Annotated in this window: 40 protein-coding genes; 28 read left to right on the forward strand and 12 right to left on the reverse strand. The window is 41.8% G+C overall.

The genetic code is table 11. The annotated features are described in order from the left end of the window. Nucleotides 1-335 precede the first annotated feature (335 nt). Nucleotides 336-587: a hypothetical protein gene (locus L4D09_RS20270; RefSeq protein ID WP_428459385.1), complete on the reverse strand. Its 252-nt coding sequence runs from the start codon at nt 585-587 to the stop codon at nt 336-338. A 341-nt stretch (nt 588-928) separates the two neighbouring features. Between L4D09_RS20270 and L4D09_RS20275 the strand changes: the two genes are divergently transcribed. The 3 genes from L4D09_RS20275 to L4D09_RS20285 all read left to right on the forward strand — a co-directional run bounded on the left by L4D09_RS20275 (nt 929) and on the right by L4D09_RS20285 (nt 2,730). Then, the gene (locus L4D09_RS20275; RefSeq protein ID WP_428459347.1) at nt 929-1,501 is read left to right on the forward strand and encodes a hypothetical protein; all 573 of its coding nucleotides are present in this window, start codon (nt 929-931) and stop codon (nt 1,499-1,501) included. Between the two features lie 157 nt (nt 1,502-1,658). Beyond that, nucleotides 1,659-1,826: a hypothetical protein gene (locus L4D09_RS20280; RefSeq protein ID WP_428459348.1), complete on the forward strand. Its 168-nt coding sequence runs from the start codon at nt 1,659-1,661 to the stop codon at nt 1,824-1,826. A 13-nt stretch (nt 1,827-1,839) separates the two neighbouring features. After that, nucleotides 1,840-2,730: a DMT family transporter gene (locus tag L4D09_RS20285; RefSeq protein WP_428459349.1), complete on the forward strand. Its 891-nt coding sequence runs from the start codon at nt 1,840-1,842 to the stop codon at nt 2,728-2,730. A gap of 188 nt (nt 2,731-2,918) precedes the next feature. Here L4D09_RS20285 and L4D09_RS20290 read toward each other — a convergent pair whose 3' ends face one another. After that, nucleotides 2,919-4,523 (reverse strand): ABC-F family ATPase, encoded by a 1,605-nt coding sequence (locus L4D09_RS20290; RefSeq protein WP_428459350.1) that lies wholly within the window; start codon nt 4,521-4,523, stop codon nt 2,919-2,921. Between the two features lie 331 nt (nt 4,524-4,854). Between L4D09_RS20290 and L4D09_RS20295 the strand changes: the two genes are divergently transcribed. After that, nucleotides 4,855-5,370, forward strand: coding sequence for a GNAT family N-acetyltransferase (locus tag L4D09_RS20295; protein WP_428459351.1), 516 nt, complete (start codon nt 4,855-4,857; stop codon nt 5,368-5,370). A gap of 105 nt (nt 5,371-5,475) precedes the next feature. On the opposite strand, the gene L4D09_RS20300 is transcribed toward L4D09_RS20295, so the two are convergent. After that, nucleotides 5,476-7,239 (reverse strand): glycerophosphodiester phosphodiesterase, encoded by a 1,764-nt coding sequence (locus L4D09_RS20300; RefSeq protein WP_428459352.1) that lies wholly within the window; start codon nt 7,237-7,239, stop codon nt 5,476-5,478. Nucleotides 7,240-7,982: 743 nt separating this feature from the next. Between L4D09_RS20300 and L4D09_RS20305 the strand changes: the two genes are divergently transcribed. Further along, on the forward strand, nt 7,983-9,317 hold the full coding sequence (locus L4D09_RS20305) for a hypothetical protein (RefSeq protein ID WP_428459353.1): 1,335 nt from the start codon (nt 7,983-7,985) through the stop codon (nt 9,315-9,317). Between the two features lie 479 nt (nt 9,318-9,796). Here the strand turns inward: L4D09_RS20305 and gcvP are convergent, their stop codons facing one another. The 3 genes from gcvP to L4D09_RS20320 form a co-directional block, all read right to left on the reverse strand. Then, the gene (gcvP, locus tag L4D09_RS20310) at nt 9,797-12,682 is read right to left on the reverse strand and encodes an aminomethyl-transferring glycine dehydrogenase (protein ID WP_428459354.1); all 2,886 of its coding nucleotides are present in this window, start codon (nt 12,680-12,682) and stop codon (nt 9,797-9,799) included. A 131-nt stretch (nt 12,683-12,813) separates the two neighbouring features. Continuing rightward, nucleotides 12,814-13,194, reverse strand: coding sequence for a glycine cleavage system protein GcvH (gcvH, locus tag L4D09_RS20315; RefSeq protein ID WP_428459355.1), 381 nt, complete (start codon nt 13,192-13,194; stop codon nt 12,814-12,816). Nucleotides 13,195-13,290: 96 nt separating this feature from the next. Beyond that, a complete protein-coding gene (locus tag L4D09_RS20320) occupies nt 13,291-14,586 on the reverse strand; it encodes a serine hydroxymethyltransferase (protein ID WP_428459356.1) in 1,296 nt (431 codons plus the stop codon). Nucleotides 14,587-15,163: 577 nt separating this feature from the next. On the opposite strand from L4D09_RS20320, the gene L4D09_RS20325 reads away from it, so the two are divergent. From L4D09_RS20325 to L4D09_RS20335, 3 genes are all read left to right on the forward strand, one after another. After that, the gene (locus tag L4D09_RS20325) at nt 15,164-15,799 is read left to right on the forward strand and encodes a helix-turn-helix domain-containing protein (RefSeq protein ID WP_428459357.1); all 636 of its coding nucleotides are present in this window, start codon (nt 15,164-15,166) and stop codon (nt 15,797-15,799) included. A gap of 331 nt (nt 15,800-16,130) precedes the next feature. Next, nucleotides 16,131-17,249, forward strand: coding sequence for a glycine cleavage system aminomethyltransferase GcvT (gcvT, locus tag L4D09_RS20330; RefSeq protein WP_428459358.1), 1,119 nt, complete (start codon nt 16,131-16,133; stop codon nt 17,247-17,249). 126 nt (nt 17,250-17,375) lie between these two features. Beyond that, entirely contained in the window at nt 17,376-17,669 is a 294-nt protein-coding gene (locus L4D09_RS20335; RefSeq protein ID WP_428459359.1) for a hypothetical protein, read from the forward strand. Here the strand turns inward: L4D09_RS20335 and L4D09_RS20340 are convergent. The 3 genes from L4D09_RS20340 to pdsR all read right to left on the reverse strand — a co-directional run bounded on the left by L4D09_RS20340 (nt 17,657) and on the right by pdsR (nt 21,576). After that, nucleotides 17,657-18,268 carry a hypothetical protein gene (locus tag L4D09_RS20340; protein WP_428459360.1) on the reverse strand — a complete coding sequence of 204 codons (612 nt, stop codon included), beginning with the start codon at nt 18,266-18,268 and terminating at the stop codon, nt 17,657-17,659. The two genes, L4D09_RS20335 and L4D09_RS20340, sit on opposite strands and share 13 nt — an antisense overlap. A gap of 430 nt (nt 18,269-18,698) precedes the next feature. Next, a complete protein-coding gene (gene pdsS / locus L4D09_RS20345; protein ID WP_428459361.1) occupies nt 18,699-20,888 on the reverse strand; it encodes a proteobacterial dedicated sortase system histidine kinase in 2,190 nt (729 codons plus the stop codon). Between the two features lies 1 nt (nt 20,889). Next, on the reverse strand, nt 20,890-21,576 hold the full coding sequence (gene pdsR, locus L4D09_RS20350) for a proteobacterial dedicated sortase system response regulator (protein ID WP_428459362.1): 687 nt from the start codon (nt 21,574-21,576) through the stop codon (nt 20,890-20,892). Nucleotides 21,577-21,828: 252 nt separating this feature from the next. On the opposite strand from pdsR, the gene pdsO reads away from it, so the two are divergent. The 3 genes from pdsO to L4D09_RS20365 all read left to right on the forward strand — a co-directional run bounded on the left by pdsO (nt 21,829) and on the right by L4D09_RS20365 (nt 23,477). Further along, nucleotides 21,829-22,584, forward strand: coding sequence for a sortase-associated OmpA-like protein PdsO (gene pdsO, locus L4D09_RS20355; protein WP_428459363.1), 756 nt, complete (start codon nt 21,829-21,831; stop codon nt 22,582-22,584). An 18-nt stretch (nt 22,585-22,602) separates the two neighbouring features. Further along, on the forward strand, nt 22,603-22,833 hold the full coding sequence (locus L4D09_RS20360) for a hypothetical protein (RefSeq protein ID WP_428459364.1): 231 nt from the start codon (nt 22,603-22,605) through the stop codon (nt 22,831-22,833). Between the two features lie 194 nt (nt 22,834-23,027). Next, a complete protein-coding gene (locus tag L4D09_RS20365; protein WP_428459365.1) occupies nt 23,028-23,477 on the forward strand; it encodes a hypothetical protein in 450 nt (149 codons plus the stop codon). 73 nt (nt 23,478-23,550) lie between these two features. On the opposite strand, the gene L4D09_RS20370 is transcribed toward L4D09_RS20365, so the two are convergent. Beyond that, nucleotides 23,551-24,498, reverse strand: a complete 948-nt coding sequence (locus L4D09_RS20370) for a chemotaxis protein CheV (protein ID WP_428459366.1) — start codon at nt 24,496-24,498, stop codon at nt 23,551-23,553. Nucleotides 24,499-24,873: 375 nt separating this feature from the next. On the opposite strand from L4D09_RS20370, the gene fdhF reads away from it, so the two are divergent. Beyond that, complete coding sequence (gene fdhF, locus L4D09_RS20375; RefSeq protein ID WP_428459367.1) at nt 24,874-29,055, forward strand: formate dehydrogenase subunit alpha; 4,182 nt, start codon at nt 24,874-24,876, stop codon at nt 29,053-29,055. A gap of 95 nt (nt 29,056-29,150) precedes the next feature. On the opposite strand, the gene L4D09_RS20380 is transcribed toward fdhF, so the two are convergent. Continuing rightward, complete coding sequence (locus tag L4D09_RS20380; RefSeq protein WP_428459368.1) at nt 29,151-29,630, reverse strand: hypothetical protein; 480 nt, start codon at nt 29,628-29,630, stop codon at nt 29,151-29,153. A 241-nt stretch (nt 29,631-29,871) separates the two neighbouring features. Here L4D09_RS20380 and L4D09_RS20385 point away from each other — a divergent pair, with 241 nt between their 5' ends. The 16 genes from L4D09_RS20385 to L4D09_RS20460 all read left to right on the forward strand — a co-directional run bounded on the left by L4D09_RS20385 (nt 29,872) and on the right by L4D09_RS20460 (nt 50,654). After that, nucleotides 29,872-31,965 carry a TonB-dependent siderophore receptor gene (locus L4D09_RS20385; protein ID WP_428459369.1) on the forward strand — a complete coding sequence of 698 codons (2,094 nt, stop codon included), beginning with the start codon at nt 29,872-29,874 and terminating at the stop codon, nt 31,963-31,965. Between the two features lie 185 nt (nt 31,966-32,150). Further along, the gene (locus tag L4D09_RS20390) at nt 32,151-32,912 is read left to right on the forward strand and encodes a DUF3450 domain-containing protein (protein ID WP_428459370.1); all 762 of its coding nucleotides are present in this window, start codon (nt 32,151-32,153) and stop codon (nt 32,910-32,912) included. Nucleotide 32,913: 1 nt separating this feature from the next. Next, nucleotides 32,914-34,248 (forward strand): MotA/TolQ/ExbB proton channel family protein, encoded by a 1,335-nt coding sequence (locus L4D09_RS20395; RefSeq protein ID WP_428459371.1) that lies wholly within the window; start codon nt 32,914-32,916, stop codon nt 34,246-34,248. Next, the gene (locus tag L4D09_RS20400) at nt 34,248-34,811 is read left to right on the forward strand and encodes a MotA/TolQ/ExbB proton channel family protein (protein WP_428459372.1); all 564 of its coding nucleotides are present in this window, start codon (nt 34,248-34,250) and stop codon (nt 34,809-34,811) included. The genes L4D09_RS20395 and L4D09_RS20400 overlap by 1 nt, the downstream gene beginning before the upstream one ends. Continuing rightward, nucleotides 34,808-35,212 carry an ExbD/TolR family protein gene (locus L4D09_RS20405; RefSeq protein ID WP_428459373.1) on the forward strand — a complete coding sequence of 135 codons (405 nt, stop codon included), beginning with the start codon at nt 34,808-34,810 and terminating at the stop codon, nt 35,210-35,212. Before L4D09_RS20400 ends, L4D09_RS20405 begins: the two co-directional genes overlap by 4 nt. Beyond that, complete coding sequence (locus L4D09_RS20410) at nt 35,212-35,826, forward strand: energy transducer TonB (RefSeq protein ID WP_428459374.1); 615 nt, start codon at nt 35,212-35,214, stop codon at nt 35,824-35,826. Before L4D09_RS20405 ends, L4D09_RS20410 begins: the two co-directional genes overlap by 1 nt. Continuing rightward, nucleotides 35,823-36,986, forward strand: coding sequence for a hypothetical protein (locus L4D09_RS20415; protein WP_428459375.1), 1,164 nt, complete (start codon nt 35,823-35,825; stop codon nt 36,984-36,986). Before L4D09_RS20410 ends, L4D09_RS20415 begins: the two co-directional genes overlap by 4 nt. Before the next feature lie 340 nt (nt 36,987-37,326). Beyond that, nucleotides 37,327-39,348 (forward strand): elongation factor G, encoded by a 2,022-nt coding sequence (gene fusA, locus L4D09_RS20420; RefSeq protein WP_428459376.1) that lies wholly within the window; start codon nt 37,327-37,329, stop codon nt 39,346-39,348. A 343-nt stretch (nt 39,349-39,691) separates the two neighbouring features. Further along, entirely contained in the window at nt 39,692-41,830 is a 2,139-nt protein-coding gene (locus tag L4D09_RS20425) for a metallophosphoesterase (protein ID WP_428459377.1), read from the forward strand. Nucleotides 41,831-42,227: 397 nt separating this feature from the next. Next, nucleotides 42,228-43,070: a DUF3100 domain-containing protein gene (locus tag L4D09_RS20430; protein WP_428459378.1), complete on the forward strand. Its 843-nt coding sequence runs from the start codon at nt 42,228-42,230 to the stop codon at nt 43,068-43,070. Continuing rightward, nucleotides 43,063-43,533 (forward strand): hypothetical protein, encoded by a 471-nt coding sequence (locus L4D09_RS20435; RefSeq protein WP_428459379.1) that lies wholly within the window; start codon nt 43,063-43,065, stop codon nt 43,531-43,533. The genes L4D09_RS20430 and L4D09_RS20435 overlap by 8 nt, the downstream gene beginning before the upstream one ends. 82 nt (nt 43,534-43,615) lie before the next feature. After that, nucleotides 43,616-44,776, forward strand: a complete 1,161-nt coding sequence (locus tag L4D09_RS20440; protein WP_428459380.1) for a M20 aminoacylase family protein — start codon at nt 43,616-43,618, stop codon at nt 44,774-44,776. Nucleotides 44,777-44,793: 17 nt separating this feature from the next. Next, entirely contained in the window at nt 44,794-45,699 is a 906-nt protein-coding gene (locus L4D09_RS20445; protein WP_428459381.1) for a LysR family transcriptional regulator, read from the forward strand. A gap of 201 nt (nt 45,700-45,900) precedes the next feature. Beyond that, complete coding sequence (locus L4D09_RS20450; protein ID WP_428459382.1) at nt 45,901-47,307, forward strand: aminotransferase class V-fold PLP-dependent enzyme; 1,407 nt, start codon at nt 45,901-45,903, stop codon at nt 47,305-47,307. Between the two features lie 66 nt (nt 47,308-47,373). Continuing rightward, entirely contained in the window at nt 47,374-48,306 is a 933-nt protein-coding gene (locus tag L4D09_RS20455; protein ID WP_428459386.1) for a transporter substrate-binding domain-containing protein, read from the forward strand. Next, the gene (locus L4D09_RS20460; RefSeq protein WP_428459383.1) at nt 48,303-50,654 is read left to right on the forward strand and encodes a putative bifunctional diguanylate cyclase/phosphodiesterase; all 2,352 of its coding nucleotides are present in this window, start codon (nt 48,303-48,305) and stop codon (nt 50,652-50,654) included. The genes L4D09_RS20455 and L4D09_RS20460 overlap by 4 nt, the downstream gene beginning before the upstream one ends. Nucleotides 50,655-50,814: 160 nt before the next feature. Here L4D09_RS20460 and L4D09_RS20465 read toward each other — a convergent pair whose 3' ends face one another. After that, nucleotides 50,815-52,695 carry a methyl-accepting chemotaxis protein gene (locus L4D09_RS20465; protein ID WP_428459384.1) on the reverse strand — a complete coding sequence of 627 codons (1,881 nt, stop codon included), beginning with the start codon at nt 52,693-52,695 and terminating at the stop codon, nt 50,815-50,817. Between the last annotated feature and the right edge of the window lie 193 nt (nt 52,696-52,888).

The raw sequence follows: 52,888 nt of genomic DNA on the forward strand, positions 1-52,888 counted from the left end.
ACATAGAAGCTAGCATAAATATGCTTCCCATGAGCGTGCAAAAAGCACTACTCGAAGTATTATTATTTGTATGAAATATAACCTGGTTAATTAGCTATAAACTAATTTATGATACTGAATTTCTGTTTTCATCCCCTTTAATTGATTAGTAAAAATGGTTGGTAAGATGCTAGCCTAGCGAAGGGAAGTGTGGTTGATACTGTGCTAGCTTGTATTGCTTCTGTTCAACAAACCCGCAATATTACAGTTGCAATAGTGCTTTCTGTTGTTGTCTATAAAACGCCATCAGCGATTAACTGACAGCGTTATCTTGCTTTTATCAAAAAGTAACAGCGTTAGTGTGTTTTTCTTTTAGGGCCATTACGTACAATATCTTTGCCGTTTTCGTATACGTCTTGAGTAACCCAACGGCCTAGAAGAAGTTTCTGGTTATTATCGAAAACAGCGACAAAATGACGACCATCAGAATTATTAGTCGCCATGCCAACACCAGCAACATCTTTAAGGCCAAGGCCTCCATCTTCAATCGAAATTAGAAATTGCTCTAATTTTTCAAGGCTATCGATTACATCAGATTCATTGTTCATTTGTTCAATACTCATTTTTACTTTGCAAACCCACTCGCTTCTTACAGTATATGATGTAATTGCATCGTTTGATGTCAGAAACGTAAAGGGCGGAGTTCATTTTATGGCTACCTTAGAGAAATAATTTTTCACTTAGGTATCACCGTCATACTTTACAGATGAATGATGCAGATTGGAACCTTACATGAATAAAGCGACTGACTGATGGAGCAGCTTAAAGGTCCATTTAGCATAATAAATATTGTATCAGCCTGTCTCTAACTACATTCAGCGCTAGTTTTCTTTGTTATTGAAATTTAAACTAACAGAACGTAATCAATGTGCGTTTCAGGATAATCAACATGATGCTTAATAGCATTAACAATAGTAAGGTGCTCAGTACTCAAAATAATAGAGAACCAGTCTCGTCTTGTCGCGGCTCCGATAATGTCGTATTGGGTTTTGTGGTGGGCTTGCTGTTGTCGGGTTGTACTATGAAGAGTCAATTTGAAGTGCAAGCAGAAGCTGATCCTAAAATGTTGATTGCTATAACTAACTATGGAACATCACAGATAAACAATAATGGTGATATTGGTTTTAGGATCTACTTTAGAAACACATCGCCACACCCGATAGCAACAATCAACTTTTATGTACAGGCTTACGATGCAAAGGGAGTCATACAGATAAATCACCCAAATAAAACTTGGCTTAATACGCTGGTATTTAACGAAACATTACCGGCCGGTAAGGGGGCGCACCCATACTGGAGTAATGTATGGAAAAATAACTCAACGATTACATGTGGTGTTATTACGTCAGCAAAAATAACTTATGCTGATAATGTTGTTATATATGTCCCAAATGAGGTTTTAAACCGCATGACATATAACTCAAAATGCCTTAATTTATCTGGTGGAGAATTTGATTTCTGACGGTTTTAACCTGTAGCACTGTGCATAATATTATTTTGAACAGTAAATCTATTGAGTGAGTAACGTTAAACAATACACTTGACTTAATGTTAACTTTAACTTGTACACTTCTTTACTCGTTTAAAACTAAATGCCAAGGTAAATGATAGTGCCTAAAATGAAATTGACTTCCTCTGGTTGTGCTAACATCCACAGACAAAAAGCTTACAAGCTTCGCCATACAATAAAAATACTTGAAAACAAGGTACTTGCTTACATTTCTAGTCAGAATACTGATGAGCAAGATTATTTTTCAACGGGTTCTCGCCAAGCAGTAATTGATTAGGTACAAATTAAATATGAATAGTCAGTTGAAAGGGCACTTGTATGTCATTTTAGCAACCTTAGTGATTGCAGGTTCATTCATTGCGACAGCAAATGTGTCAGACCAACTCCATCCGATTTCATTGAATCTTATGCGATTTACGATTGCTGCTTTAATACTTTTTCCTATTGTTCTTATGCGGAAAAATAGCTGGAAATCTTTTAAACGCGTTTTGCCCCGAAGCTTAGTTATCAGTTTCTTTTTTTGTGGTTATTTTGTTTGTAACTTCGCAGCGATGCTAACGACAACAACACTTAATGTCGGATCAATTTATACGCTAACCCCTTTAGTAACGGCAATATTCAGCGTACTTTTACTAAAACACAAGCTAACTATAAAGATTTTAGTGATCTATTTATTAGGTATGATAGGAACACTTTGGGTTATATTTGAAGGGAATTTACAGCACCTTCGTGAATTTAATCTAAACCAAGGTGATTTGGTTTTTCTTGTTGGTGTCGTTTTCATGGCTTGCTACACCATTGCGATGAAGCGACTTTACCGTGATGATGATGTGACTATCATGACCTTTGCGAACCTATTCGGAGGGGTTATTTGGACACTGATTGCAGTTGTAGTCGTAGATATTGACCTCAATTGGCATTCACTAAAAAGTGATTATTACCCGAGTATGGCTTATTTAGCGATTGCAGCGACATTTCTTACCTCTTATTTATACCAAAAAGCCAGCACTTATATGAGTCCCGTTAATATCTCAGCATATATATACTTAAGCCCTGCATTTGTTGCTCTGTTGTCTATTGTGATGACAGGTGAGGCGATAAAAAGTACTCTTTGGGTCGGGATTATACTATCAGCTTTCGCAACAGCAGTTTTGCAGCTGATAACATTAAAAAAGCGTTGAGTGATTACTCGAAGGGAGCCTAATTACGGGTAACTTCCATGGTACGCAATGAAAGTTAGAACTCCCGCGGTGTTGGGGGAATTGGCTTTCAGTATTTAGGTCATGGCGAATGGCATACATTAAAGGCCGCGGTTGCATAATTTGCAACCGCGGCCTTTAGGTATATTGTTTATGTCTAGGAGTAATACTTATACGGTGCCTAGCATCTTATGCTGATGTGCAAGGTACTCATCATAAGTACCTTGGAAGTTTACGAGTTTCTTGTCTTTAACATCAATAATCGACGTTGCAAGCGATGATACGAACTCGCGGTCATGGCTGACAAAAATAAGCGTACCTTGATAACCCTTAAGTGCGTTATTCAATGCTTCAATCGCTTCCATATCCATGTGGTTTGTTGGTTCATCCATAACCAGAACGTTGATATCTTGCATCATTAACTTACCAAACAGTAGGCGGTTTTTTTCACCACCAGAACAGTTTTTAGCTTTCTTGTTAGCATCATCGGCGGTGAACAACAAGCGACCCAAAATACCACGAACCATCAAGTCATCGTGCTTGCTTGTACGCCATTGCGAAATCCAATCGAAGATACTTAGGTCATTATCAAAATCAGCCGTACTATCTTGTGGGCAATAGCCGATAGAAGCATTTTCAGACCATTTTACAATACCAGTGTTTTGCTCTAATTCGTTAACTAGGCAGCGTAGTAACGTTGTTTTACCAACACCGTTTTCACCAATTACCGCTAAACGAGTACCAGCCTCTAACAGTAAATTACCGCCGTTGAATAGTTGCTCACCGTCAAAGCCATGGCCTAAGTCTTTTAGTTCAAGCGCTTGGCGGTGAAGTTTTTTACCTTCACCAAAATCAATAGATGGACTAATACGGCTAGTTGACTTAACTTCATCTAGCTTAATTTTATCCATCTTTTTCGCACGAGAACTGGCTTGTTTTGCTTTAGAAGCGTTCGCACCGAATCGATTAACGAAATCTTGTAATTCACTAATCTCAGCCGCTTTTTTCGCATTACTTGCCAGCAATTGCTCACGAATAAGTCCTGATGCTTCAAGGAAATACTCGTAGTTACCTGGGTAGATACGCAGTTCGCCGTAGTCGATATCCGCCATGTGCGTACACACTGAGTTTAAGAAGTGACGGTCGTGCGAAATGATGATCATTGTGCACTTACGTTGGTTCAATTCTTCAGCAAGCCAACTGATTGTGTGAATGTCCAAGTTGTTCGTTGGTTCATCCAGTAACAAAATGTCTGGGTTAGCGAAAAGTGCCTGTGCCAATAGCACGCGCAGTTTCCAACCTGGTGCAACGTTCTGCATTAAACCGAAGTGAAACTCTTCTTCGATACCCGCTTGCAGCAAGATATCGCCCGCACGGCTTTCTGCAGTGTAGCCGTCCATTTCTGCGAATTCGCTTTCAAGCTCAGCAACGGCCATACCGTCTTCTTCACTCATCTCTGGAAGAGAGTAAATACGGTCACGTTCTTTTTTGACTTCCCAAAGTCTACGATCACCCATGATCACAACATCGATAACGTTGTGTTGCTCAAAAGCAAACTGATCTTGGCTCAATACGCCAAGTTTCAATCCTGGAGTGATAGAAACGTTGCCAGAGCTAGGGGTTAATGCGCCGCTAAGAATCTTCATGAACGTTGATTTACCACATCCATTGGCCCCGATTAAGCCGTAACGGTTTCCGTTACCAAACTTAGCAGAAATGTTTTCAAATAAAGGCTCTGCGCCAAATTGCATGGTGATGTTTGCGGTAGATATCAAAGAAGTATTCCTAGGTATTAAAATTAATGAATCGCTTTGTGTTGGGTCTAAATCAACAGCAATGAAAGTGCGAATTATTAGGCGGCGAATTATACAGATTTATTGAACAAATAACAGATATAAGACGTAAGTCACAGAATGTATTGGTATAGGATTCCATTTGTTCATTTCCATTGATGGTCAAAATCATTCTTGACCTGACTAAAGCTTCACAGTTTATAGTGCGCTCATCACTACAAGGAAAGCATACAAGGAAAGCCAGAGTAGGGCATATCTGAATTGGCTAGAACATCGATAAGTACTGTGTGTACTTGAAAAAGAAAGGTTAAGAATGAACATCAGAGCACAAATGGCATCAGACAATAACGCGATAGAGACGTTAACTTATCGCRCGTTTGAAAATCACCCTCATCATGCTCCAGGGGCTAAACCGACAGAGCATTTAATTATTAACAAGCTCCGTAATGCTGGAGCGCTAGTGTTGTCTTTGGTTGCAGAAGACGAAACCGGCATTATCGGCCACATCGCATTTTCTCCTGTGAGCATCAGTGGGGCTGAATCAAGTTGGTTTGGGCTGGGCCCTGTTTCGGTAAAACCAGCTCGTCAAGGTGAGGGGATTGGTAGCCAGCTAATACAAGCCGGTATGGATAAAATCAAAGCGCATGGCGCAGAAGGTATTGTGTTACTTGGTTCGCCCGAGTACTACGGCCGCTTTGGTTTTAAAGCCAACTCAAACCTAATACTACCGGGTGTCCCTGCTGAATATTTTTTGATTCATCCGTTAGGCAATAACGAATCAACAATACCTGCTGGTGAGGTAACATTTCATCAAGCGTTTAATGGGTAGCGGCAGACTGCACAAGGAGGTGCAGTAAATATTTTATGACTACTTATGATGCTCTCGACGAAAAACGTCGATCATCACCCATTTTTAATCGGTTGTCACTTCCGTTTAGAGTGACAACCAGTGACGCAAAGTGAGTAATGCTCGATCGGAAAAATCCATACTTTCAAGGACGGATTTGGTATCCAAAGCAAGCTTAGGCTCATCAGTAATAATCCCATCCACACCAAGTAAAAACAGCCGCTGCATGGCCGCTGAATTGTTAATGGTCCAAACTAAAACCTCTTGTCCACGCTGTTGTATTTCTATGATTCGCCAGGCATTGAGCCATTGATCGCTTACCATTAGCATATCTACTTCTCGCTCGATTTCAGCTTCTCCAACACTGGCTGCATAGATAAGTGCGTAACGGAGTTGTTCGGGGCGCCTAGCCTCTACCTCCCTCATTAATCGCGCAAGTAGCTCTACATCAAGGCTCGATACAATCATGGCTTGCTGATAGTTCGGCAGTAATTCAGCCATTGCGAGGGCAAGATCAAAGCTTTGGTTGTAGCGCTTTAATTCAATATTGAATTCGATATCTTGAGCGTAATCATCTAATAGCTGCGTTAATAAGGGCGGGGGGATACGGTTATATTCCTGATAGGCTGCGACAATTTCAGAATAATTAGAGTCTTCAACCACCAAAGGGGCGCCAAGCAGACGGCCTAAATCGCGGTCGTGAAACACTACGACTTGCCCGTCTTTGGTTATCTGCACATCAATTTCTGTGCTTTGGATGCCTAATGAAATTGAATATTGTATACCTGCTTCACTGTTTTCTGGGTGCATGAAGCCACCACCGCGGTGCGCAGTGACATAGCCCGATGTATCTGTTTGTATATGATTGACGAAATTACGAACATCTGAGTAACCATTGATCGAAGCAAACACAATAAGCAATAACATGACACTGCTTAGTAATGCACGGCGCTGTGTATTTTGTTTTAGCCCAATAAAACGCGCTTGGTCATTGACCAATTTGAGGCGTTTTGTTTGCAAGCGCAGCACATAGTATTGACAACTTGCGTAAATAAAGCGGTCGACAAAACTCAGCAGTAGCGTAACCCCAAGCAGTAATAGACTTGCGAAAACGAGCCATGGGTAGCGATCTGGATCAGACGTTGCCCAGTGCAGTATTGGTTCAAGTGCAAATAAAATACTGCTGGCGAAAATCGCAGTAATGGCCACTCGACCGAATAACCAAACAATATGACCTATTACAATGTGCATATAGATAGCTTGGCTTAAACGCTGAGCTTGCTTGAAAAGCTGCCATTGGGAACAGTTTTGAAAAAGACTCAATGGTAATGCGAGCCACCAGCTTGCCCAATAGCGAAGAACCAACAATACACACGGTAAAGTGATCAAAATCAATAAGCCAACGGCAATCCACAGTGAGCTCATTTGATTACTGAGGTAATAATTAATATCCCAGTCATTGAGCATGAGTCCATAGATCCAGCGCCCACACCAAACCAAGGTGGCAAAAAGCAAACTAATCCCAATCGATTGTGCAAGAACGACCTTAACCACCCGGAAACTTCGCTGAATAATGAGTCCAAAGGTATCTAAAATCGAGCGTTTGCCTAAATCATGTTGGGCTAACAAGATGCTAATCGCAGATTGCTCCACGAAAAAAGCAAAGCTTAGCTGCGTAACAAACCACAAGCTGAGCAAAAATCCTGCTGGTGAGAGGAAGAAAGCGAGTAACTCTTGGTTGGCAATTGCACTTACGCCATAAAAACCCATTAGTTTGGAGCTGATCCATAAATCGAATGGGACAAATAATGTAATTAGTGCACTTCGTACAAGGAGAAAGCTGGCCAGCATCTGCAATCCACTGGCTTTAAGTCGATGCAACATGAAATACAGAATATGTCGACTGCGATGAAAGAATGCGCTATTCAAGTGTTTGTTTCGCCTAATTGGTGTTCTGCTTTAAGCGTTATGATAACACCTGAGTTGATCGGATGCTCAGTATAGAAAAATTATCCAGCCCTAATTACCGCCAACGATCTGAATCAAGCATCTATGCCTTACCTTTACTTTATCCACCCATCAAGTTTGTGGCGATTCAATGATGGACAATAAGTCTTAAACGTTAAGGTAAAGGGAAGCGGTAGATACTTTCAACGATACATGAGAAAAAGTATGGTAAAACTGTTAGTGTAAATCGTCAGTAAGTAGTAAAAGGAGTCAACTCAACTTTTCTGCTCCACCTCCTAAATCATTATTGAGCGAAAATAAAGAACAATATATTTATAGTGAAATTGACTTATGCATGAATTATACGAATTATTCATAATGTTAGCATAACTATTTTCTTTGTATTTGGTTGTTTTATTGTTATTTATTCCCGTTATATAACTAAGCCATTGCAATTAAATATAAGTTTTAATTTGTAAGTTTTATATTTTTAATCACAAAGTGTTACCTCCATTCAAAAATTAATAATGCAGTAACTTTCGATTTGTCTTTATTTGTAACTGGGTATTTAATTTATTAGAAGTCAAGAATCGCTTGTAATAGCGTGTTCTTTTGACTTTTATAATCAGTTTTTAGGAGAAGTTATAATGAGATGGAACTGTACACTGCCAATATCATCGGCATATATCTTTTTATTAGTCATATTATTGACGTTTAGTAAGGTAGTAGTAGGAGCCCCCTTTAATCCAGTAATGCCGTCAGTAGGAGGTGAATCGATTGATTCATACCCCTATGGTGAAGTAATAACTGTAAGATCAGGAGAAACATTCACCTTAGATGCGAAGGCCCACTCTTATGATGTGAATGGGATGGAGATTGAGAGTTTTTTCTGGTGGGATTTAACGCCACAAACATTACCGAACGGCGAAGGCGTTTTTGTCATGAAGGATAATAGCCTTGCTCATCAGTCTTTCACTGCTCCTCAGGTATCTGAATCTATAATGCACACTGATCCAGGTTCCCCTTATGTTATTAGCTTGCAGGTTCAGAATAGTGAAGGGCAGTGGAGCCGTAGTCACCTGATATATATTCAAATATTAGCGCCAGAAGAAAACGATGAGTTGGTGGTTAGCCAGCATAACAATTATGCGCTGTATCAGGTTTCACAAGAAAAATTTAACTCGTGGTCAAGTGCTGATCTTTTCAGTGATGATGGGTATCAAAATGTCATCGATATGACCCAAAAAATATATACTCAGTTTGAAGATGATTTTGATTTTATTTGGGTTTATCTCGATAGAAGCGATTTGCCCGAAGGCATGCCATATGGTCAATATTTAACCGTAAGTAATAGCGTAACTGGCTTGGGTAAGCGTTCAGTATTTGATAACGCACTTTCTTTCGGTTCAGAAGGGAGGCTGAAAGGGGTTGCTGTATTGTATGCTTCTCTAAATGATGACAACAAGGTTATGAAGGCAATGCATTTGGATGCCACATTGCATGAAATGTTCCATCAGTACGGGAACTTTATTGTCCCACCTCCAACGTCCCATTGGGAATGGGGTGTTGAAGGGATTTTAGCTGGTGCAGGTAGCAGGATGAATGCAATTGAAAAATATCTTGCAGGCTATATTAGTGATCCTACGGGCGAACATGCCGGACTTTGGGATGCAGATAGCCTTGCCATCTGGGATCAGTGGCGTAGAGATGAGAGTTTCATTTCCCGTACTCCTGATCATACTCTGTCACAAAAAGATTTCCGAGGATTAGTCGTTGTTCTTTCAACTCGTGAGGGGCTGACATCTAGTCTAGATGCTGAACTGAACTTTAATATAATAAACTTTACTCGTACTGACGGCCAACATAAAACCTACAATAGCGGTAGTATTGAAAGCCAAAACTTTTGGCAGGCGACTGGTGGAGAAGGTATTGGCGGTAATATAAAACTAAATCAACTTACTCAGTCATTTCTTCAGAAGTAAAGGGTATTTATGCATTGTGATTTGATTCTGTTTTACTTGTAGGAAGTTACTTAAATATAGCGAGTACTCGTAAGGTTAAATTTGGGCAGACTTTTTTCTGCCCAGGTTTATTTCTCATCTAGTCATATCTATATTAGATAGATACTGTCAGTGCTCGAAATCAACCTTCAGTATTACTAATAACAAAATGTTAATTATTCAATGGAGGTTTTAATTTTTCCTGATGTGGTAGTAGCATAGATTATTAATGCAGTTGTACTGTTTATTATCATGAATCTCCACCTATATTTTATATACCTGCATAAGTAGACCCGGTGGTGTTGCAATAGTTATCTAATCAATTGTTCAGGTAAAAAAATAGGTACGAGAGTATCCAATAGTAAGCTAAAACATTAATTAAAGAGCTACTGTTGAAGCATTTTGTTAAAAGAAAAGGCGAACCAAATGGTTCGCCTTTTGAGTGTCAGGTTAAGTTAACCTTAATCTTCGATGTAGTTCTCGATACTAGGGCAAGAACAAACTAAGTTACGGTCACCAAACACGTTATCAACGCGGTTTACTGTCGGCCAGTATTTCGCCGCTTTAGTGTGTGCTGATGGGAAGCAACCTAATTCACGGCTGTAGGCGCGATCCCACTCAGAAGCCATTAAGTCGACTTGAGTGTGTGGTGCGTTAACTAGTGGATTGTCTTTCAGATCCCACTCACCGTCTTGAACGCGAGCAATTTCGTGGCGAATAGCAATCATCGCTTCACAGAAACGGTCTAGCTCTGCAATGTCTTCAGATTCCGTTGGCTCAATCATTAGTGTACCCGCAACTGGGAACGACATGGTTGGAGCGTGGAAACCGTAGTCCATTAGACGCTTAGCAACGTCTTCTTCTGAGATACCAGATGCTTCTTTAATTGGGCGAATATCAACAATACATTCGTGTGCAATACGACCGTGAGTACCACGATATAGCACAGGGTAGTGTGGACGTAGACGCTCCATTACGTAGTTAGCGTTCAGGATTGCTAGTTTAGTCGCTTCTGTTAGACCTTCTTCACCCATCATAGCGATATAAGCGTAAGAAATTGGCAGAATTGACGCAGAGCCTAAGTCAGCGGCAGAGACAGCATACTGCTGCTGTTCGCTTTCATTATTCTCAACATGACCTGGTAGGAAAGGTGCAAGGTGTGATTTAACACCAATAGGACCCATACCTGGACCACCACCACCGTGTGGGATACAGAAGGTTTTGTGCAAGTTAAGGTGAGAAACGTCTGAACCAATGAAGCCTGGGTTAGTTAGACCAACCTGTGCGTTCATGTTCGCGCCATCTAGGTAAACCTGACCGCCAGCTTCGTGTACTAGCTCACACACTTCTTGTACGGCTTCTTCGTATACACCGTGAGTAGAAGGGTAGGTGATCATGATGCATGATAGGTTGTCACGGTGTTTTTCGATCTTCGCTTTTAGATCTTCAACATCGATGTTACCTAGGTCATCACAGCCAACCACTACAACTTTCATAGAAACCATTGCAGCAGACGCAGGGTTTGTACCGTGTGCAGAGCTTGGGATCAGACACACGTTACGGTGCGCATCGCCATTAGATTCATGGTAACGCTGAATCGCGATTAGACCTGCGTATTCACCTTGTGCACCAGAGTTTGGCTGAAGTGAGAATGCATCGTAGCCTGTGATAGAACACAGCATTTCAGATAGCTTATCAGCAAGTTCAGCATAACCTGTTGCTTGGTCTGCTGGTGCAAACGGGTGTAATTGACCGAATTCAGGCCATGTCACAGGGATCATCTCAGCAGCTGCATTCAGCTTCATGGTACAGCTTCCCAATGGGATCATACCGTGAGTTAGCGAGTAATCTTTGTTTTCCAGCTTTTTCATGTAACGCATCATTAGCGTTTCACTGTGGTACTGGTTAAATACTGTGTGAGTTAGGTACTCGCTAGTACGACGGCAGCTTTCAGGGATTGCTGCGAATTCGTCACTTGCAATATCCGCGGTGAACATTGAAGCTTTAAGCTCGTTGCCGCTAAATAGGGCTAGTAGCTCTTCAACATCTTCAACCTTGGTTGTTTCGTCAAGGCTAATACCTAGCTGAGTACCAGATGGGAACTTGCGTAGGTTGATGCCAGCATCAACCGCCTTGTTGTAGAATTCGGTCGTCTTCTTGCCAGTGTTTAGTGTAATGGTGTCGAAGAAGCTGTCGTTTGCTAGCTCGATACCAGAGTTACGTAGGCCAGCAGCAAGAATCGCAGTTAGGTGGTGTACACGGCGGCCAATTTTACGCAGACCTTCAGGTCCGTGATAAAGGGCATAGAAAGCTGCCATGTTGGCAAGTAGTGCTTGAGCGGTACAAATATTCGATGTCGCTTTTTCACGACGAATATGCTGTTCGCGCGTTTGCATTGCCATGCGTAGTGCTTGGTTGTCGTGAGTATCTTTCGATACACCAATAACACGACCTGGCATCGTACGCTTGTGCTTGTCTTTCGTTGACATGAAACCAGCGTGTGGGCCACCAAAGCCCATTGGAACACCAAAGCGCTGGGCAGAGCCTACAACGACATCTGCGCCCATCTCACCTGGAGACTTCAATAGGGTAAGGGCTAATAGATCAGAAGCGACAGCAACAAGGGTTTTCTTCGCGTGTGCTTTTTCGATGGTTTCGGTTAGGTCAGCAACGTTACCTGTGGTACCTGGGTACTGAACAAGTGCGCCAAATACATCGTGGTTATCTAATTCATCAACTGAACCTGTGATGATTTCGATACCAATGTAGCCCGCACGAGTGCGCACGACATCAACCGTTTGTGGGTGCAAATCGTTCGAAATGAAGAACGCTTTGCTTTTATTCTTACCTGCACGCTGACAAAGCGTCATTGCTTCTGCCGCTGCGGTAGCTTCGTCAAGTAGTGAAGCGTTTGCTAGCTCCATACCTGTCAGGTCCATGATCATCTGCTGATAGTTAAGCAGTGACTCAAGGCGGCCTTGCGAGATTTCTGGCTGGTAAGGTGTGTAAGCGGTATACCAACCTGGGTTTTCTAGTACATTACGAAGGATAACGTTAGGCGTTAACGTATTGTAGTAACCCTGACCGATAAAGCTGCGGTTAATGGTATTTTTGCTTGCAATGGCCTTTAGGCTTGCGAGCATGTCCGCTTCGCTTTGTGGCAGGTCGAGCGTCATAGGCTCGGGAAGGCGAATGCCTGCCGGTACGGTTTCTTCGATCAGCTGATCAACGCTTGCAACACCAATGGTTTCCAGCATCATTTTTTGTTGTGCTGAATCTGGGCCATTGTGACGACTTGCAAATTCTGTATCGTCACTTAATGCATTTAGAAGAGTCATGTCGGTCATGGTTCTTTCCTGAACAAGTTACTACCTATTGCATGTGAGCTTATTGCAATAGCTATGGGTCATCGAGAGAATGTTATTCGCTACCAAAGTAGCAAAACGGCTTTCCTGTGAACAAAAAAGCCGTTAAATCATTAATCTTCTTCGATGGTCGCTAGGTATTTCTCACCTTCGATTAGCTTGCTAAGCTCTTCAACATCTTCGATTTTAATCTTAGCAATCCAGCCACCTTCATACGGTTCTTCGTTTACTAACTCAGGGCTGTCTTCTAGCTCTTCGTTAATCTCAACGATTTCGCCTGTTACCGGTGCATAAATATCAGAAGCTGCTTTAACTGATTCAACAAGTGAGAAAGACTCACCAGCTTCAGTAGTGTCGCCCACTTCTGGTAGGTCTACAAATACAACATCACCTAGAAGACTTTGAGCGTGGTTTGAGATACCCATTGTGATAGTACCGTCACCATTGTCACGTACCCACTCGTGGCTTTCAGCGAACTTCAGTGTATTTTCCATGTAAAACTCCTTACGCAATTTTTTCCGCAGATATTGATTATTTTTCTAGGTTAGGAGAGCCTAACCTAGCATTTCAAATTTATTTTTTCTTTTATGTTATTGGTATAAAGGGAAGCGGCCACACAGTTTTTGTACCTGCTGCTTCACTTTCTGCTCAATAGCACTGTTATCTTCAGGATTTGCAGCTAGCCCATCAAGGACATCGCCAATCCATTCACCAATTTGTTTGAATTCGTCGTTGCCGAAACCACGGCTAGTGCCTGCTGGTGTACCTAAACGAATACCTGACGTTACCATCGGTTTTTCAGGATCGAAAGGAATACCATTTTTATTACAAGTAATGCCTGCTCTTTCAAGAGCTTCTTCAACTTGATTGCCTTTTAGTCCTTTCGGACGTAGGTCAACCAGCATCAGGTGAGTATCGGTACCATTGGTAACTATATCGCACCCGCGAGCTTGAAGGACTTCAGCGAGTACTTTCGCGTTACTGATCACATTCTTGATATAAAGCTTGAATTCAGGCTCTAGGGCTTCACCAAGCGCAACTGCTTTACCCGCAATAACATGCATCAAAGGACCGCCCTGAAGACCAGGGAATACGGCTGAATTAATTTTCTTATTGATGTCTTCATGATTGGTAAGAATCATGCCACCGCGTGGGCCACGTAATGTCTTGTGCGTAGTTGTTGTAACTACGTGGGCATGCGGTAGTGGACTTGGGTGTTCACCTGCCGCGATAAGGCCAGCGATGTGAGCCATATCAACCATTAGGTAAGCACCTACCTCGTCCGCTATCGCACGGAATTTTGCAAAATCGATTTGGCGTGGAATTGCCGAACCGCCAGCAATGATCATTTTAGGCTTACTTTCGATTGCCAGCTCACGCACAGCATCGTAGTTAATTTCACAAGTATCTTTTTCAACACCGTATTGAACAGCATCAAACCATTTGCCTGATAGTGCAGGTCGCGCACCGTGTGTAAGGTGACCACCGGCATCAAGCGACATACCAAGAATTGTATCACCAGGCTGAAGTAGGGCGAGCATTACCGCGCCATTGGCTTGAGCACCAGAGTGAGGCTGAACATTCACATATTCACATTGGAAAAGTTGTTTGGCTCGGGCAATAGCAATTCGTTCAACTTCATCGACATGTTCACAGCCGCCATAGTAACGACGACCCGCATAGCCTTCAGCATATTTATTAGTCAGGCAAGTACCTTGCGCTTGCATAACTGCCTTTGAGACTATGTTCTCAGAAGCGATTAACTCAATCTGCTGGTTCTGGCGGTTCAGCTCTGCGGTAATACCTGCGTTCACTGCACCGTCTATCTCAGCAAGATTTGTTGAGAAAAAGACATCTAAATCATGGTTTTGGTATGAAGCTTTCATTTCACGTTATCCTCAAATCGCGCTCTTGAAGGATTGTCCTTTTTATCGAGCTATTGCGTGTTAAGTTGTTATGGATAATGCCGTTCGCTTATTGTTTTTTTAGTGGTTAATTGGAGTGAGCGCTCCAATTCAACCCTAACAAGTGCGTAACATACCCTTCTATAGATAGCCGATCAAACAAAAATTTCCAATAGTGGAATGTCATACACTTTAATGGTCTTAATGTTACGCAAACGTTTGCCTTTTGTCATCTAAATTTCTATCATATGGCCAATTAAGTCAAGATATATGGGTTGTTTTAGCTTGTTGATGACGGGTTAAATTTGTTGCTAACCCCTTTGATAGTAAGGGCTGGTGCGTAATTTGATGTTCATTTTTGTTTGCAAGAAAAAGACGTGCTTCAGTGCGAAGATGTGGCGTGATATTTTTGGATATTAGCTTAAATAATCACGAGTTTCCTTTTGGAAACTTTGTTTCAATTATGCTGCCTATGTCATACTTTTTTATCGCGATAACTTTTAAGTTTCCGTGTCACTATGCCAAAATGAAGATACAGCAGTAACCAAGGATGGATGACATGAGCAACGATCAACCCGTTGATATTTACCCTTCAATGAATGTGGTAAAAGAGCAAGAAGCCGATAAGTCAGAAAAAATAAAACCATTGCAGTTGGGTAAGCGATTAAAAGAAATTCGTACTGCTCATGGGCTGACATTGGAAGAGGCGAGTAAGCGAACGGGCCTTGCACGCTCGACTTTGTCAAAAATCGAGAATGAGCAGATTTCACCGACTTTTCAGGCTATGCAGAAGTTGGCGGGTGGGTTAGGTGTTGATATTCCACAGCTTTTCGCGCCGCCAAAGCAAATTAAAGCGACAGGGCGACGAGATATTACTCGTAGCGATGAAGGAAAGCCTCATCCTACGACGACTTATGAGCATGAATTATTAGCGGTTCAGTTAACGAATAAAAAAATGATGCCGTTTAAATCACGTATTCGAGCCCGTGCATTTGAAGATTACTCCGACTGGATTCGCCATGATGGAGAAGAGTTTTTACTGGTACTAGAAGGAGAGATAACGTTTTTCTCTGAATTCTATGAACCCGTGAATCTAAGTGATGGCGATTCTGTTTACTATGATGCCGGGATGGGGCATATGCTAGTTTCCGTGAGTGACGAAGATGCACACATCTTATGGGTGACTGCGTCTTAATGACATCTCAATAATATTGATAGATTTATTAGTTCGATTTTTGCTCTGAGATTTGAGAGCCACGGAGAATCGAGGTGCTTCAGATGAATGTTAAAGAATAGATGAAGATTAACAATTGCCATCAATGGGAATTGGTTTAGGCATTAGGGAATGCTGACTGCTTAACCATGAGGTTTTAGCATTAAAAAGATTTGTTTTAACAGTAATTATGTGATGTAGAACGGTACGAATATCAATAAACTTTGTTTATTATAGGAAACTGTGCTTAACATGATTGTAACAGCTGATATGGAATATCGCCGCATGCTGGCGGTGTATGGAGTATAAACGTATGTCTCAAGATCTACTGGTAACACCTCTACACGCACTACACGTCGAAATGGGCGCTAAAATGGTTCCCTTTGCTGGCTATGACATGCCAGTTCAGTATGCGTTAGGTGTACGTAAAGAACACATTCATTGTCGTGAGGCGGCAGGGTTGTTCGATGTGTCTCATATGGGCCAGCTTCGATTGCATGGTGAGAATGCAGCGAAGGCGATTGAAGCGCTTGTACCTGTTGATATTATTGACTTACCTGCTGGTAAGCAGCGTTATGCATTCTTCACTAATGAACAGGGCGGTATTCTTGATGACCTAATGGTGACCAACTTTGGTGATCACCTATTTGTTGTCGTTAACGCTGCTTGTAAAGATCAAGACATTGCCCACATTCAAGCACACTTACCTGCAGATGTGACGATGGAAATCATTGAAGATCGTGCTTTGCTTGCGTTGCAAGGACCAAAAGCGGCTGCAGTGTTAGCGCGCCTTAACCCTGCAGTAGCCGACATGGTATTCATGGATGCAGTATCACTTGAGTTAGTTGGTGCTGAGTGTTTGGTGAGCCGCTCTGGCTACACCGGCGAAGATGGTTACGAAATTTCTGTTCCAGCGAATAAAGCTGATGAGTTAGCTCGTGCATTACTTGGTGAAGAAGAAGTTGAGTGGATTGGCCTTGGTGCACGTGATTCACTTCGCCTTGAGTGTGGCCTTTGCTTGTATGGTCACGATCTTGATACAACGACAACACCTGTAGAAGCGAGCCTACTTTGGGGTATTAGTAAGCCACGTCGTGCTGACGGTGAGCGTGCTAGTGGTTTCCCAGGTGCGGACATTATCCTAGAGCAGATTAAAACTAAAGACGTTGTACGTAAGCGTATTGGTTTACTTGGACAGTCTAAAGCGCCCGTTCGTGAAGGCAGCAAGTTGTTTGATGCAGACGACAACGAAGTGGGCATCGTAACGAGTGGTACATTCGGTCCAACCAAAGGTGCGCCAGTTGCAATGGCATATGTGCAGACAGACCTTGCAGTGATCGGTACTGAGATTTTCGCGGAAGTGCGTGGTAAGAAATTACCAATGACGGTAGAGAAAATGCCGTTTGTACCGCAGAACTATTACCGTGGCTAGTTCCTAAACCCAAGTAATTCCCTTATACAAGAGAAGCACTAGTGCTTCTCTTGTCTCATTTCTATACTGGCACTTTAGTCATAAATCATCTTTGCTTAATACAATGCTGTTGAGTGTGGAGTGATTATGAGTGTTTACCGCAACCTATTACGTACGTGTATTTGGCTTATCGCTGTTTTTTTTGCATCCGTAGCTCCACAGCTTGCAAGTGCGGAGGCATTGCTTATGCCATATGATGACTATATTGACCGTTGTATGGAGACTTATGGTCATGATCAGGTAACTAAGCATGTTTGCGAATCACAATATCAAGCGATAGAGAAAAAAGAACAAGACTTAATGGCGCAAACGGAATCCTTAAAGCAAGGTGCCTGGAAGGGTGATTTATCAGATGAGCAAGTGGTAGATCAAAACGAATAGCCAGTATGTGTAAGTATTAATGGTTGTTTTAATGCTTCTTCAGCGAGTACGTTAAATACATCACAAGGCTGTGTGTATTGTGACGTTATTTGGGGTGAACCTGATAGCTGGGATGATAATGTTTTTAAGGCATTCTTCTTTGCTTGCTGCCGTTGTTGATTATTGAAATAGCTGCCAATGGATGCCGGTAGTGAAGGCTCTATGTCAGAAAGTTGCTCATAGCACTGTGATATAGCGATATTACTATTAAGGATTTCGTGAATTTCATTAGACTGTAACTGTTCAACGTTATTTGAATCTAGATTTAATAACTGTGACCACTTTATTGCTGCTAATACTCCCATAGCGACAAACTCAGGTTGCGTATAACGGCAAAGTAATGCTCTTTCAAAGTCATCCCTAATTGTATTTTGATTTAGGTCATCCCCTTTTAACGTATTAGCATTCTCACTTGAACCGATAGGCAACTCAATGGAACTAACGCTGAACTTAGCGAGTACATTCAATGCACTATACTGATTTAGTGGCAGTTTTGTATTATCTTCAGCTTGGCTATGAAGTGGAAAGAAAACCAAAGCTAGATATATAAAACATCTCATGTGCTAAATATTCCTGAATGAGAGCTGTCAGTAAAGGTTATATATCGGGGGCTCTCTATGTTTAAAGCAAATGGAGGTGTTGTGTAAATCGAAGTGGGTCGCATAAAAAGTTATATTTTTCATGCTTATAGTTGTTATTTGTATAGTGCGTCGAATAGTGGTGGTGAGCTTGGTTAACCTTAAAAACTGTTCAGGTTAGATTTAGGCGAAAAGAGTAATATCAATAAGGTTGAATTACGTAGAGTATTTTTCGTGCTTTACGGCCCATTGTTTTTTCTGACCACAAGTAGGTTTTATGCGAGAAATGCTTTTTGAAGTAGTTTTAGTCGTTGTTGCCATTGCTGCTGCGATTGGTTTGTTTACAGCAGCAGTAATGGCGTAAAACTGTATAGCACCTGGAAGTGCTTTTATTAAACAACATATAGCGTGATTACTTTTCTGCTTTTATTCCAAGCACTGGTAAAACAATCACTACATCGACACCTTGCTTATCTTTTCTATTCTGCAGTTTGATGTTCCCATGATGAAACTCAGTAATCAGCCTCGCAATGAATAAGCCTAGCCCTAAATGGGGTTTGTTTTGCTTATGTTGACTCCGCACTGAAACCATTGAATTAAGTAACTGATCAGCCATATCTTCGGGCAGCAATGGCCCAATGTTACTCACAGTCAGTTGAACTTGGTCTTCAAAACGCTTTAATGAAACAGAAATAGGCGTATCAAGTAAACTAAAATCAACGGCGTTGGCGACTAACTTATCGAGTAGTTGTGCAAGGTAATCGGGCGCACCTTCAATCATGATCTCTTCGTTAGCATCGACAATAAAGAGTTGTTCTGCGTAAGCCATTTGATAGCCTTGCAGACAGCCATTTACCAGTTCATTGAGCGGGAACACTTCCTTTTCGGCACCCTGTAGGCTTTGCTCAATACGTGTCGCTTCTGTCATGCTTGATAAAATAGTACTCAGCCGATGGACTCCTTCTTGAGCACGGTCGATATAACGCTGTGAGTCTTCATCTTGTGGTTGCATCGCTAAGTTTTCAATCGAAGATCGTACTACGGCCACAGGTGTACGGAGTTCATGAGATAACCGTGATGATAGATTCTCTAGGTAATGGTTGTAGTGTCCAAGCCTGCCGACCATTGCCGATATGCTGCGGCTAAGATCACCAATTTCATCAGTGTCATTCGAAGGGACTATTGCTTGTTGAATCCGCCCCTGACTATCAATCGCGCGCTCAGCTTCATCTCGTAGGCAACGGATTCTGCCTGAAATCTTTGAGGCGAACAGGAAAAGAGTTAGGGTGCCTATAACAATAATAGCGATAATGACGTTAAGTAATTTTTCTAGCGCACGGTTTCGAAGTGTTTGAATGCCGATGGTCGATTCTTCTGCAATAACAGCTCCCATTACGTTGTCACTGAGCCAAATGGGGTAGGCTGCGGCTAAGATCATCGCTTTACCATCATCTGATTGACGCCAATATGAATATCCACGACCTTGTAATGCTTGCGATACGTGTACCCCTTTTACTTGAGCTGCATCTTTCAAAGCATCTTTAAACTCTTCTGGTTCGTTAATGAGAAAGCGGTAGTAGAGAGGGTGTAATATTTTTTCTTCGAGCGTCGATAACCATGATGAGGCATCACTATTATATTTAACTGACGATGACCAAACACCGTTTGAATCTTGTATATCCCCAGTTTGTGCCAGTATTCGCTGATGGCGGTCTATGACCCAAATACGTGAACTGGTGTGTCCCATACCTTTTACTATTTTTTCGATTTCAGGAGACGGTACAAGCACAGATCCTAAGCGGTTGAGGTGATTGGTATTTGATGTTCCTATAATGGTGTCAATATCACGATTGCGATCGTTGTTTACATCATAAAACGCAAACCCAAGCTTATTGCCGAGTATATTTAATGGAATTCGGAGTTCAATGTTGTAACCTTTGTCGGTGCTGCGCCAAAATCCTTGGATTTGGTTTTCAAGTACGAGTGATGAAGGGTCACTTATCTCTCCATTGATATTAAAGGCATTTATCCAGCCATCTTCATAGGCTGAGATGACGTAACGGTGGAATTCCCCGCTGGGTGATGTCATCGCAATAATAAGATGATCATTTCTATCTACGCGTAATGAACCTTTACGCCGCATGATCGGGCGGGGATCTATAACCTCAAAGGCGGCATACAGATAGCCGTCGTATTTCCCGACCAGGTGGCGAAAACTAATACTGTTTTTGTTATATGGCCGACGACTAAATTGCACGTAATCTCGACCATAATTCACGAGTTTGTCATCATAATCAGCCCAGTCCGTAAGCTGGCCATCCAGTTTTATTGGACTGGAAAGATCATAAGCATAAAGATCTCGCCCTTTTTTGACTGACTGTAAAAAGCTAGCTTGGTCATTAAAGAGTTTCGGGCGCTCATTCAGTGCCGTTGCGACGGCACGAGTCGTACCAATAAGCGTTTGCTCTTGCCCTTGGCGTAACAGTTTCTCCATTTCAAGCACATAGTTAAAGCCTAGCCACGGTAAGGTTAATAATAGGCTTGCGATGAGGATAAATTTAAGCCTTAAACCAAAGGCAAACCGTGGCAGTCTTATTTTCATCTTACGCGCCCCACCGGTAACCCATGCCGTACACCGTGTTTATGCAGTCAAAGTCGTTATCAAACTGCATGAATTTTTTTCTAATACGTTTTACGTGTGAGGTAATAGTGCTGTCATCGACAACAACTTGAGCTTCATCCATTAAATCATGACGACTTTTAACGTGCCCTGGGCGCTTAGCGAGGGCGTAAACCATCCAAAATTCAGTAACAGTTAATTCGACCAAGTGGTTGTTCCAGAATATTTGCATTTTATTTTTGTCGATAGTTAATGCCCCCCGCGTCATCAGCGTGTCTTGATCTGACGGTGTCGCCATTAAATCACTACGACGAAAAAGTGCAGCAATCCGTGCCATCAAATGAGGCAAGCTGACATCTTTGGTGAGGTAATCGTCAGCGCCCATTCGTAGACCACAAACTGTATCGAAGTCGCTGTCACGCGCTGTCAGGAAAATGATTGGAATGGTCGGTGAGAGTGCGCGTAATGATTGGCACAAAGCAAATCCGCCATCGATTTCATCTTGTAAGCCAATATCAATGATTGCTAAATCTGGTAGTTGTTGTTCAAACGCAGCTTGGGCGTCTGGTCGATTGTCATAGCCCTGAACGTGGTAGCCATGCTTTTTGAGCACGTCCATATAGTTTTCTCGAATTGCGGCTTCATCTTCAACAATGACAATATTTTTCATGGTGCCTCTGTAAGAGCAGGGTAGCGGTTTTCGCAAGAAGTTCGGTAGACGGGAATCACCGCCTTTATTGTGCTGACTATACAATAAATTAGCGGTTAGAAAAGCCGAGAAAAGCAAATAAGAGTAATTGCCATTTTTTTGCCACAATTGATCACCACATTGCCCTTTTTTATCCCCAACTTCGCCATTTGGAATTGGTTTAATGACCTTATCGAAACAAAACAACATCAAACAAACGATGAGGATTACAAAATGAAAAAGCAGCTAATTTCAACCATTATTGCAGGTTCACTAATCGCTTCTGTTATTTCGCCTGCGGCGATGGCAAGTAGTGATACTTCAGAAGACAACTATAAAGTTGGGGAGCAGGAGCAGTTAATTGGCTTAGGGTCTGGCGCTGCATTTGGTGCAATTGTTGGCGGCCCAATAGGTGCTGTTGTTGGTGGCATGATTGGCGGCATCGTAGGTACCGCTGTTGGTCAAGATGGCTACATTAAATCTCAAGATGAAGAGCTATTAGAGATTACCTCACGTAATAATGAGCTTGAGCGTATTAGCCAACGATATAATCAAGCGCAAATCGATATCGCACGACTAGAACAAGAAAAGAACGATTTACTTAATATTGAACAACGAGAAATCGATCTTGCGCTAGAGATGAATGTCCACTTCCGTACAGGCTCTGATGTGATAGAGCCATTATTTCAGATACAGCTTGATGAATTAGCCGAAGTAATGAAGCAGGCTCCAGATATGAAATGGGAACTGTCTGGATATGCTGACCAGCGTGGTGATAGTGCCAAGAATTTCGACTTATCAGAGCGCCGTGTTGAAGCAGTTCGGGCTTACCTTGAGCAACATGGCGTAAACGGAAATCAAATCTTTGCATCAGCTTATGGCGATTTGGAACCACTGAAGTCAGAGCAAAACTTTGAAAGTGACTTCTTTGACCGCCGTGTCACGTTACGTAGTGGTGCAAGCCAAGTCAGTACTGCGCATGCCCACTAAAAGGAGAGAAGCTGTTGTATGAAAAATCAAGATAATCACAATACAGCAATGGGAGCACCTTGGGTGCTTCCGCTTCTAATCACTCTTTTGTTAACAATGCAGTTATCAGTGAAAGCGGACGATATAGAAGCCCAAAGAGTGACCATACCTGATGGCCAAATTGTATACGCTTGGGAGGGCGATGATACGGTCGACTATGAGCAACATATTCCTCATATTGCCGATAAACAGCGCAATGTTAAGGAGTAGAGCATGCTTATTGATGAACGTTTTTGGCTTAAGGTACTGATAAAAATGACCATTGTTCACCTTAGTGTTGTTTATTGTTAAGCAGTATACCTGAGTAGAGTACTCGACAGTAATTTAATTGCCAGGGCAATGATTGCAATTACAACTGTTGTGATGTAAATTTAAGTTACTCTTGATGACGTAACGGGTATAACATGAAAAACGCATTGGTTTATATACATCGCTCTGCAGCTATAACAGCTTTCATTATGATTTTAGTGTTCTTTACAAGCACGGTACTTGTTGAACTCTTTGGTAATCAAAGCCAAATCGTTGCCGTTAAAACATATATTGCCTATGCAATCTGGGTCTTGATTCCTGTGATGGCAGTAACTGGTATTACTGGGGCTAAAATGGCACCTAAGGTAAGCGCTGGCTTGATCGGGCGTAAGAAAAAGCGTATGCCTTTTATTGCAGCAAACGGATTGATGGTTTTAGTACCTGCGGCATTGTATTTAAAGCACCTAGCCACAGAAGGCCAGTTTGATAATGCTTTTTATACCGTTCAGTTGATTGAACTTATTGCGGGGTTTACTAACTTAACGTTGATGTCGTTAAATATTCGTGACGGGTTAAGGATCAGCGCTAAAAAGCGAGAAGGATAAGGTATTGAATATTCAATAGCCCGTTGTACTTTGAATGAAAAGAGCAACGGGCGCGATAGAGCATATTGGTGAATTAGACAGACTGCAAAACCGAGCGCAACCTATCTTGAACAACTTCGACTAGTAAGTCGGGTTGGAATTTAGAAATAAAGCGGTCACAACCTACTTTTTTAACCATGGCTTCATTGAAACTGCCGCTTAACGATGTATTAAGTGCAATATGAAGGTCACTCATACGGGGGTCGTTACGGATTTCATGGGTGAGCTTATAACCGTCCATCTCGGGCATTTCCGCATCGGTAAACATCATCAGAATCTCATCATTGATGGTCTTGCCTTGATCACACCAGCTTTTCAGTAAGTTAAGGGCCTTTAAGCCATCACTGGCTTCAATAACGTCAAGGCCAAGCTGCGAAAGTGTATCTCTTATTTGGGCTCTTGCCGTTGAGGAGTCATCAACAATTAGTACTTTCCGACCAGTAAAGTGGTTAACAATCGCATTATCAAGTACGTCTTCAGATATTTGGATATCATAATCAATGATTTCCGCGAGTACCTTCTCAACATCGATAATACTGACCATACGATCCATACCATCACGTTTTAGCTTTGTAATTGCCGTGAGATAATTTTCTTTACCGACATGCTTTGGTGGCGGTTGAATATCTCGCCACGTCAAGTTAACGATATTCATTACTTGCCCAACTAAGAAAGCTTGAACAGAACGATTGTACTCAGTAATGATGATATTACATTCGGTATCTTTCTCGACATTTCGCATGCCGATTGATTGGCGAAGATCAATAACAGGGATCGATGCACCACGAATGTTAGCTATACCAGAAATATTTGGGTGAGAACCCGGCAAAACGTTGAGTTTTGGCAGTTTTACAACCTCTTTCACTTTAAACACATTAATCGCAAACAACTGTGCAGAATGAAGCTGGAAGATTAACAGTTCTAATCGGTTTTCGCCGACTAATTGAGTGCGTTGGTCGACGGAGTCTAAGATTGTGGCCATAGTGTGCTCAAACGTGGGGGAATTATTAGATTTATCATTAGATTATACGGTGATAGTAAAGGTAAAGCCACGCGTAATAAAGAAGATTTTACGAGTGTTTAATCCCTAAAAAGTTGAGTATAAGCTCTTAGTTTTTGTAGGGAAATAACCGCCTAAAGTGTTTCAAATCAAGGAATTTTATACTGCTGCTGTTAGCCTGATCGGATAACTAAAAAAGATGATCGACTAATCCCTAACAGAGATCAGGCTCTGTTTGGTTATCATCATGAATACTGTAGCGATAGTGCGCTTGTAAGTGCACTAAGAAAAGAGCTGTTTTAAAACAGTCTGATTAATCATCGTCGGTTACAGTACCAGCAACAGAATGAGGCAAATATGATTAATATCAAAATCGATGGAAAGATCATCGCTGTTGATGGTCAGCAGTCAATACTTGATATCGCGGACTCGCACCAAATTGAAATTCCTTCACTGTGTGGCCTTAACCGCAATGGTGAAAAAGTACCTTGTGATTTATGTATGGTCGAAATTGATGGAAATGGCATGCAGCGAGCATGTGAAACCTTCCCTCAATCAGACATGGAAGTAACAACGCAAAGTGAAGCACTGTCTGCAACTCGTCGTCAATCGCTCAACCGTATAATGTCGGACCATTATGCCGATTGTGAAGCGCCATGCCAGACAGCGTGTCCAGCAGGTGTTGATATTCAGTCGTATCTCTATCACATATCCCAAAACGATCATCAAAAAGCGGTTGAAGTGATTAAACGTACTTTACCGATGCCGTTATCGATTGGTCGAGTGTGTCCAGCATTCTGTGAAACCGAGTGTCGTCGCGGCATCGTTGACGAGCCAATTGCTATACGTCAATTGAAGCGTCATGCCGCTGATATTGATTTAGAAGCTCAAGAGCAATACGTACCAGAACGTAAAGCTGATAAAGGAAAATCTGTTGCCGTTATCGGTAGTGGCCCTGGCGGGTTAAGTTGTGGCTATTACTTAAGTAATGAGGGTTACACTGTAACTGTTCTGGAGTCAATGCCACAAGCTGGTGGTTGGTTACGTTACGGTATTCCTGAATATCGTTTACCAAAAGCGATTCTAGATAAAGAAATCGAATTGATTTGTCGTAATGGTATGGAAGTTCAAACGAACACCGTACTGGGCAAAGACGTCATGCTTTCAGATGTGATGACTCAGTACGATGCCGTGTGTTTGGCAGTAGGGGCATCTCAAGCTGTAGAAATGAATTATACAGGTAGTGATCTTGATGGTTGTTACTTAGGTGTCGATTATCTAAAAGATTATGTCACCACAAAAAATTACACGACAGGTAAAAAAGTAGCGGTTATTGGTGGTGGTAACACCGCGATTGACTGTGCACGTACAGCAGTACGCGATGGTGCGGATACCACGCTTATTTACCGTCGTACCCGTGATGAAATGCCTGCTGAAGATTATGAGATTGTTGAAGCAGAGCATGAAGGCGTTAAGTTCCATTTCTTGACAAACCCTGTTGAAAATATGGCTGATGAAAATGGTCGTGTGACAGAGGTGAAGCTTGAGATAATGGCATTGGGTGAGCCTGACTCATCAGGTCGCCGCCGCCCACAAGCAACTGGTGAATACTTTACAGAACATTTTGATACTTTGGTTTCAGCGGTATCGCAAAAGCCTGATTTATCGTTCCTTGACAATGATACTGTTGAGCTACCAGTGACTCGTTGGTTAACACTGGAGTCGGACGCTAACACCATGCACGCAGGGGTAGAAAACCTGTTCAGTATCGGTGATTTCCGTCGTGGCCCTGCAACCGCAATTGAAGCCGTTGCCGATGGTCGTGTCGCTGCTGAGGCAATTGACCGCTTCTTTAATGGTGATATGGAGCATATCCCGGTTAAGCCATTTAATTCGCAAAAAGCCGCGAAAGTAAAAGAGGTCGATCCTAAGCAGTTTGCGGGGATTCAAAAAGCGATGCGATCAATCATGCCTGAGCTAACAGCAGAGCAGCGTGAACTGAGCTTTGATGAAGTTGAAACTGGCTTTATCAATGAAGAAGCGATGCGTGAAGCTGCGCGTTGTCTCGAGTGTGGTTGCCAAGCGAATACAGATTGTAAATTGCGTGACTACTCCACAGAATACAAGGTCGATAAAGACGAACTGGATATGTCTAGTTGTCAGAAATTTGCCGTAGATGATAGCTCTGAATTTATTGTCTTTGATGCTAACCGCTGTATCAGTTGTGGTCAGTGTGTCGATACTTGTAATGAAAAAGCCGTACATGGCGTATTAAGCTTCATGAAAAATGAAGATGGTACCAGTGCGAAGCGCCCAGAGTGCCGCCCAGGTTTTGAGGGTGGCTATGATATGGGTGACTCTAACTGTGTGCAGTGTGGTGCGTGTGTGCAGGTGTGTCCTACGGGCGCTTTAAGTGATGCACGTGATAAATCACAAGGCCGTATCGAAATGCTTAAGCCAGTAGACACTATTTGTACCTACTGTGGTGTCGGCTGTAAGGTCACCATGTTTGTGGATGAAAGCCGCAATCAGATCCGTTATGTGCAGGGTGCAAAGGACTCGCCAGTCAACCAAGGCATGTTGTGTGTGAAAGGTCGTTTTGGTTTTGACTTCATTCAGAGCCAAGAACGTCTTGAACAGCCACTTATTCGTAAGAACGGCAAGCTTGAACCTGCTAGCTGGGATGAAGCGATAGAACTTGTAGCCAGTAAATTTACGGGCATTAAAACCGAGTTTGGTGGTAATGCATTGGCTGGGTTCTCTTCTGCGAAAACCACCAATGAAGATAACTTTGCTTTCCAGAAGTTTATCCGCCGTGAGCTAGGAACGAATAACGTCGATCACTGTGCTCGCCTGTGTCACTCAACAACGGTTACGGGACTTGAGGCGTCACTGGGTAGTGGGGCAATGACCAATGATATTCCAAGTATCGCACACTCTGATCTGATCTTTATCATCGGCTCGGATACAACAGCTGCTCACCCGATTATTGGGTCGCATATTAAACAAGCAATCCGTAATAACGGTGCAAGATTGGTTGTTGCTGATCCTAAACGCGTAGATATAGCCGACCATGCCCAGCTTTATGTTGCGCACCGTCCGGGTACGGATGTGATGCTATTTAACGGCATTATGCAGCAGATCATCAAAAACGATTGGCAAGATGATGCTTACATTGCAGAACGAGTAAATGGCTTTGATGAGTTAAAATCTGAAGTCATGAGCGATGCATATTCGCCGGAAAAAGTTGAATTAGTGACGGGTGTTAAACAAGCTGATTTACTTGAAATGGCTGAACTTATTGGTACCGCTGAACGTACTGCAATTTACTATTCTATGGGTATAACGCAGCATACGACGGGTCACGATAATGTACGCTCCGTTGCCAACCTTCAAATGTTATGTGGCAATATTGGTATTGAAGGTGGTGGTATCAACCCACTTCGTGGTCAGTCGAACGTACAAGGTGCCTGTGATATGGGGGCGCTACCGTGGGATCTTCCTGGCTATCAAAAAGTCTACAACAAGGAAGCTCATGCAAAATTTGCCAAGGCTTGGGAACGACCAGATCTACCTGCTGAAGCTGGTTTAACATTAACTGAAATTGTCGATGCAGCATGTAAAAAGCAGGTGCGCGGTTTGTATGTTATGGGTGAAAACCCAGTAATGAGCGACCCTGACCAGACACACGTATTAGAAGCGATTGATACACTCGACTTCTTAGTCGTGCAAGACATCTTCATGACGGAAACGGCACAGCTAGCTGATGTTGTTCTGCCTTCTTATTCTTTTGCTGAAAAAGCAGGGCACTTTACTAACACCGAACGACGTGTACAGCGCCTATCACCAGCGATAAAAGCACCGGGTGTGGCGAAAGAAGATTGGGTGATCATTCAGGATATTGCAAATGCGATGGGCAGTGATTGGGAATATCAATCAGTAAAAGATATCACTGAAGAGATCACGCAACTGACCCCGCAATATGCTGGTATTACGTGGGATCGAATTGGCCGAGATGGATTGCAGTGGCCTTGTCGTGATGATGAGCACCCAGGCACGCGTATCATGCACCAAGAAACGTTCCTTCGTGGTAAAGGTGAAATGGCCGCGGTTCCATTCCGCTATGCAGCTGAGTTACCTGATGAAGAGTATCCGTTGATCCTAACAACAGGTCGTTTGCTTGAGCAATTCCATACAGGCACGATGACGCGTAAGACCAAAGGGTTGGATAACCTAGCAGGTCCACGTGCGATGATCTCTGTAGTAGATGCTGAGCGATTAGGGGTTTCCAACGGGGAAATGCTTCGAGTTTCGACTCGTCGTGGCAGTATCGAAACGCCAGCCTTTGTGACTAAGCGTATGCAAGCGGGCGTTGTATTTGTCCCATTCCACTTTGTGGAATCAGCGGCAAATAAATTGACGGTGACTGCGACTGATCCACATGCCAAGATCCCTGAATTTAAGGTCGCGGCAGTGAAAGTAGAAAAGGTACTCGTAGGGTCGCCTGCAATTGAAGCGGTAGCCAGTACGACGGTTTAACCACCGTTCTGGTTCGCATAAAAAAACACCCAGCTATGCTGGGTGTTTTCTTTTATGTTTTTTTCAGTTTTTGTATTCTGTGAGAACAGTAAAACTTACTTTTTGTTTAACTTGTCAGTATCAATGACATTCTTGAACTTATTGGCTTTTTTCAGCAAATAAGCAACATCAGGTGGGAAGTCTTTGTTTGATTTGGCATGAGTCATCATATCAAACACAGTGAATTCCGTTAGAATTGCATATTGATAAGACGTAAAGTTGCCTTCAACCTGTAAGGTAGGATCATAATACTTATCACCCTTACGGATAATAGCGTGATCAATTACCTTCTCTTCACAGCGGTAACCTAAGACATAGCGTTCACCTCTGCCATAAATTACGTTCATGTAGCTGTTATAAAAACACTCGCCCTCTGCTTTTGTAGAGCTTTCAAGCATTTCATCATCCATCGCTTCGACAGTTACAATGCGCATTTTATCGGCTTTATAATTTAGATCTGTCAGTTGGCGACGAATGTCATCAAGGTTTACTTCAGTCACTTCAAATGTACCGGATATCAATAAAAACAGTGTCATTATACCTATGAGTGAGAAAAATGGCACGATTTCATAGAGCATGAATGTTCTGACATAGTATGAAATTAAAAATTTACATAATTTTACGAATGCAAAGAATGTAAATTAACTGCAAATAATAATGATTATCACTTATATTCCGTTCCAGCTATTAAACAGCAGCGTTTATATGTACTTAGCTAGCCTTTAATTACAAATCAAACCCAAAGGCGAGTACGAAATTTTTTTGGAGTAACGGAATATGTTTTCAAAAAGTCAGCTGACTTTACTTATTGGTGCAATCCTTTCTGTACCAATGGCTCAAGCCCAAACCCACAATGAAACAACTGATGTCGATGAGCATATGGTTGTTACGGGTCGAGACTACGGCTATAAGGCCGACACAAATACTTCTGCAATGCGCATCGAAGCCACACAGTTGGAAACTCCGGGACAGGTTTCCGTTATTGATGAGCAGGTAATCGATGAGCAGCGTGCGAGCACTTTGGGTGAAGTACTTCAGAATGACTCAAGTGTTTCAGCTGGTGGCACAGGTCGTAACCGCGAAACATTTAAACTACGTGGTTTTGACTTAAGCAGTGGCGATAGTTTCCTGCGTGATGGTAAACAGCACTGGTCGCACTACCGTCAACCCATTGAACTGCTAGAGCGTGTTGAAGTATTAAAAGGCCCAGCAGGTCTTCTATACGGTAAATCGGCACCGGGTGGTTTGGTTAATATGGTGGCCAAAAAGCCAACCTACGAAACTCAAGTACATGTAAGTCAAGATATTGGTTCGAACAACGAGTCACGTACTGTTGCTGATGTAAGCGGTTCATTAAATGATGACCAAACATTACGTGCTCGTGCAGTTGTGGCAAAACATAGCTACGACTCATGGCGCCGTTACACTGATGGCAGTACGCCATCGACTGAACGCTTTGTTGGTGGTTTATTTGTCGATTACGACATTAATGACAAGGTGACTGTTTCTTTCCATTACGACCGTACTAACGATAACGGCAGCGTTGATACTGGCGCTTACATTGTTGATGGTAAGCCAGTACTGGGCGACAAACATATCTGGGATGCGCAATGGTCTAATATCGAAAACGATGTTGAAAATATCGGTGTTGATGTAAAAGCTGATCTGAACGATACATGGCGTGTAGCCGTTAGCTATAACCACCAAGATTTTGAGCGTCGTGATATTGAGAGCTTCTCTGATCCATCAAGCTACGATCCAGCGACAGGAACATTTAGCTACCGTGGTTATGACCGCTGGGATAACTGGCAGTTTGATACAGCTAATGTTGATTTCGTCGGTGAATTTGATGCGCTAGGTGTTTCTCACCAGATGTTGGTTGGTGCTAACTGGTTAGGGTATTACTACAAGAGCCAAAGCCAGTCGATTAAAGGTCAAGTCGGTACAGTAGGTGAGCCGTTAGATAAACCTGAAGATCTTCATTATACCAATGGTGATGTGAAAGATCCTTCAGAGTATGATCACTATGGTTTGTACATCCAAGATATGGTTACGCTAAATGACCAATGGCAAGTATTAGCTGGTGTACGTTTCGATAAATCTGAAACCTCGGTAGATACTTACAATAATGTATTACCAAAAGCAGCAGTGATTTTCCATCCTGCAGAAAACGGTTCAATCTACGCAACATACTCTGAAAGCTTTGAGCCAAAAGATCCTGTTGATAACGACATGGATATGAACAACGGTAAAGAGCTTGATCCTGTAAAAGGTAAACTGTACGAGCTAGGTACTAAGTGGGAGTTGCTTGATAGCCAACTGTACTTATCTGGTGCTGTGTTTGATATCACACAGGAAAATATTGTTGTTACTCAAACAATAACGGGCGACCCAGATTTTGATTCACGTACAACTCAAGCTGGTGAGCAAGTGCACCGCGGTGCCGAGTTTGCAGCGTCTGGTTTTGTAACCGACAAGTTCGCACTGAACGCAAGCATGACTTATCTTGATGCTGAAATTAAAGACCCAACTGATTCAAGCATTGATGGTAACCGCCCAGCAGACGTACCTGAGTTTGCAGCTAGCATTTGGTCACGTTACTCAGTAGCAAATAACACCGATGTTAACCTTGGTTTGTTCTACGAAGGTGATCGTTACGGTGACGAGCAAAATACTTACAAGAAAGATGCTTATACTCGCGTCGATGCCGGTATTGCTCACACTATCAAGTATGATCAAAACCTAGATGTTATCATGCGACTTAACGTGAATAACCTGTTTGATACTGACTACCTAGCAGGTGGCAGCCAAACTAAGACCGTTATCGGAGAAGGTCGTAACTATATGGCGACTTTACAATTACGTTACTAATGATCTGAGTCAAAGGGGAAGTGGATACTTCCCCTTTATTCTTAAAAAAGAATTTAAATGAGATTTGTTTTTATTTACAATATTGCGACTGAAGCCCAGTAAATTCACTGGGTATATTTGTTTCTAGTACCGTTACATTCACTAAGTGAATTGTTTTTAATTATTTGAAAAGTATTGATTACACGATGAACCTAAAAAAATCGAGCCTTGCACTGATGATGTTAAGTCTTGTTTCTGGCGCACATGCCAGTACGTTGGGCGATGCTCGTTCTATTGAGAATTCAATGAACAGCGCCTCAGCAACAAGCCAGAAGAAAATAGATAAAAGCGCGGAAGCACGTCTGTCGATGATGGCAGAAATAGAACAGCTTCAGGAAGAAGTAAAAAACCTGACTGTTTATCGTGATCACCTTGCTAACTTGGTGGATAACCAAGAGGCAGAGGTTGGAAGCATCAATTCACAAATTGATGGTATTCAAGATACCCGCCAAGGCGTTGTACCCTTGATGTACCAGATGATCGATGGCCTTAAAGCGTTAGTGGCAAGTGACAAACCTATTCGCCATGAATTACGTTTAGCACGTATAGAAAAGCTAGATAAGATGATGGTTCAGGCAGATATCAGTGATGCTGAAAAGTACCGCCGTATTCTAGAAGCTTACCAAATCGAAATGGATTACGGTACTAAGCTGGGCATGTACCAAGGCCAGATAAACCTTGATAGTAACCAGATCGAAGCCGATATGCTTTACCTAGGCCGTATTTCTTTGGTTGCTCGTAGCCTTGATGGTAAGCAGTTCTGGGGCTGGAATGATTCAACATCTAGTTGGCAGTCACTGGATAATAGTTTTGCGAAAGGTATCAATAAAGCCTTTGCGATTGCATCTAAACAAGCAGCACCAAGCCTACTAACCTTACCTGTATCTGTTAACGTGGAGACGAAGTAACATGAAAATCAAAACGTTAGCAGCGGTTTTGTGCCTTTTCTCTATGCCTTTCGCTGTTTCAGCAAATACGGCGTTGGTTGAAAAAACTCAGCAAGCACAACAAGTAGAACGAACTCATAATGCGCAGCGTGAAAAAGGCTTTGTATTAACAGAGCAGGAAGTTCGTGCCCAGCGCGATGCTCTCATTAAGCAGCAAAAACAATTACAGCGTGAAACAGAGCAACTGAGTAACACATTCAGTAAAAACGAAACCAAGCTGGCTAAATTGGAAGAGCAGTTACGCCTTGAAACAGGTAGCTTAGGTGAGTTGTTTGGGGTTGTTCGTCAAGCAGCAAAAGACCTTGATGCTGAAATGGCTTTCTCGGTAACGGGTGTCGATCGCAATGAGTATCGTGATGTCATCAACACGATCGTTGAAGCGAGAACATTACCATCACTGCCACAGTTGAATGGCTTATGGAAAGGGCTTGAAGACCAAATTTCTGCCAGTCGTGAAATGCGGACTGTTAGCGTACCGTTTATTAATGGTGAAGGTCACCAAGCAAATGTTGATGCCTACCGTTTGGGCAGCATTGGTTTGATTGGAACTCAAGGCTACTTGGCGTGGGATGGTGAGCGTGAAGCGGCAAAGGCTTATCTAAAGCAGCCTGAAAAAGGCCCTCTATTTACGAATCTTGATCAATTACAGCAAACGGGTTTACAAGCTGCTGTTGTTGACCCTTCGCGCGGGATCATGCTTGAACAACTGGCGAATTCGCCAACGCTTTCTGATCGTTTAGAACACGGTGGGGTCGTTGGTAAAATCATCCTTGGTTTACTTGCGGTTGGTTTAGCTATTTCATTGTTCCGTGGCGCAAAATTAACAGTTATTCGTCAGCAAATACGCAAGCAATTAAAAGAGCCAACTAAACCGGGTAACAATCCGTTAGGTCGCGTGCTTGGGGTATACAACAAAGAGCAGCAGCGCAGTGTTGAAGCACTTGAGTTACGTTTACTCGAAGCCATTGTTGATGAACAACAAGGCTTAGAGAAAGGCCTTTCTATGCTGAAGCTATTGGCGGCACTTGCGCCAATGCTCGGTCTGCTTGGTACAGTTACAGGTATGATTGAAACCTTCCAAGTGATTACCCAGTTTGGTAATGGCGACCCAACAGTTATGGCTGGCGGTATCTCGATGGCGCTTATCACAACGGTGCTTGGTCTTGTTGCTGCGATGCCACTCTTGCTGGCCCACAATATTCTGAGTACGCAGGCTGATAACATTCGTAGCATCCTAGAGAAGCAGGGTATCAGTCTTGTTGCCGAACAAGCTGAAAAAGCAGGAATCCCAGCATAATGGAAAACAGTCTTTATGAAGTGCCTTTGATACATACATCGGTCTTCGAAGCCTGGTGGTATTCATTAGAACAGTTCATGAACCAAGGCGGCCAGATTTTATGGTGGTTGGCTGCTGTGGTGATTTTTTGTTGGGTATTAGTTATCGAACGTGTGTTGTATTTATTGATGACATACCCAAAACAAAAAAGAGAATGGTTAGCACAATGGCAGGTAAGGGAAGACCAAACGTCTTGGTACGCACATGCTTTGCGTGATGGCTGGTTAAGTCAGGCACACATTGCATTGAATCAAAATTTGAATCTTATCAAAGTGCTGGTGGCCATATGCCCAATGTTGGGTCTACTGGGCACAGTAACAGGTATGATCTCGGTTTTTGATGTCATGGCGACCCAAGGGAGTAGCCAGCCAAAGCTAATGGCTTCAGGTATCTCGTTGGCAACATTACCAACAATGGCAGGAATGGTTGCGGCGCTGTCGGGCATGTTCGTTCATGCTCGACTATCAAAAGCCTGCCACCTGCGTGAAATTAAGTTAGAAAAATTATTAAGGAGCCAGCGATGAGACTAAGCCGTCCATCTTCTGCCCGCGAAGAAGCCCAAGTAGACTTAACCTCTATGCTGGATATCGTTTTCATTATGTTGATCTTCTTCATTGTGACGAGTTCGTTTGTACGAGAGTCAGGTGTAGAAGTTAACCGTCCGCAGGCAAGTAATGTGGTTAGTCAAAAAGATGCGGGTATTTTTGTGGCGATTACTTCTGCTAACGACATCTATATTGATAAGCGTGTTGTTGATGTTGAGCGTGTGCAAGCCACACTTGAACACCTATTGCTTGAGCAACCAGAGGCGTCTTTGGTTATCCAAGCGGATGAACATGCTTATAACGGCACTGTTGTGAAAGTAATGGACGCTGCAAAAGGAGCGGGTGTGAAGGGTATCGCGCTGGCTGCGGAGAGGCGCTAATGTTTCGGATTCTCATCGCGTTGCCTGCCGCGTTTGCGATGGCGCTCGGCTTATTTACTTTTATGGCATGGATGGTCGATAACGGCCATCAACGTGCACAAGAAGATAAGCAGCCATTGGCATTTGATATGGTTATGGTTGAACAAGAGCGTGAAGCTCAACGTCGTCAACGTACTGTACCAGAGAAGCCAGACACGCCAGAACCACCACCGGAAGCAGTTCCTACATCTAGCCAAGCTGTAACCAATACAGCCATGCCAACGATGCCAAGTTTGAATCTGGATACTGCGGTTTCAGGCCTAGCGATTAATGTACCGACGTTTTCGGATTTTGGTGCTAATCAGCAGGCAATGCCACTATACCGTGTTGAGCCTCGTTATCCATCTCGTGCGATGAAGCAGGGGGCTGAGGGTTACGTTGTTATGTCGTTTACAATTGATACGCAAGGTAGGCCAACTGATATTAATGTGATAGAAGCACAGCCACGCCGATTGTTCGAACGTGAAGCGATGCGTGCATTGAAAAAATGGAAATATCAGCCGAAAGTTGTTGATGGCAAAGCTATTGCCCAGCTAGGTCAAACAGTCAGACTGGAGTTTAAATTACAAAAATGATGAAGAGATTCGCGTTTGTTATCGCTTTGGTTCTGGCTTCTGCACCAGTCTTAGCTGAACTTTCACAGTTTACTGCTGGTAGAGTGCAGCGTGCCAATACGTTACAACAAGAAGAAAAGCTTGATGAAGCCATCGCGCTACTGAAAGATCTCGATCCTTCTCGTGCTTATGATCAAGCTTTTGTTCAACGTATGCTTGGGGTGTTCTATTGGCAGCAAGGTAATTTATCATCGGCGATTGATTACTTATCAAACGCGGTGAAATCTGGTTTGTTGCAAGATGAGCAAGCATGGGTTACGCAGCGTATGCTGGCTGATATATTACTCTCTGATGAGCAGTTTAAACAGGCTTTGCCACATTACTATGCATTAACTAAGTCAATTCCTGATACTCAGAAAGCAGATGAGCTGTGGTTGCGTATAGCTCAAGCTCACTACCAAGTTGAAGAATGGCAACCTGTGCTTAAAGCCATTGAACAGCATAAGCGTTTTGCATCGAAAGTTGATGTACAGCCACTAACAATTAAGCTGGGGGCTCAGCTACAACTTAAACAGTGGAAGGCTTCCATTCCAACGTTAGAAGCGCTTATTGCCTTAGAGCCTGAAAAAGTGGTTTGGTGGCAACAGCTCGCGGGTATTCAGCTTCGTCTCGGCCAGTCAAAAAATACTTTGGGTACACTGGCAATGGCTAAGCGTCAGGGTGTTGAACTCAGCCAACAAGATTTGAAAACGCTAGGTCAGTTGTATGCACAAAATGGCGTACCTGAACGTGCAGCACGTTTGTATGCTGAACTTGATAATGCTGAAACTGATAAAGAATTAGTTTCGACACAGGCACAGTACTGGCAAATGGCAAAAGAGTGGGAAAAGGCAATTGGGCTGTGGCAGTTAGCTGCTAAGCTTGATAGCCAGTATCGCTGGCCTTTAGCGCAATTATTGTTGCAGGAAGGGCATTACGAGTCGGCACTTGCTCAGTTAAATAAAGTGTCAGATAGGAAGCGTGAAGTAGAGGTAGAGCTAGCGAAGGTTCGTGCTTATTATAAGCTGACAGACTTCGAACAAGCGATCATTCATGCAAAACGAGCGGATAATATTAAATCATCATCTGCGTCTCAAAGTTGGATCAAGTACTTAAGCCAAATGCGTAAGATGAATAGCTAAAAACGCTTACCCATCTATTAAGGCCGCAGTTGTGATAACCCCCTGAATTTTTGGGGCGATATTTATCACAGTTGCGGCCTTTTTTATTCACAAGGGTGCTTCAATTTCCTTTGATATGAAATTACTCACAGTAATTTAATGGGTATAGGTTCACTATCATTTAGGTCTATTATTCATACATTATCAATGCATTTACCAGAAACGGGTAATGTGCCTGATACAGTATTGGAACAGTATGCCTATGAAAGTCCCCATAAGAAAAATGACGTGGAAGACGATGTGGCGGTTAATCCGCCATCAATCAGCAACTCCCTCGTTATAATTCTAAAAGGGGACTCTTATGTCTGTGAATGAAATTCGTAATGTTGCATTAGTCGGTCAAAGTGGTGTCGGCAAAACATCACTGGTAGAACGCCTGCTGTTCGACTCCCAATCTTCAACTCACCTCGGAAATGTCAAAGCAGGTGATACCATCACCGATTTCGACACTCAATCTATTCAATATCAACATAGCATCGAGGCAACGCCAGTTTCTGTTACTTGGCAATTACATCGGATGAATATCATTGATACTCCGGGCTTGCCTGAATTACTGGGACGTACGTTAAGTATCTACCCAGCAGTGGAGACAGCAGCCTTAGTACTTGATGCTAACACGCCATTGAATCAACTCTCTGACCGTTTATATAGTTTTGCAAAGCAACAGCAAAAGTGTCAGATGATAATTGTTAATAAGGTTGATCTTAACCCCGATAAGCTTCTGGCTTTAATACAAGAGATTCGTTTGCATTTTGGTGAAGAGTGCTTACCTATTAATTTACCAACAGCTGATGCTCGAGGTATTGTTGATTGTTTCTTTGAACCGGAATATGAGCAAGCAACGTTATTTGATTCAGTTGAGTCCGCCCATGAAAAGTTGATAGATCAGGTTATTGAAGTAGATGAAGACTTGATGGAGTTATACCTAGAGCAAGGTTCGGAGCTGAATCCCGATCAGCTACATGATCCGTTTGAAGAAGCACTCCGTACTGGTCACGTGATCCCTATTTGTTTTGTATCAGCAGAAACAGGCGTTGGGGTTCCATTATTACTCCGAACGATGGCGGAGCTCATGCCTATGCCTGATGAAGGTAATCCGCCGATGCTAGAAAAGAATAGCAAACGAATACGAGTGGATTGTGAGCAACTCGATCACATTGTTGCTCATGTATTTAAAGTCAGCGTTGATCCATATTTAGGCAAATTGGCATACCTACGTGTTTTTCAAGGTGAGATTAACGCAGGCTCGCAGTTATACATTGGCGAAAGTAACAAGGCGTTTAAAGTTGGGCACTTATATCAATTGCAGGGGAAAAAACGGACTGAAATCGGGCGAGCTCGGGCAGGGGATTTTTGCGTACTGGCAAAAGTCGATGACTTAGCTTTTGATTCTGTTGTTCATGACTCGCACGACGAAGACGGTGTGAATATGAGAACGCTTGATTTTCCCGAGCCGATGTATAGCTTGGCTATTCATCCAATAAAACGCGGTGATGAGCAGAAACTGTCTGAGGTTCTGGGTAAAATTGTGGCAGAAGATCCATCACTTCGACTAGAGCATCGATCTCGTACCAATGAAACGGTATTGAGTGGTCAGGGTGAATTCCACCTGAAAGTCGCGTTAGAAAAAATGGCGGCGATCTATAAGATTAACGTTGATACTGAACAACCCGGAATTGAATACTTCGAGACCATCACTCAAGCTGCTGAAGGCCGCTATCGTCATAAAAAGCAAAGCGGTGGTGCGGGTCAATTTGGCGAAGTTCAATTAAGAGTGAAGCCGCTTGAGCGTGGTTCTGGCTTTACTTTTGTGAATAAAGTGGTGGGTGGTGCAATACCGACGTCATTGATCCCGGCGGTTGAGAAAGGCATACGCCAAGCACTCAATGAAGGCGCAATATCTGGCAATCCTATCAAAGACATTGAAGTGACGGTTTATGATGGGAAGTATCATTCAGTCGACTCAAAAGAGATAGCTTTTGTTATTGCGGGTAAAAAAGCGTTTCTTGATGCTGTAAACAATGCGAATCCAATTGTACTTGAGCCGATTGTCGAATTAACGTTGCAAATACCAACACCAGCAGTTGGTGATGTTACTGGCGATTTGGCAGGAAATCGCGGTGTAATTCTTGGTACACAATCTGAAGCAAATAATTTTACGGTTATTGAGGCTCGAGTGCCTCAGAATGAATTAGTTGATTACGCTCAGCGGCTACGTGCAATAACCGGTGGCGAGGGAAGTTTCAACTTACAAATGAGCCATTATGAGCCGGCACCAAGTACGGTTCAAAAGAAAGTTTGTAAAGAAGCTGATGTGCACTAATTACCAATTATGTCGTTTTTCTAATAACGCCCCAATATCTGGGGCGTTTTCACATAAATTTACTCCCCAAAGCTTTATTTTCTAATACTGCTATGAATTCACTATATTGGTTTTGTCTGTAGTGATAGTTTTCCCCACTAATATGCTCATCACTTATTAGGTTATATGTTTATTGTTTTGCATTTTTCCTATGAATGTARATTTCTRGGTTTTCATTAARAGTATGAATTAACTTATCAATTACTATTGTTGGTAATATTTCTGTCATGAAATTATACCGAATTTGTCATTTATAAAGTCTAACCTTCCAGCCGATTTTTGAAGTTTAACCAGGAACATATAAATGAAAAAATGGACTCTGTCGGCATTATCTTTGCTGACAGCAGCAACATTAGTTGGCTGTAATTCAAGCTCGTCAGATGAAGATGATAAAGGTGGATTGGAAACCTCAATTCAAGTCGCTTTTATGCCAGACATTCACTTCCATGACATCTATGGTGATTTCCAAGATGATTCTTTTGATGGTTTACCAAACAGTCAAAGTGGTGAAGGAGCAACTATTCGCACAATGGCGTCGCAGATGGGCTCAACCCGTTTATTTAACGAGAACTATTTTGCGTTATTGGCTGCACTAGATGACATAGTTGACCGCGGTATTAAATATGTTGCGTTGCCTGGTGACTTCAGTGATGACGGCCAGCCTATTCATATGCGCGGCTTGGTAAAGATTTTTGATACGTATCATGAAAAGTATGGCCTAGAGTTTTTTGCCGCGCCGGGTAACCACGATCCAAATCGTCCGTTTATTCAGCCTGCAGGTAAAAGTGACTACCTTGGTGACGGTGGCAAGATGCAGCCAATTTATAGCCTTGAGCATGGTAATTGCCTAAATGCTTCAGCTGCAAGTGACGGCTCTCATCCTGTTATCTGTAGCGATGAAGTGGTGCACTGGGGCTATGAAGATATTATGAATATCTTAGGAACTCACGGTTTCAACCCGCAAGAGAAGTACCATTATTTCGAAACACCGTATAGCAGTGATGAAGCCCGTAATAATTACTCGTTTGATCTTGCCATGGAAGAAGCAAACTACGAAAACCGCATGTATGAAATTTGTCATGAAGGCACTGGTGATGAATATAAACAAGACGGTTTTACCAGTTGTTCAGAGGTACCAGATTCAAGTTATTTAGTGGAACCTGTTGAAGGCTTATGGTTATTAGCGATTGATGCAAATATCTATCAGCCGAAGGAAAATTCAGTCGGTGGGGTGGCTAATCCAGATGATTACGAAGGTTCAGGTAATGCTGGCTATAATATGATGCTAACCCATAAAGCGCATGTAATCGACTGGATCCGTGATGTCGTTAAAGCTGCAAAAGAGCAGAATAAAACCTTGGTATCATTCAGTCACTTTCCAATGACTGAGTTCTATAATGGCGCGTCTGAAGATATTGAAGATTTGTTCGGTGAAGGTAATTTTCAGCTTGGACGTAAACCTGACGAAGAAACCAGTAAAGCGTTAGCGGCAACCGGTTTAAGTGTTCATGTTGGTGGCCATATGCACTTTAATGATACAGGCATGAAGTCTTACAACATTAATGGTGAGCAACATACACTGTTTAATATTCAGGCTCCATCTTTAGCGGGGTATATCCCAGCCTATAAAGTACTTAATATTAGACCAGATAACCAAATTGAAGTGGAGACGGTTATCATTGAGAACGTACCACGTTTCAATGAGTTATTTGAGCATTACCAAGTCGAGCATGAATACCTAACCGCTCAGGCTGGTGATGATGAAAATGCCAAAGCGGAAATTTGGAATGGTGATATTCTAAAATCTGAAACTTATTATGAGCTAACTGACTGGCATATTAAAGAGCTGACTCGCTTACGTTTTTTACCCGGCGATTGGCCTGTTGAAATGCGTAAGATGATCATGAATATGGATGGTGAGCAGATGTTGATCATGTCACAGATTGAAACTGATTTTACTGTTTGTCAGCTTGCGGAAGCTTTGGAGCTACCTTTAACGGGTTGTGCAGCGTTACAGACTAGCGATTTAGCACAGTTCTTAGCCGATTGGCGTAATGCTCGTATTCAAGCAGAGGGCATTGCTGCAGAAAATAGCCTGACATTGGCTGATTTCCGAAGTTGGACCGGTGAAGAATTGGCTGTTGATTTTTACCGCTTACGTAACGCCGACGAATTGGCTTTCCGCGATATCGACCCAGCTGTACTACCACAGTATAAAGTATTAAGCGAAGAGCTCGCTGAATTTGATGGCACAATAGATTCTGAAATTGGTGACTTAGGCCAATATACCGTTGGTGATGTGTTTAAGTCTCGGTTTGGTAGTCTGTTCGTTATTCTGGATAAGTTCGCTACAGGTCAAGCGAGCGACCATTTCTTGATAGATACAGAGAATCAAACATTGACGGATCTTAAAGGCACCGCAAACCGAGAAGCGATGCAATAACCGTTAAGAATGTTTCATAAGCCATGTTGCGAGTAAGCGCCTTGTTTGAATTATCGGGGGCTTCATATGCGACATGGCTTTTTTTGTAATAGCATGAATCCACCTAAAACAATCAATTATGATGCTATTATGTTTCATTGCGGTCTGTTTGACTGCCTCTTTTTATTACTGTGGTTTATTAACCTTTATTGGTGTTACTTGTTAGTGATGCTTACTTGTCTTTATCTTTGTTTATAATTTAACCTTGTAAGATATAAGTATTTAATGATTAAGGCATTATCGTCAGTGTTGCTTTTTTTAGAACGCAGCTTATTAATAATAGCATTGGTTGTTAAATCTACTGCGTGGTTCAATGGTCAGTAGAAGGTGTTTTTTACATGACAAGGGAAGTCAGTACATGGATAGCATTAAAGCTCAACTGTTAAACTTTAAGCTCCATTTTATCGTCATTGCTTTATCTATTATCGCAGAGATGATTGGGGTTATTAAAATTCCAATAGGGTCCAGCAGTATTGTGCTGCTTCCACTCTTTTATTCATTTATATTAGGATTACTTATTAATCCTAATATTGTAAAGAAAGCCAAATCAATAATCTCTGTCGAACAAGCTGAAAAAGCCTCGCCGATTATTTTAATTGCAGTAATGCCATTTCTTGCCAAATTCGGCACATTAATCGGCCCCTCTTTAGATAAAATTTTAAGCGTTGGTCCTGCGATGATATTCCAAGAATTAGGCAACTTGGGAACGATTTTAATTGCAATGCCAGTAGCGATATTGTTGCTTAAGATGGGACGAGAGTCTGTTGGTGCTTGTTTCTCGATTGCTAGAGAGCCTAATATTGCGCTGATTTCTGATAAGTACGGATTAAAGAATCCAGAAGGGATCGGTGTAATGGGTGTGTACGTTATGGGTACTATGTTTGGCACACTTTATTTTGCAATTCTTGCCTCAGTTTTAGCCAACTTAGGTCTGTTCGATGTTAAAGCCCTCGCGATGGCTTGTGGGGTTGGGAGTGGCAGTATGACTGCGGCGTGCTCTGCATCATTATCAGAAATGTACCCAAGCTTGAAAGATGAGATTTTAGCACTAGCTGGCGCGAGTAACTTGTTAACGAATGCGACAGGCTTATTCATTGGGTTGTTTGTTGCATTACCGTTGACTGAGAAACTTTATAAAGTGCTGACAAAGAAAAAAGGTGAGCAGGTAGAAGCTGAATTAGGGAGTGATTCAAATGTCTGAGGTAATCGAAAAACGCCACGTAAATAGCGGCATTAATTTAATCGAATTTGCACTGGTTTTATTCTTTGTTTCTATCATAGCACTGATCTCAAACTGGGCTGGGGCAGGGATTGCGCCGACAGAAGCACTGTTAGGGATGTTTATCATCTACACAATGGTGCTTGTTAGTTTAGTGTTGGCCAAATATATGCCATTTTATCTACCATCGGTTGCTTGGATTTCAATTGTTAGCGTGGGACTAACATTACCGATTTTTCCTGCAGCTGATTGGATTGTGACAAATCTTCAGTCGATTAACTTTTTAAGTCTTGTTACCCCCGTTTTAGCTTATTCAGGCTTGGCAATTAGCAAGCTAGAGATAGACACGTTCAAGAAGTCAGGCTTTAAGATCGTGCTTATTTCTATTCTAGTATTTACCGGTACGTTTATTGGTTCAGCCTTCGTTGCCAACATTCTACTTTAGGTTTGATTACATCTATGGCGACCCCTGATTAAAAAGGGGTCAGCTCATAATAATAACATCATAACAATTTGAGATAAGTGATATGAAAGAGAATGAACTACTATGTCAAGAATTCGAGCAGCAGATGATAGAGTGGCGACGTGATATTCATGCCCACCCTGAAATTGCCTATGAAGAATTCAGAACATCAGAATTTGTCGCGACAAAGCTAAAAGCACTTGGCCTTGAAGTAACATGTGGTATAGGAAAAACAGGCGTTGTTGCAACGCTACAGGGTAACAAAGGCAGTGGTGATGCTATCGCACTTCGTGCTGATATGGATGCATTGTTGATGCAAGAGCTTAATGAGTTTAGCCATTGCTCTGTGCATCAAGGTAAAATGCATGCTTGCGGTCACGATGGTCACACAACGATGCTACTTGGCGCAGCTCACGTATTGGCAAAGAACCCTGATTTTGCTGGCACGGTTCATTTTATTTTTCAGCCGGCTGAAGAGAATGAAGCGGGTGCAAAAGCCATGATTGAAGATGGCTTGTTTGAAAAGTTCCCTGTAAAAGCAGTTTATGGACTTCATAATTGGCCAAACTTACCTGCTGGGGAGGCAGCTGTACATGACAGTGCTGTAATGGCAGCTTTTGATACTTTTGACATTGTTATTAAAGGTAAAGGTGGGCACGGAGCGATGCCACACTTAGCGGCAGACCCAGTTCAAGCGGCAAGTTTAGTTGTGACAGCTTTGCAAAGTATCGTCAGCCGTAATATTGACCCGCAGCAGTCTGGTGTTATTAGTGTTACACAAATTCATGGCGGTGATGCTTATAACGTTATTCCTGAAGATGTTTCATTAAAAGGAACAACGCGTTCATTCTGCCCAGATGTTCGTGATTTGATTGAGACTCGTATGCAGCAGCTTGTTGAGGCAGTTGTTGAAAGTCAGGGTTGTAGCGTTGAATTTAATTATACTCGCCGCTATCCAGCAACGATCAATACCAAGAATGAAGCTCGTGAGTGTCTAAGTACGTTAGAGCTATTGCCTGGGATCAGCAAAGTACACCTTAATCCACCTGCAAGTATGGGCGGTGAAGACTTTGCCTTTATGTTGGAGCAAAATCCCGGTTGTTATATTTGGCTTGGAACCGGTGGTGATTATGGTTTACATAACCCGCACTACGACTTTAATGACAATATGCTAAAAATAGGTGCTAATTATTGGGTGAATCTGGTACAACGATTACTTGCTTAAATTGTTGTAGCAGAGATATGGATAATCGCGCATTAAAGTATTTTGAAGCTGTTGCTAATGCAGGAAGTATACGTGGAGCCTCTGAACAGCTTCACGTTGCTCCATCAGCAATTAGTCGAAAAATCGTACAATTAGAATCAGAGCTTGAAGTACAGCTGATCACTCGATTGGGTAGAGGGATCAGCTTAACGGAAGCTGGTAAAGAACTAACACGATATATAAAAGAGCTCCACCATAAAGAGAACGAATTCTTATCGTATCTTACTGATATGCAGGAATTGAAAACCGGTACTTTGCGTTTAGTGACGGGAGGCGGTTTTATTGATGATTTAATTTTACACTCGGTAACGCGCTTTTCAAAAAAGTACCCAGGTGTAAAGTTGAAGCTAGATGTTTGCGGTGGAGACGACGTGATCAGAAAGGTTCGTCAAGAGGAGGCTGACATTGGTTTAGTCTTAAATTGCCCTTCTACTCCACAGATCGATATTCTCCACAGTGAAAAATTTCAACCGCTATCACTTATTATTAACCCTTATAGTGAGTTAAACCATTTAGATAAATGTTCAATTGAGACGTTAAAGTCAATTCCACTCGCTCTACTTCATAATTCATTTAGTATCAGACAGATAGTTCGCCAATTTGAACTTGCTCATAGCTTTCAGTTGAGTCCGGTTCTAGAATGTAACTCCTTTCAAGCACTAAAGATTTTTGCCCTATCCGGAACAGGAGGCACATTGCTACCTGAAGTATGTGTTGAGAGAGAAATCAAAAATGGCAGCTTGAAAGCCATTCCAATTGAATCTATGCCTTTCGTTGATACTTCGGTTGATCTAATTATGCGTAATGGTCATGAAAAAACGGTTTGCATTCAAAAAATGGCAAATGAAATTATTACTGGAATGTCCGTTTTTTTACCTCGTTAAACCTCTATTATCCATTTGATTGTTGAATATATAGCCATAATTTCAACGTCACTTTTCAATCGATCACATTCATTTTAACTATTTACTCAATAAGCGTGATGCTGCTGACAAATACTGATTAGCAGCGTTGTAACATTTGGTATTGTTTATTAGCATTTATTTACATACTTCATCTAAGTATCCATACAGGGAATGATTGGAATGGGAAATAAATTAGATAAAGCTGAAAGCCAAAACCGCCGACTATTTATGAAGAAGTCAGCGACTTTTGCAATTGCAGGACTAAGTAGCTCACTAATCGCAAATAGTGCAAATGCATCTGATCTTGAAAATGATGGGGTGGCTTTTTTAAAGCACGACAGAAAAGATGAAAAATTTTGGAAAAAAATAAAAAAGCAGTTTCTTCTCGATAGAAGAACAACGTATATGAACATTGGCACCACAGGTTCAATGCCAAAGCATGTGTTGGCCGAATATACCGAAAATAATAAAACAGTTGCAAAATATCCATGGGATATGGATGAAAAGTTTGGTTCATGGCCGTATGTTTCTGAAATGGTGACTGGCATTGCACCAGGTTTCGGTGCTGAGGCATATGAGCTTATCTTAAGTCGTAACACTACGGATGGTATGTGCTCCATCATTAACGGCTTACATTTCGAAGAAGGGGATGTGATCTTAACTACTCATCATGAACACGTTGCTGGAACTTCACCGTTGAATGTGGTTAAGCAACGCTTTGGCGTAAAAGTGGTTGAAGTGCAGCTTCCGGTGTTTACTGGGACTGAATCAGTTACGGAAGAAGAATATGTTAACGTATTCAGAGAAGCGTTGAATGCATACAGCAATGTTCGTTTGATGATGTTTTCCCATATTACCTATAAAACGGGTACCAAATTACCAGCCAAGCAATTATGTGAATTAGCAAAAGAGTATGCCGTACCCACTCTTATTGATGGCGCCCATACTATTGGCATGCTCGATTTAGATTTTCATGATTTAGATTGTGACTTTTATGCAGGGTCGGGGCATAAGTGGCAATGTGGTCCTGGCGCAACCGGAATTTTGTATGTAAGGGATAATGCAAGTCGATTAGATCAATATTGGGCCGACCGTGATAATTCACTGTGGTTAATTAACTCTTCTTTGTCGCATGCTGATTATTTAGGTAAACAGCTGCAGATGCAATATGTCGGCAACGATAATTATCCAGCAAAGCAGGCTTTGGCTGATAGTTGTAAAATGTGGGATGACATCGGCCGCGATAGAATTGAAGAACGTGTCTTATATCTTGGTTCATTGTGCAAATCGTTATTAACTAACGCTCTGCCTAATGCTTATATTTTCTCCCCGAATGTAGATAGCTTATCAAGTGGTTTAACGACATTTAACCCCTTTGGCCTTGATGAAAGTGAGAGGCTGACAGAGTTCAGAGATAGATTGAGAAATGAGTATGGCTTTATCATTCGTACAACAAGCTTCAAATTGTATGCTGAGGATAGTGCAGATTCGCATGCCTTACGAATTTCGACCCATTTATTCCATGATGAAAAAGATGTAGAAGATTTAGTCGAAGCCATTCAACATTTATTTGAAGCAATGTCATAGTTCTTATAGCGCCTAACAGTGTTAGGTGCTTTATTCGGCTAGATATAGATCAAGAGTACTTAAATGATAAAAACAAAAATGCTCAAATCGTTAACACATTCATTGTTTATTGCTGGAAGTCTATTCTATAGTCAAAATATATTGGCATATGATCTACCAGAAATAAAAGAAAGCGGTGTTATAAGGCATATTGGAGTACCTTATGCAAATTTTGTCTCTTATATTAAAAGAGGTGACTTTGAGTCGTTAAGTGGATTAGATGTTGAACTAATAAAGGGTTTTGCCAAGCATATCGGTGTGGAGTATCAATACGTACCTGCCGAATGGCATGATGTGATCGGCAAGCTTATTGGACAAGATGTACTTTACAGTAATAATAAATTTTCTTGGGGTGATAAGAGGACCGTAGAAGGAGATATTATTGCTAATGGTGCAACAATTCTTGAGTGGCGCACTGAGCTGGCTGACTTTTCTGATGACTATTTTATATCAGGAGTATGGTTAGTTGCACGGTCAGATTCAGATCTATCACCCATTGAACCCGCTGAATCAATTGATGCTGACATCAGTAGTGTTAAACGTATGATTAGGGGAAAAGATGTTCTGGCACTAGAATTCTCATGTTTAGACCCAAACTTATACAACCTCTATGAAACGGGGGCTAACGTTATACTGCCTGAGCCGGATCGTAAATTGAATGAAATGGTACCTGCGATTTTAAAAAATGATGCTGAAACAACACTCTTAGATGTTGCTGATGCTTTGATTGCGCTTGAAAAGTGGCCGGGTGAAATAAAGGTTATCGGCCCAATATCACAGGAACAAAAAATGGGGGCTGCATTTAGAAAGAGTTCTCCACTGCTAAGGCAGGCCTTTAATGAATATCTAGATGGAATAAGAAAGGATGGTAGTTTTCAAAAACTAGTAAAAAAACATTATCCATCAATATTTTATTTTTATGGTGATTATTTCATGGATGGTACAACTAAGGATTTATGAATAAATGGAAGCACAAGCTATCAAGTCGTAGCTTAATTATTCTTACTGCAGCATTATTGTCTGCATATTTAGTGTTGATCTTGGCCGTAACTAATCTGGGGCAAACTCGTCTGAAAGAGTCGCAGTTTAGTGAATTAAGTTTAAAAGTTCATAGCTATGATAGAGTGCTTGAGTATTTTTTTAGCGTTACTCAAGATGAGTTATCTGATCTTACCGAAGATAAAACCATAGAGGTTTTTTTTGCTAATGTAGCATCCGGTATGTCAATGAAGTACGGTTTAGGTGCGAGTTTATTTAATCTCAATAGAGAGTTTGAATTATTGGTTACTGATACCGAAATCAAAGGTAAACCAGTATATGACCATATTAGTTTAATTGGTTTTAATGGTACAGTTATTGCCAAGACTAAGTCACAAGAGCCGCTGAATATCGACCAAAATAAATATCCAGTGTTTAGCGAAGATGAATTTAAAATTCGCACGGTGAGAAGTGATAGCGGTCTTCATATCCAACTCATTAAGCGGGTTCAACATGCTGGTAAACCTATAGCATTTTTAGTTGCTGTCATAAATAATCAAGTCATTATTGATCAGTTAACTGCGCAAGAATATGAAGAAGGTCACAGCAGAATGCAGCTAGTGACCGATAAAGGCGATATCTTAATATGGAATTCATTAGACAATGGTGATTCGGCGGTTGAAGGTGCAGAATTAGAAAACAAAATTTATTTTGAGAGCAAAATAGAGAATACACCATTTAAACTGAAGACGTGGTTCGAGCCTGTTAATGAAAAAGACTTTTATACTTCTGGTTGGTTCATCGCATGCTTGTCATTCCTTGCTGTACCCGTTGTTTTAGGGGTGATGTATATCTTTATTATTAACAACGCTAATATTACATTAAAAACTAAAATTAAAGTCAGCCATAAACAGCAGCGATTACTTTCAGCCCAGAATCAGCGATTAATTGAAGAAATTGAAAAGCGTAGGGAATCTGAAGATATGTTAGCTTATCAAGCAACACATGATGCGCTGACAGGATTACCTAATCGTAAATATGGCAATGAAAGATTAGAGAAAGAGCTGTTGAAGGCTAAACGCGATCATTCAACTTTGTTGGTTATGTTTATAGATATTGATAACTTTAAAAAAATTAACGATACATTAGGTCATTTGGCAGGTGACTATATTTTGCAGCAAGGCACGAATAGATTGTTATATTCGGTACGCCAATCAGATGTATTAGCTCGATTAGGTGGGGATGAATTTTTACTGATAATTCCAGACCTTAATAGTGTTCGTTCAGCAAAATTAATGGCTTCGGCGATTCTGACATTGTTTGACAAGCCTTTTATCTGGCACAACCAAGAAGTTTTTCTTTCAACAAGCATTGGTCTCTCGATATACCCACAAGATGGTAACAATGCAGAGCAGCTATTAGCCAATGCTGATACTGCAATGTATCGCGTGAAGCAAGAAGGTCGAAATGGGTTTAGTTTTTATACGCCAGACATGAATATTGATGTACAACGCAACTTAGATCTCGATGCTAGGCTGCGTCAAGCAATCAGCAATGAGGAGTTAGAACTGTACTATCAGCCAATTGTTGATTTAGCATCAAATCATATAGTAGGGGCTGAAGCCTTAATGCGTTGGAATGATGAAAAACTCGGGTTTATATCACCTGAAGAGTTTATTCCTCTCGCTGAAAAAAATGGGTTAATACATCCTCTAGGAGAGCTAGCTCTTAATAAAGCCTGTACGCAGGCTGCAAAATGGCAAAGTATTTTACCTCTGAATATTTCGATAAACTTCTCGAGTGTTCAATTTAGGTATTGTGACAAACTATATAAGCAAATACGTTATGCGCTATTGCAATCTGGTTTACCTGCGAACAAGCTCGATATTGAAGTGACAGAAAGTCTATTGTTTGATCACAATGAGGAAGTTCTACGTTTATTGAATAGGTTGCAATCAAAGGGGGTAAAGCTCACGATTGACGATTTTGGAACGGGCTATTCAGCATTAAGTTATTTACAGAAGTTCCCATTTGATAGATTAAAAATTGATCGTAGTTTTCTTTTTGATATGCACGAAAATGATGCTGATCGTGAGTTGGTTAATGCCATCATAGCTATGGCAAAAGCGTTAAACTTAAGAGTGGTAGCTGAAGGTATAGAAGAGCAATGGCACATCGACTATTTAAAAGTGAAAGGTTGCGATTTTGGTCAAGGTTATTTATTTAGCAAGCCCATGCCAGCTGACGAATTTGAACTTTTATTACAGAAGCAAGTAGAGCTTAACGCTAATGCTGAGTTTATAGTTGAATCACTCATTGAACATAATTAAATCAGTATAATTAATGAATACTCTTATGTTGAGAATACACAATTTACTGTACTCCAATAAAAGAAAGCACCAAACGTATCCACGTTCAGTGCTTCATCTTGTTTGTTGTTCAACACCTAAAGTGATGACAACTAAGGACTATTGAATGGTTTATAGCATCCTAGTTAATCTTAAACTTTTTGACTTCACTACCTAAGTGACCTGCAATTTCATTCAACTCTTCTGAAACTTGCTGTGATTGCTTTGCTTCAACAGATAATTGGTCTGAAACATCATTCACAGCCTGAGTATTACGACTAATCTCTTCTGCAACAGCACGTTGCTCTTCTGCCGCACTGGATATTTGTGTCGCCATGTCAGAGATATGTTCAATAGACGTTGTTATTTGTTCAAGCGCTATAGTGGCATTGCTAGCTTCTTCAACGCTTCCTGTTGCTAGGTCTTGGCTTTGCTGCATTGTTTCAACCGCACTGTGAGTATTACGTTGTAGCGTTTCAATCATACTACGAATTTCTTCAGTGGAGCTTTGTGTACGCTGAGAGAGAACACGCACTTCGTCGGCAACAACAGCAAATCCTCGTCCTTGTTCACCAGCACGTGCTGCTTCGATAGCGGCATTTAATGCCAGCAAATTAGTTTGTTCTGCAATACCTTGAATTGTTGAAAGAATCGCATTAATACCCTGTGCGTTGTTCTCCAACTCTTTAATGATGCTTGCAGCGTCTTCAACATGGTTTGCGAGATGTGTAATTGAAGTTTGGTTACGGCTAATAACCGCTTTACCATCATTACAACTATTGTGTGAAGCAACTGCAGCACCTGCCGTTTGTTCAGCGTGGCTTGCTACTTCTTGTGCAGTAGCAGACATTTCATGAATGGCGGTTGCAATCTGAGTGATCTCACCGACCTGATGAACTAAAGCTTCACTTGTTTTTGTTGCCAGAGTTTGGCTGGTTTTGGCTTGTTGGGAAAGGTGCTCTGTGGAGTTAGAAATACCAGTGACTGAAACGTGAAGTTTTTCGATAAAGGCATTTACGTAGTTGCCTAATTGACCAATCTCATCTTTATTATCGAAAGCTAAACGATGCGTTAAATCACCGTTACCTTCCGCGAGATCTTTCATTGCATTCGATAGTTGGGTTAGCGGCTTTAGTGCACGGCCGATCAGTACAAGTGCTGCGCCAATGACGATAATTAGCTGTAATAACGTCATGATCAATGCATCAAATAAAGCGTCATCAATATGGTCAAATGCGATATCGGTATCTAACACTAATGCGAAATACCAATTGGTATTAGGCACCTGCTGGATACTAACTAGGCTTTCTTGTCCACTAACAACCATCTCAGCTAATTCAAGGCTGTTGCCTAGCCTTTTGATACTGGTTTGGTTTAGATCTTGGCTGGCGCGGGTTGACGGTTGAAGTGTTAATGATGAATCTGGATGAGCAATGATTGAACCATCACCACTTAATAACATGGCATACATGCCAGTTTGATTTACCGATAAAATCTCTTGCACTAACGCGTCTATAGACATATCTGCGGCAATAACGCCTTGTGCGAACTGCGCAGTAAAGGGTTCAGCAAGCGTAATAACAAGCTGGCCTGTTGAAGCATCAATGTAGGGCATTGTAACGATAGTGCCATTTTTTGCTGTTGCATCGATGTACCACGGGCGTTGGCGAGGATCATAATCATCAGGAAAAGAGATTTCTTTACTTATAATAATCTCGCCATTTTGTTTACCGGCATAAACTAAGTCAAACCCACCGGCATTCATGGCTTGGGCAAGCTCTGGGATAGGATCTGTGGTTTGATTAAACCCATTAATAGCAGACTTTGTAACTAATGCCTTATTTGTTAACCATTGATTAATAGTACCTACTGTTGACTGGCTTAGTGATGTTGCAAGTTGCTTTGTAGAGCGATTAGCGTCAGCAATTAAGCGTTCACTGGTTAACCATGTTTGGATAGCTGAAATAAGCAGTATGATAACGGCAAATGTCAGACAAAGTTTATTCTTTATCGAAAGGTTCAAACGGCATGTCCTTACAAGTGTAATCTTTTTAGATCCTAAAAAGCGGTAGGCAAGGCGTATAGCCTCAATTTTCAGTTGGAGTTTACTTATGAATCTCTCGTGAATAAATCAAATTTTATTTGATCTTCATCACAAATTTGATCTTTGTGGGATTCGTTATTTCTTTGATAGATAGATGGAGTATGTATATTTG

The organism is Photobacterium makurazakiensis, from assembly GCF_050336715.1.
In the GTDB taxonomy this organism is placed as follows: Bacteria; Pseudomonadota; Gammaproteobacteria; order Enterobacterales; family Vibrionaceae; genus Photobacterium; species Photobacterium makurazakiensis.

Bases quoted from the DNA above. Each gene is read 5' to 3' on its own strand.
- L4D09_RS20340 (WP_428459360.1), bottom strand. From the start codon at position 18,268: ATGAGATGTTTTATATATCTAGCTTTGGTTTTCTTTCCACTTCATAGC.
- L4D09_RS20440 (WP_428459380.1), top strand. From the start codon at position 43,616: ATGAAAGAGAATGAACTACTATGTCAAGAATTCGAGCAGCAGATGATA.
- L4D09_RS20415 (WP_428459375.1), top strand. From the start codon at position 35,823: ATGATGAAGAGATTCGCGTTTGTTATCGCTTTGGTTCTGGCTTCTGCA.
- gcvT (WP_428459358.1), top strand. From the start codon at position 16,131: ATGTCTCAAGATCTACTGGTAACACCTCTACACGCACTACACGTCGAA.
- L4D09_RS20335 (WP_428459359.1), top strand. From the start codon at position 17,376: ATGAGTGTTTACCGCAACCTATTACGTACGTGTATTTGGCTTATCGCT.
- L4D09_RS20380 (WP_428459368.1), bottom strand. From the start codon at position 29,630: ATGACACTGTTTTTATTGATATCCGGTACATTTGAAGTGACTGAAGTA.
- L4D09_RS20365 (WP_428459365.1), top strand. From the start codon at position 23,028: ATGAAAAACGCATTGGTTTATATACATCGCTCTGCAGCTATAACAGCT.
- L4D09_RS20450 (WP_428459382.1), top strand. From the start codon at position 45,901: ATGGGAAATAAATTAGATAAAGCTGAAAGCCAAAACCGCCGACTATTT.
- L4D09_RS20435 (WP_428459379.1), top strand. From the start codon at position 43,063: ATGTCTGAGGTAATCGAAAAACGCCACGTAAATAGCGGCATTAATTTA.
- L4D09_RS20400 (WP_428459372.1), top strand. From the start codon at position 34,248: ATGGAAAACAGTCTTTATGAAGTGCCTTTGATACATACATCGGTCTTC.
- pdsS (WP_428459361.1), bottom strand. From the start codon at position 20,888: ATGAAAATAAGACTGCCACGGTTTGCCTTTGGTTTAAGGCTTAAATTT.
- L4D09_RS20280 (WP_428459348.1), top strand. From the start codon at position 1,659: ATGAAATTGACTTCCTCTGGTTGTGCTAACATCCACAGACAAAAAGCT.
- gcvP (WP_428459354.1), bottom strand. From the start codon at position 12,682: ATGACCGACATGACTCTTCTAAATGCATTAAGTGACGATACAGAATTT.
- fusA (WP_428459376.1), top strand. From the start codon at position 37,327: ATGTCTGTGAATGAAATTCGTAATGTTGCATTAGTCGGTCAAAGTGGT.
- L4D09_RS20275 (WP_428459347.1), top strand. From the start codon at position 929: ATGATGCTTAATAGCATTAACAATAGTAAGGTGCTCAGTACTCAAAAT.
- L4D09_RS20320 (WP_428459356.1), bottom strand. From the start codon at position 14,586: ATGAAAGCTTCATACCAAAACCATGATTTAGATGTCTTTTTCTCAACA.
- L4D09_RS20460 (WP_428459383.1), top strand. From the start codon at position 48,303: ATGAATAAATGGAAGCACAAGCTATCAAGTCGTAGCTTAATTATTCTT.
- L4D09_RS20425 (WP_428459377.1), top strand. From the start codon at position 39,692: ATGAAAAAATGGACTCTGTCGGCATTATCTTTGCTGACAGCAGCAACA.
- L4D09_RS20325 (WP_428459357.1), top strand. From the start codon at position 15,164: ATGAGCAACGATCAACCCGTTGATATTTACCCTTCAATGAATGTGGTA.
- pdsR (WP_428459362.1), bottom strand. From the start codon at position 21,576: ATGAAAAATATTGTCATTGTTGAAGATGAAGCCGCAATTCGAGAAAAC.
- L4D09_RS20405 (WP_428459373.1), top strand. From the start codon at position 34,808: ATGAGACTAAGCCGTCCATCTTCTGCCCGCGAAGAAGCCCAAGTAGAC.
- L4D09_RS20300 (WP_428459352.1), bottom strand. From the start codon at position 7,239: ATGCTGGCCAGCTTTCTCCTTGTACGAAGTGCACTAATTACATTATTT.
- L4D09_RS20430 (WP_428459378.1), top strand. From the start codon at position 42,228: ATGGATAGCATTAAAGCTCAACTGTTAAACTTTAAGCTCCATTTTATC.
- L4D09_RS20410 (WP_428459374.1), top strand. From the start codon at position 35,212: ATGTTTCGGATTCTCATCGCGTTGCCTGCCGCGTTTGCGATGGCGCTC.
- L4D09_RS20370 (WP_428459366.1), bottom strand. From the start codon at position 24,498: ATGGCCACAATCTTAGACTCCGTCGACCAACGCACTCAATTAGTCGGC.
- gcvH (WP_428459355.1), bottom strand. From the start codon at position 13,194: ATGGAAAATACACTGAAGTTCGCTGAAAGCCACGAGTGGGTACGTGAC.
- L4D09_RS20385 (WP_428459369.1), top strand. From the start codon at position 29,872: ATGTTTTCAAAAAGTCAGCTGACTTTACTTATTGGTGCAATCCTTTCT.
- L4D09_RS20305 (WP_428459353.1), top strand. From the start codon at position 7,983: ATGAGATGGAACTGTACACTGCCAATATCATCGGCATATATCTTTTTA.
- fdhF (WP_428459367.1), top strand. From the start codon at position 24,874: ATGATTAATATCAAAATCGATGGAAAGATCATCGCTGTTGATGGTCAG.
- L4D09_RS20445 (WP_428459381.1), top strand. From the start codon at position 44,794: ATGGATAATCGCGCATTAAAGTATTTTGAAGCTGTTGCTAATGCAGGA.
- L4D09_RS20395 (WP_428459371.1), top strand. From the start codon at position 32,914: ATGAAAATCAAAACGTTAGCAGCGGTTTTGTGCCTTTTCTCTATGCCT.
- L4D09_RS20270 (WP_428459385.1), bottom strand. From the start codon at position 587: ATGAACAATGAATCTGATGTAATCGATAGCCTTGAAAAATTAGAGCAA.
- L4D09_RS20390 (WP_428459370.1), top strand. From the start codon at position 32,151: ATGAACCTAAAAAAATCGAGCCTTGCACTGATGATGTTAAGTCTTGTT.
- L4D09_RS20285 (WP_428459349.1), top strand. From the start codon at position 1,840: ATGAATAGTCAGTTGAAAGGGCACTTGTATGTCATTTTAGCAACCTTA.
- pdsO (WP_428459363.1), top strand. From the start codon at position 21,829: ATGAAAAAGCAGCTAATTTCAACCATTATTGCAGGTTCACTAATCGCT.
- L4D09_RS20360 (WP_428459364.1), top strand. From the start codon at position 22,603: ATGAAAAATCAAGATAATCACAATACAGCAATGGGAGCACCTTGGGTG.